The sequence below is a fragment of the Streptomyces parvus genome, assembly GCF_014648875.1.
GTDB lineage: Bacteria > Actinomycetota > Actinomycetes > Streptomycetales > Streptomycetaceae > Streptomyces > Streptomyces parvus.
The window spans coordinates 460,801-518,471 of record NZ_BMRY01000004.1; the positions used below are offsets into that span (position 1 = coordinate 460,801).

The 57,671-nt window shown below is 73.2% G+C and carries 47 protein-coding genes and 2 pseudogenes (2 of these 49 only partly in view); 35 read left to right on the forward strand and 14 right to left on the reverse strand.

Features of this window, described 5'->3' with window-relative positions; genetic code table 11:
* From IE140_RS15615 to IE140_RS15700, 18 genes are all read left to right on the forward strand, one after another.
* On the forward strand, nucleotides 1-757 hold the 3' portion of the coding sequence (locus IE140_RS15615; protein ID WP_032775180.1) for a 2-amino-3,7-dideoxy-D-threo-hept-6-ulosonate synthase. It extends 56 nt beyond the left edge of the window; the window shows 757 of its 813 coding nt (coding positions 57-813); its start codon lies off the left edge, out of view; its stop codon occupies nucleotides 755-757.
* Nucleotides 754-1,857, forward strand: coding sequence for a 3-dehydroquinate synthase II (locus tag IE140_RS15620; protein ID WP_093442161.1), 1,104 nt, complete (start codon nucleotides 754-756; stop codon nucleotides 1,855-1,857). Before IE140_RS15615 ends, IE140_RS15620 begins: the two co-directional genes overlap by 4 nt.
* 82 nt (nucleotides 1,858-1,939) lie before the next feature.
* Complete coding sequence (locus IE140_RS15625) at nucleotides 1,940-3,715, forward strand: class I adenylate-forming enzyme family protein (protein WP_150193135.1); 1,776 nt, start codon at nucleotides 1,940-1,942, stop codon at nucleotides 3,713-3,715.
* A 52-nt stretch (nucleotides 3,716-3,767) separates the two neighbouring features.
* Complete coding sequence (locus tag IE140_RS15630) at nucleotides 3,768-4,784, forward strand: methyltransferase (RefSeq protein ID WP_109180561.1); 1,017 nt, start codon at nucleotides 3,768-3,770, stop codon at nucleotides 4,782-4,784.
* Nucleotides 4,781-6,631, forward strand: a complete 1,851-nt coding sequence (locus IE140_RS15635) for an FAD-dependent monooxygenase (RefSeq protein WP_167533419.1) — start codon at nucleotides 4,781-4,783, stop codon at nucleotides 6,629-6,631. The genes IE140_RS15630 and IE140_RS15635 overlap by 4 nt, the downstream gene beginning before the upstream one ends.
* Nucleotides 6,628-8,307 carry an FAD-dependent monooxygenase gene (locus tag IE140_RS15640; protein ID WP_150193137.1) on the forward strand — a complete coding sequence of 560 codons (1,680 nt, stop codon included), beginning with the start codon at nucleotides 6,628-6,630 and terminating at the stop codon, nucleotides 8,305-8,307. Before IE140_RS15635 ends, IE140_RS15640 begins: the two co-directional genes overlap by 4 nt.
* Nucleotides 8,304-10,262, forward strand: coding sequence for an FAD/NAD(P)-binding protein (locus IE140_RS15645; RefSeq protein WP_150193138.1), 1,959 nt, complete (start codon nucleotides 8,304-8,306; stop codon nucleotides 10,260-10,262). Before IE140_RS15640 ends, IE140_RS15645 begins: the two co-directional genes overlap by 4 nt.
* Nucleotides 10,259-11,674, forward strand: coding sequence for a nitrosuccinate lyase (locus IE140_RS15650; RefSeq protein WP_150193139.1), 1,416 nt, complete (start codon nucleotides 10,259-10,261; stop codon nucleotides 11,672-11,674). Before IE140_RS15645 ends, IE140_RS15650 begins: the two co-directional genes overlap by 4 nt.
* Nucleotides 11,674-12,894 (forward strand): methionine adenosyltransferase, encoded by a 1,221-nt coding sequence (metK, locus tag IE140_RS15655; protein ID WP_150193140.1) that lies wholly within the window; start codon nucleotides 11,674-11,676, stop codon nucleotides 12,892-12,894. Before IE140_RS15650 ends, metK begins: the two co-directional genes overlap by 1 nt.
* A gap of 31 nt (nucleotides 12,895-12,925) precedes the next feature.
* Entirely contained in the window at nucleotides 12,926-13,930 is a 1,005-nt protein-coding gene (locus tag IE140_RS15660; RefSeq protein WP_150193141.1) for a carbohydrate kinase family protein, read from the forward strand.
* Nucleotides 13,931-14,002: 72 nt separating this feature from the next.
* Entirely contained in the window at nucleotides 14,003-14,437 is a 435-nt protein-coding gene (locus IE140_RS15665; RefSeq protein ID WP_100562450.1) for a nuclear transport factor 2 family protein, read from the forward strand.
* A gap of 81 nt (nucleotides 14,438-14,518) precedes the next feature.
* On the forward strand, nucleotides 14,519-15,358 hold the full coding sequence (locus IE140_RS15670) for an alpha/beta fold hydrolase (protein ID WP_032775196.1): 840 nt from the start codon (nucleotides 14,519-14,521) through the stop codon (nucleotides 15,356-15,358).
* Nucleotides 15,359-15,495: 137 nt separating this feature from the next.
* Complete coding sequence (locus IE140_RS15675) at nucleotides 15,496-16,320, forward strand: hypothetical protein (RefSeq protein ID WP_373296167.1); 825 nt, start codon at nucleotides 15,496-15,498, stop codon at nucleotides 16,318-16,320.
* 9 nt (nucleotides 16,321-16,329) lie between these two features.
* Nucleotides 16,330-18,552, forward strand: coding sequence for a bifunctional serine/threonine-protein kinase/ABC transporter substrate-binding protein (locus tag IE140_RS15680; RefSeq protein WP_150193142.1), 2,223 nt, complete (start codon nucleotides 16,330-16,332; stop codon nucleotides 18,550-18,552).
* Between the two features lies 1 nt (nucleotide 18,553).
* Nucleotides 18,554-20,998: a bifunctional serine/threonine-protein kinase/ABC transporter substrate-binding protein gene (locus tag IE140_RS15685; protein WP_150193143.1), complete on the forward strand. Its 2,445-nt coding sequence runs from the start codon at nucleotides 18,554-18,556 to the stop codon at nucleotides 20,996-20,998.
* A gap of 255 nt (nucleotides 20,999-21,253) precedes the next feature.
* Nucleotides 21,254-22,282, forward strand: coding sequence for an L-threonine 3-dehydrogenase (tdh, locus tag IE140_RS15690; RefSeq protein WP_093436027.1), 1,029 nt, complete (start codon nucleotides 21,254-21,256; stop codon nucleotides 22,280-22,282).
* 44 nt (nucleotides 22,283-22,326) lie between these two features.
* Nucleotides 22,327-23,529 carry a glycine C-acetyltransferase gene (locus IE140_RS15695; RefSeq protein WP_093436024.1) on the forward strand — a complete coding sequence of 401 codons (1,203 nt, stop codon included), beginning with the start codon at nucleotides 22,327-22,329 and terminating at the stop codon, nucleotides 23,527-23,529.
* 48 nt (nucleotides 23,530-23,577) lie between these two features.
* Entirely contained in the window at nucleotides 23,578-24,504 is a 927-nt protein-coding gene (locus IE140_RS15700) for a LysR family transcriptional regulator (protein WP_010072547.1), read from the forward strand.
* 204 nt (nucleotides 24,505-24,708) lie between these two features.
* Here IE140_RS15700 and IE140_RS36030 read toward each other — a convergent pair whose 3' ends face one another.
* The 3 genes from IE140_RS36030 to IE140_RS15710 all read right to left on the reverse strand — a co-directional run bounded on the left by IE140_RS36030 (nucleotide 24,709) and on the right by IE140_RS15710 (nucleotide 27,639).
* Nucleotides 24,709-25,098 (reverse strand): hypothetical protein, encoded by a 390-nt coding sequence (locus IE140_RS36030; protein WP_229826806.1) that lies wholly within the window; start codon nucleotides 25,096-25,098, stop codon nucleotides 24,709-24,711.
* A gap of 65 nt (nucleotides 25,099-25,163) precedes the next feature.
* On the reverse strand, nucleotides 25,164-25,964 hold the full coding sequence (locus IE140_RS36035) for a low temperature requirement protein A (protein ID WP_229826807.1): 801 nt from the start codon (nucleotides 25,962-25,964) through the stop codon (nucleotides 25,164-25,166).
* Between the two features lie 112 nt (nucleotides 25,965-26,076).
* Nucleotides 26,077-27,639, reverse strand: coding sequence for an MFS transporter (locus tag IE140_RS15710; RefSeq protein ID WP_093445126.1), 1,563 nt, complete (start codon nucleotides 27,637-27,639; stop codon nucleotides 26,077-26,079).
* 116 nt (nucleotides 27,640-27,755) lie between these two features.
* Between IE140_RS15710 and IE140_RS15715 the strand changes: the two genes are divergently transcribed.
* Nucleotides 27,756-28,667: a TetR/AcrR family transcriptional regulator gene (locus IE140_RS15715; RefSeq protein WP_150193144.1), complete on the forward strand. Its 912-nt coding sequence runs from the start codon at nucleotides 27,756-27,758 to the stop codon at nucleotides 28,665-28,667.
* 25 nt (nucleotides 28,668-28,692) lie between these two features.
* On the opposite strand, the gene IE140_RS15720 is transcribed toward IE140_RS15715, so the two are convergent.
* Nucleotides 28,693-29,085, reverse strand: coding sequence for a VOC family protein (locus IE140_RS15720; RefSeq protein WP_150193145.1), 393 nt, complete (start codon nucleotides 29,083-29,085; stop codon nucleotides 28,693-28,695).
* 103 nt (nucleotides 29,086-29,188) lie between these two features.
* On the opposite strand from IE140_RS15720, the gene IE140_RS15725 reads away from it, so the two are divergent.
* Both IE140_RS15725 and IE140_RS15730 read left to right on the forward strand, forming a co-directional pair.
* Nucleotides 29,189-29,863 carry a nucleoside/nucleotide kinase family protein gene (locus tag IE140_RS15725; RefSeq protein WP_189460455.1) on the forward strand — a complete coding sequence of 225 codons (675 nt, stop codon included), beginning with the start codon at nucleotides 29,189-29,191 and terminating at the stop codon, nucleotides 29,861-29,863.
* 207 nt (nucleotides 29,864-30,070) lie between these two features.
* Complete coding sequence (locus IE140_RS15730) at nucleotides 30,071-31,219, forward strand: aminopeptidase P family protein (RefSeq protein ID WP_150193147.1); 1,149 nt, start codon at nucleotides 30,071-30,073, stop codon at nucleotides 31,217-31,219.
* 18 nt (nucleotides 31,220-31,237) lie between these two features.
* On the opposite strand, the gene treZ is transcribed toward IE140_RS15730, so the two are convergent.
* Nucleotides 31,238-32,998: a malto-oligosyltrehalose trehalohydrolase gene (treZ, locus tag IE140_RS15735; RefSeq protein ID WP_150193153.1), complete on the reverse strand. Its 1,761-nt coding sequence runs from the start codon at nucleotides 32,996-32,998 to the stop codon at nucleotides 31,238-31,240.
* A gap of 171 nt (nucleotides 32,999-33,169) precedes the next feature.
* Here treZ and IE140_RS15740 point away from each other — a divergent pair, with 171 nt between their 5' ends.
* Nucleotides 33,170-34,576, forward strand: a complete 1,407-nt coding sequence (locus IE140_RS15740; RefSeq protein WP_150193148.1) for a GH1 family beta-glucosidase — start codon at nucleotides 33,170-33,172, stop codon at nucleotides 34,574-34,576.
* A gap of 14 nt (nucleotides 34,577-34,590) precedes the next feature.
* Nucleotides 34,591-35,724, forward strand: a complete 1,134-nt coding sequence (locus IE140_RS15745; protein WP_150193149.1) for an alpha-L-fucosidase — start codon at nucleotides 34,591-34,593, stop codon at nucleotides 35,722-35,724.
* Here IE140_RS15745 and IE140_RS15750 read toward each other — a convergent pair.
* From IE140_RS15750 to IE140_RS15760, 3 genes are all read right to left on the reverse strand, one after another.
* Nucleotides 35,696-36,607, reverse strand: coding sequence for a GNAT family N-acetyltransferase (locus tag IE140_RS15750; protein ID WP_093445119.1), 912 nt, complete (start codon nucleotides 36,605-36,607; stop codon nucleotides 35,696-35,698). The genes IE140_RS15745 and IE140_RS15750 overlap by 29 nt on opposite strands.
* Before the next feature lie 258 nt (nucleotides 36,608-36,865).
* Nucleotides 36,866-37,108, reverse strand: a complete 243-nt coding sequence (locus IE140_RS15755; protein ID WP_150193150.1) for a hypothetical protein — start codon at nucleotides 37,106-37,108, stop codon at nucleotides 36,866-36,868.
* Complete coding sequence (locus IE140_RS15760) at nucleotides 37,105-38,082, reverse strand: GNAT family N-acetyltransferase (protein ID WP_150193151.1); 978 nt, start codon at nucleotides 38,080-38,082, stop codon at nucleotides 37,105-37,107. The genes IE140_RS15755 and IE140_RS15760 overlap by 4 nt, the downstream gene beginning before the upstream one ends.
* Nucleotides 38,083-38,224: 142 nt before the next feature.
* Here IE140_RS15760 and IE140_RS15765 point away from each other — a divergent pair, with 142 nt between their 5' ends.
* Both IE140_RS15765 and IE140_RS15770 read left to right on the forward strand, forming a co-directional pair.
* Complete coding sequence (locus tag IE140_RS15765) at nucleotides 38,225-38,980, forward strand: FHA domain-containing protein (protein ID WP_189460457.1); 756 nt, start codon at nucleotides 38,225-38,227, stop codon at nucleotides 38,978-38,980.
* A gap of 190 nt (nucleotides 38,981-39,170) precedes the next feature.
* Nucleotides 39,171-40,205: a cytochrome P450 gene (locus tag IE140_RS15770; protein WP_150196642.1), complete on the forward strand. Its 1,035-nt coding sequence runs from the start codon at nucleotides 39,171-39,173 to the stop codon at nucleotides 40,203-40,205.
* A gap of 57 nt (nucleotides 40,206-40,262) precedes the next feature.
* Here the strand turns inward: IE140_RS15770 and treY are convergent, their stop codons facing one another.
* Nucleotides 40,263-42,635, reverse strand: a complete 2,373-nt coding sequence (gene treY / locus IE140_RS15775; RefSeq protein WP_150196643.1) for a malto-oligosyltrehalose synthase — start codon at nucleotides 42,633-42,635, stop codon at nucleotides 40,263-40,265.
* 117 nt (nucleotides 42,636-42,752) lie between these two features.
* On the reverse strand, nucleotides 42,753-44,882 hold the full coding sequence (gene glgX, locus IE140_RS15780) for a glycogen debranching protein GlgX (protein WP_150196644.1): 2,130 nt from the start codon (nucleotides 44,880-44,882) through the stop codon (nucleotides 42,753-42,755).
* A 416-nt stretch (nucleotides 44,883-45,298) separates the two neighbouring features.
* Here glgX and IE140_RS15785 point away from each other — a divergent pair, with 416 nt between their 5' ends.
* Both IE140_RS15785 and IE140_RS15790 read left to right on the forward strand, forming a co-directional pair.
* Entirely contained in the window at nucleotides 45,299-46,534 is a 1,236-nt protein-coding gene (locus IE140_RS15785) for a DUF5919 domain-containing protein (RefSeq protein WP_029182173.1), read from the forward strand.
* Between the two features lie 107 nt (nucleotides 46,535-46,641).
* Nucleotides 46,642-47,355, forward strand: a complete 714-nt coding sequence (locus IE140_RS15790; protein ID WP_150196645.1) for a 3'-5' exonuclease — start codon at nucleotides 46,642-46,644, stop codon at nucleotides 47,353-47,355.
* 62 nt (nucleotides 47,356-47,417) lie between these two features.
* Here the strand turns inward: IE140_RS15790 and IE140_RS15795 are convergent, their stop codons facing one another.
* The 3 genes from IE140_RS15795 to IE140_RS15805 form a co-directional block, all read right to left on the reverse strand.
* The gene (locus tag IE140_RS15795; RefSeq protein ID WP_109180584.1) at nucleotides 47,418-47,771 is read right to left on the reverse strand and encodes a DUF4333 domain-containing protein; all 354 of its coding nucleotides are present in this window, start codon (nucleotides 47,769-47,771) and stop codon (nucleotides 47,418-47,420) included.
* A gap of 84 nt (nucleotides 47,772-47,855) precedes the next feature.
* A complete protein-coding gene (locus IE140_RS15800) occupies nucleotides 47,856-48,368 on the reverse strand; it encodes a hypothetical protein (RefSeq protein ID WP_150196646.1) in 513 nt (170 codons plus the stop codon).
* 51 nt (nucleotides 48,369-48,419) lie between these two features.
* Nucleotides 48,420-49,286, reverse strand: a complete 867-nt coding sequence (locus IE140_RS15805; RefSeq protein ID WP_150196647.1) for a phosphotransferase enzyme family protein — start codon at nucleotides 49,284-49,286, stop codon at nucleotides 48,420-48,422.
* 145 nt (nucleotides 49,287-49,431) lie between these two features.
* On the opposite strand from IE140_RS15805, the gene IE140_RS15810 reads away from it, so the two are divergent.
* From IE140_RS15810 to IE140_RS36040, 7 genes and pseudogenes are all read left to right on the forward strand, one after another.
* Entirely contained in the window at nucleotides 49,432-50,445 is a 1,014-nt protein-coding gene (locus IE140_RS15810) for a carbohydrate ABC transporter permease (protein WP_150196648.1), read from the forward strand.
* A gap of 26 nt (nucleotides 50,446-50,471) precedes the next feature.
* Complete coding sequence (locus IE140_RS15815; RefSeq protein WP_050487023.1) at nucleotides 50,472-51,356, forward strand: carbohydrate ABC transporter permease; 885 nt, start codon at nucleotides 50,472-50,474, stop codon at nucleotides 51,354-51,356.
* Nucleotides 51,356-52,654 carry an ABC transporter substrate-binding protein gene (locus IE140_RS15820; RefSeq protein ID WP_150196649.1) on the forward strand — a complete coding sequence of 433 codons (1,299 nt, stop codon included), beginning with the start codon at nucleotides 51,356-51,358 and terminating at the stop codon, nucleotides 52,652-52,654. Before IE140_RS15815 ends, IE140_RS15820 begins: the two co-directional genes overlap by 1 nt.
* Nucleotides 52,654-53,920 (forward strand): annotated as a pseudogene (mgt, locus tag IE140_RS15825) (macrolide-inactivating glycosyltransferase). The gene IE140_RS15820 and the pseudogene mgt overlap by 1 nt, the downstream one beginning before the upstream one ends.
* Nucleotides 53,921-54,488: 568 nt before the next feature.
* Nucleotides 54,489-55,691, forward strand: coding sequence for a S8 family peptidase (locus IE140_RS15830; RefSeq protein ID WP_109180590.1), 1,203 nt, complete (start codon nucleotides 54,489-54,491; stop codon nucleotides 55,689-55,691).
* A gap of 171 nt (nucleotides 55,692-55,862) precedes the next feature.
* A complete protein-coding gene (locus IE140_RS15835; RefSeq protein WP_150196650.1) occupies nucleotides 55,863-56,411 on the forward strand; it encodes a DUF1697 domain-containing protein in 549 nt (182 codons plus the stop codon).
* A pseudogene (locus IE140_RS36040) lies at nucleotides 56,404-56,478 on the forward strand (DUF4440 domain-containing protein); the annotation flags it as partial. The gene IE140_RS15835 and the pseudogene IE140_RS36040, both read left to right, overlap by 8 nt.
* Before the next feature lie 43 nt (nucleotides 56,479-56,521).
* On the opposite strand, the gene IE140_RS15840 reads toward IE140_RS36040, so the two are convergent.
* The gene (locus IE140_RS15840) at nucleotides 56,522-57,025 is read right to left on the reverse strand and encodes a lamin tail domain-containing protein (protein WP_032775235.1); all 504 of its coding nucleotides are present in this window, start codon (nucleotides 57,023-57,025) and stop codon (nucleotides 56,522-56,524) included.
* A 285-nt stretch (nucleotides 57,026-57,310) separates the two neighbouring features.
* On the opposite strand from IE140_RS15840, the gene IE140_RS15845 reads away from it, so the two are divergent.
* Nucleotides 57,311-57,671 carry the start of an ABC transporter ATP-binding protein gene (locus IE140_RS15845; RefSeq protein ID WP_150196651.1) on the forward strand. 1,331 nt of this gene lie beyond the right edge of the window, so only the first 361 of its 1,692 coding nucleotides appear in the window; its start codon is at nucleotides 57,311-57,313; its stop codon lies beyond the right edge, outside the window.

A 57,671-nucleotide genomic window follows, 5' to 3' on the forward strand; every position in this document is an offset into this window, starting at 1 on the left:
GGACGGGCGCTACCTCTTCGTTCCGCTCGACCACTCGGTGTCCGACGGCCCGATCACCGCGGCGGACGCCTTCGACGGGCTGATCCGTGACGTCGTCGCGGGCGGCGCCGACGGCATCGTGGTGCACAAGGGCCGGGCCCGGGCGATCGCTCCCGAACGCCTCGCCGGCTGCTCGCTCCTGGTCCACCTCAGCGCCAGCACGGCTCACGGCCCCGATGTCAACGCCAAGGTCCTGGTCGGGGACGTCGAGGACGCCATCCGGCTCGGCGCCGACGCGGTGAGCGTGCACGTGAACATCGGCTCCGACACCGAGTCGGAGCAGCTGGCGGACCTCGGCGCCGTCGCGGCTGCGTGTGATCGCTGGGGCATGCCCCTGCTGGCCATGATCTACCCACGTGGCCCCCGGGTCACCGACCCCTACGACCCCGTCCTGATATCCCACGTGGTCAACATCGCGGCCGACCTCGGTGTGGACATCGTCAAGACCGTGCTCGCCTCACCGGTCGAGCGCATGGCCGAGGTCGTCGAGAGCTCCCCGTTGCCCGTGATCGTGGCGGGCGGCGGCCTCGGCACCTCCAGCCTGGCCGATTTCGCGACCGTCGCGCTCTCCGCCGGATGCCGGGGGCTGGCCGTCGGACGCCGCGTGTTCGGCTCCGCCGACCCCCGCGCGACCGTGCTGGAACTGGCCCAGATCCTGCACGGCCCCAGCAGTCCCCCCTTCCCCGAACCCTCTCTGCGAATGGCAGGTGCCCTGTGAAGCTCAGCTGGATCGACATCCGCTCCGTCGGATCGGCCAAGGCAGCGATCGTGGAGGAGGCGATCCACGCCCGTGTGGAGGGCATCCTCGCCTCGGACCCGGCGGACCTGGAAGGTCTGCCGCCCACCGTACGCAGGATCCTCTTCCTCCAGGGGCAGCCACTGCCCGAGAGCTTCGGGAACGCCGACATCGTCGTCGTCGAGCCCGACAAGCACGGCGAACCCTCCGAACTGGCCCACCTCCACCCCGGCATCGAGTTCGGCCGGTACGTCGAGATCATCGATGCGGACACCCTGGAGGACGCCTGCCGGTCCGCCCGCACGGACCGCTGGAGCCTGCTGTACTTCCGCGACCCCACCAAGATCCCGCTGGAGATCGTGATCGCCGCGGCCGCCCGGTCCGAGGGCAGCCTCGTCACCGTCGCCCAGGACGTCGAGGAGGCCGAGATCATCTTCGGCGTCCTCGAGCTGGGTTCGGACGGCGTCCTCATGGCCCCGGCGGCCGTCGGCGACGCGACCGCCCTGAAGCGGGCCGCCGACTCCGGCGTGGCCGACGTGCAGCTCACCGAGCTGGAGGTCACCTCCACCGCCCACGTCGGCATGGGCGACCGGGCCTGCGTGGACACCGCCACGTACTTCCGCGAGGACGAAGGGATCCTCGTCGGCTCGACGTCCAAAGGCATGATCCTCTGCGTCAGTGAGACGCACCCCCTGCCCTACATGCCCACCCGGCCCTTCCGGGTCAACGCCGGCGCCATCCACTCGTACACCCTGGGGCAGAACGAGCGCACCAACTACCTCAGCGAGCTGAAGGCCGGCAGCCGGATCACCGCGGTGGACATCCACGGGAAGACCCGGCTGGTGACGGTCGGCCGGGTGAAGATCGAGAGCCGCCCGCTGATCCTCATCGAGGCCACGGCCCCCGACGGACGCACCGCCAACCTGATCCTCCAGGACGACTGGCACGTCCGGGTCCTGGGACCGGGCGGCAAGGTCCTCAACAGCACGGAGCTGAAGCCCGGCGACAAGGTCCTGGGCTACCTGCCCTCCGAGGACCGCCACGTCGGCTACCCGATCGACGAGTTCTGCCTGGAGAAGTGAGCGACCCGGCGGCGGCCCCGACGGCCGCCGCCGGCCCCGCCTCCACCGAAGCCGGCCGCCGCACCACGAGAGAGGCACACGCATGAACATCCTCCGGACCCAGCGGTCCGCCGCGCAACGCCTGCGTCTGACGCTCGACCGGCAGTTGGGCGCCGGCAACTTCTTCTGGCACGCCTGGCGCATCGCCACCGACCGGGACCGGCCGCTCCTCTTCCACCCCGATGTCACCTCCGGCACCTGGGACGAGGGCGAGCTGCCCGGACACTCGCTCAACGACCTGCGGATCACCGCCATCCGGTACGCGCACTGGTACCGCAGCCACGGAGTGCTCCCGGGCACCCACGTCGGCGTCCACACCCGCAACGGCCTGTACGGACTGCTCCACCACATCGCGATCACCGGCCTCGGCGCGGTCGCCGTGCACTGCAACCCCAAGATGCCCGTCGACACCGCCGCCGAGTACTTCCGGCGCACCCGCACCACCGTGCTCGTCGGCGACGCGGATCTGCTCGCCGGATGCGCCGGGGCCTGGGAACGGTCGGGCACCACCCCGCACAAGAAGATCCTCACCGAGGACATCCGGCACCTCGACGAGACCGCGCCGCGTCCCTCGGGGCCGCTGCCCGGATTCCCGTACGCGCACCGGGGCGACGACCTCGTGATGATCTCGCACTCCTCGGGAACCACCGGCCGCCCCAAGGCCCCCGTCTTCACCCACGCCTCCTTCTTCGACGGCAAGCGCGAACGGCTGTGGACCTTCCCGTCCCTGACATCGGACCGGATGCTGACCGCCCTGCCGCACAGCCACTCCGCGGGCATCAGCTATCTGAGCCTCGCCCTGCTGCTGGGCATCCCCACCCTCGTCCTCGACGGCGCGGACGGGGCATCGGTCGTACGGGCCGTCAACCGCTTCCGCCCGACCTTCGTCCTGGGCTTCCCGCTGACCCTGGCGGAGGTCGACGTCGCGCAGATCACGCCGTACGGCGCCCAGTCCATCCACACCTGGAACGGGATGGGCGACGCCTCGCACGAGCGGCACATCCGGCCGCTCACCGCACTCGGCATGCGGCGCGAGGGACGCCGCCGGGTCGCGGGCTCGGCCTACGTCGACGGCCTGGGCTCCTCCGAGATGGGCATGGTCCTCTTCCGTACCGTCCACACGCCGGAGACCACCGAGTTCGGCCGGCTCATCGGCCTCCCCGTCAAGGCTGTTCGCGACGCGGCCGTCCTCGACGAGCAGGGCAGGCCGGTGCCCGACGGGCAGCCCGGACTCCTCGGGGTGCGCACCCCGAGCGTCACCCCCGGCTACTGGGACGACCCGTCCCTGAGCCGGGACTCCCTCAGCAACGGCTACTTCCTGACCGGGGACGTGGTCCGCCGGGAGGCCGACGGCCGCTGGTACCACCTGGACCGCACCCCCGACGTGATCCACACCGAGTCCGGCCCGGTCCACAGCCTCCCGCTGGAGGAGTCGGTGCTGCTGACCACACAGGCCCTGGACACCGCCGTCGTCGCCGTGGAGGACCCCGACCACCCCGGGGCGTCCCTCCCGGCCGCCGTCGTGCTGTTCGACGACGGCGTGCCGCGCTCCGCCCGTGACCTGCTGGACCTGTGCAACGTCGCGTTGCAGCGCAAGGCGCTCGCCCCGCTCGCCGCCCTCGTCGTGGCCGCGGACCGCACGGAACTGCCGGTGGGCCCGACGGGGAAGATCCTCAAGCGCGTCCTGCGCGAGGAGCACGGCCCCGTCCTGCGCCGCCCCGCCGGAGGGCCCGTGGCACACGACCGCGCCGCACCGGCCGCCGGGTCCGCCCCGGAACCCGCGGACGCCGGCCCGGGCACCGCCCGCGAGACGGCGTGACCCTCCACCGACGCCCCCGCCGGACCAACTGACCTCCGAAAGGATCCGACCCGTGTCCGACGTGCATCCCACACGTCGCGTGGTGGACCTCCTCACCGGCGCCTGGCAGGCCCAGGCGCTCCACGCGGCCGCCGTACTCGACCTCCCCGACCACATCCACCGCGGGCGCGGCACGACCGCGGAACTCGCCGACGCGACCGGCTGCGAGAAAGACGGCATCGAACGCCTGATGCGCCTGCTCACCGCCATGGGCGTGTTCACCGGCGGGAACGACGAAGGCTACCGGCTCACCGAGGTCGGCGACCTGCTCCGCACCGACCACGCCCGCTCCATGCGGGACATGGCCGTCATCTACGGCGAGGAGTTCCACCGGGCGTGGGGCGCGGTGGTCCCCGCCGTCCGCACCGGTGTCTCCGGGTTCCGGCACGCCTTCGGCGTCACCCTCGGCGAACACCTCGCGGCCGACCCCGGGGCCGCCGCCGGATTCCAGCGGGCGATGAACGCGGGCAACGTCTTCTTCCAGGACGTCCTCCGGGCCCACGACTTCGGGGCCGACCGCACCGTCGTCGACGTCGCGGGCGGGGGAGGCATGCTGCTCTCCACGATCCTCGCCGCCCACCCGGACCTGCACGGCGTACTGCTCGACCTGCCGCACGTCGTCCCGGTCGCCGACGCCCATCTGACGCGGGAACTCGGCCCCGGCCGGCACCGCACCGTCGCCGGGGACGTCTTCGACAGCGTTCCCGGTGGCGGCGACGTCTACCTGCTGTCCCGGATCCTCCAGGACTGGGACGACGAGCACTGCCTGCGCCTGCTGACCTCGATCCGGCGGGCGATGCCCGCCACGGCCCGGCTGCTGATCGTCGAGCGGGTCATCCCCACCGACGGCTCGGCCCTGCTGCCGCTCCTCTGGGACCTGCACCTGCTGATGGCGGCCGGCGGCCGGGAGCGCACGCTCGACGGCTACCGGTCCCTCCTCGACGGCGCGGGACTGCGCCTGGAATCCGTGACGGAGATGTCTCTGGAGACCAGCCTGCTCATCGCGGTCCCGGCGGAGGAGAACCGGTGAACGCGACCCCCACGCCCGGCCGCCACGTCCCCGTGCTGATCGTCGGCGGCGGAGGCTCCGGGCTGACCGCCTCCCTGGCCCTGTCCGATCTCGGCGTCGACACCCTGCTGATCGAGCGCCATCCCACCACGTCCGTCCAGCCCAAGGCGCACATCCTCAACGCCCGGACGATGGAGATATTCGACCACCTCGGCGTCGCGGAGGACATCCACCGCGAGGGATCCCCGGCCGAGAACCGCGCGGCGATGGTGTGGCTCTCCAGCCTCGGCGGGGACGCGCCCTACGACCGGCAGGTGCTCCACCGCACCAGCGCGTACGGCGGCGGCGAACTCGCCGAACGCTACGCCCTGGCCTCCGCCCAGCCGCACGCCAACCTCGGCCAGCGCTGGCTCGAACCCCTGCTGCGCCGGCACGCGGAGAAGCGCGCCCCCGGCGGCCTGCTCTTCCACCACGAGCTGACCGCCCTCGACGAGGACCCCGACGGGGTGACCGCCACCGTCCTCGACCGGGGGAGCGGACAGACCTTCACGGTGCGCGCCGCCTACGTGGTCGCGGCCGACGGCGGCAAGACGATCGGCCGGCTGCGCTCCATCCCCATGGAGGGCACCCCGACCTTCCTGGAGTGGATCAACCTCCATGTCAGGGCGGACTTCTCGGCGTTCATCCCGTGCGACGACACCGTCGTCAACCGGGTCTCCAGCCTTGCCGAGGACGGCACCCTGCAGCACTGCGGGGTGGTACCGATGGGCCCCGACCGGTGGGGCCGCCACTCCGAGGAGTGGACGCTGATGTTCTCCCGGCCGCCGGGCGCCGCTGACCTCGACGACGACACGATCGTCGCGATGGTGCGGCGTACGCTCAAGCTCCCCGACGACCACCCCATGGACGTCGAGAGCATCAGCCGCTGGCCCGTCGAGGGCACCGTCGCCCGGCGGTTCCGCTCGGGGCGCGTCTTCCTGGTCGGCGACGCCGCTCACCGCCACCCCCCGTCGGGAGCCCTGGGGCTCAACACCGGGGTGCAGGACTCCCACAACCTGGCCTGGAAGCTGGCCCTGGTCCTGGCTGGATCGGCGGACGACGCCCTGCTCGACACGTACGAGTCCGAGCGCCGTCCGGTGGCCCGACGGGTCGTCGAACGCGCCCTGTTCTCGCTCTTCAACCAGATCGCGTTCACCGCGGGCACCGGCGTGGTGCAGGGAGCCCACCCCGACTGGAACCGCGCCCAGATGACCGCGCTCTTCTCCGACACCCCCGACGGCGAAACCCGCCGGGCCGTGCTGCGCGAGTACTTCGACACCAACCGCATCACCACCGCCCACCTGGGCCTGGAGATGGGATACGACTACGCCGACGCCGGATCCGTCACCTCCGACGGAACCCCGCGCCCCCCGCAGGACCCCCTGGGGCTGGAGTACGAACAGACGGCCCGCCCCGGCTCCCGGCTGCCGCACGCCTGGCTCACCGAGGACGGCACCCGGACCGGCACCCACCGGCTGCACCGCGCCCCCGGCTCGTTCCTGCTGCTCGCGGGTGCCGAGGGCACGGCCTGGGTTGAGGCCGCCCGGCTGCTGGCCCGGCGGTACGGCGTGCGGATCGACGCCTACGCCGTGGGCGGCGAGGGCGCCGTGGCCGACCCCGAAGGCCGGTGGCGGAAGCTGCGGGGCCACGACGAGCACGGCGCGGTCCTGGTCCGCCCCGACGGGTTCGTGACGATGCGCGAGCGCTCTGACTGCGCCGACCCGGCGCGTGTGGTGGAGCAGGCGCTCCTGACGGCGCTCGGCCGGGACCGTGAGGCCGTCGCCGGCGACGGGCCCGGGCCGCGCACCGAGGAGGGCGACGCCGGATGAACGGCCCCACCCGAACGCCCGTCGCGATCGTCGGCGGCGGGCCCGTCGGCCTGATGCTGGCCCTCCTGCTGGACCGCCACGGCGTGCCCTCCACCGTCTTCGACACGGCCGAGGCTCCTCACCGGACGCCCCGGGGCAACACCCACAACGCCCGGACCATGGAGCACTACCGCCGCCTCGGCATCGCCACCCCGATACGCGCCCTCGGACTGCCCGGCGAACACCCGACCGACATCGCCTACTTCACTCGCTACAACGGCCATGAGCTGTCCCGGCTCCCGCTCCCCTCACGGAACACACGGATGCGCCGGACCGGCCGGGCCCCCGCCACCGACCAGACCCCGGAACCGGTGCACCGCGCCAACCAGATGTACGTCGAGCGCTTTCTCGCCGAGCACGTCCGCACCCGCCCCCGCATCACCCTGCGGCTGGGCCGGACGGTCACCGGCCTCCGGCAGGAGGCCGACCGGGTCACCCTGCGCACCGAGGACCCCGCCGGACGCGTCCACGACGTCGCCGCGAGCTACGCCGTCGGCTGTGACGGGGGCCGCAGCTTCGTCCGCCGCACCCTCGGCGTCCACTACGAAGGCCCCGGCTCCCTCGGCCAGGAGGTGCTCGGCCGTCGGGCGACCGCGGCCCACCTGCGGCTGCCCACCTTCCACCGGGACGTGATGACGGGAACCCGGGCCTGGAGCTACTGGGCGTTCAACAGCGCGCTGGCGATGAACCTGATCGCCCTGAACGGCGAGGACGAGTTCTTCCTGCTGACCAGCTCGGCCGACCCGGACCGCACCGGCCCCGGCCCGCTCGCCGACCTGGTGCGGCGGGCGGCGGGCACGCCCCTGCCGGTCGAGGTGCTCGGCCACCGCCCGTGGACGCCCGGCGCGGCCCTGGTCGCCCAGCGGTTCACCTTCGGCCGGGTCCTGCTCGCCGGGGACGCCGCCCACCTGTTCACACCCAACGGAGGATTCGGGATGAACACCGGAGTCGACGACGCGGCCAACCTCGCCTGGAAGCTCGCCGGCGTCCTCCACGGCTGGGGCGGCCCCGGCCTCCTCGCCTCGTACGAGAGCGAGCGCCGGCCGATCGCCCACCGCAACACCACCGCCGCCCGCGAACTGAACGCCGCGCTCGGGACCGTCGAACGCCCCGCCGCGCTGGAGGAGGACGGCCCGGCCGGGACGGCGGCGCGGGAACGGACCGGCGATCTGCTGCGGTGCTACGGGGAGCGGACCCACTCCCTGGGCGTGCAGCTCGGCGCCCGCTACGACGGCTCGCCCCTGGTGGCGGAGGACGGTGAGCCGCCCGCCGACTCGTGGGGCACCTACACACCCTCCGGGGTGCCCGGCGGCCGGGCACCGCACCTGTGGCTGGACTCCTGGCACGGGCAGGGCAGTTCGCTGTTCGACCGGTTCGGCACCGGCTGGACCCTGCTGCGCCTGGGCGGTCGCGCACCCGACAGCAAACCGCTGGAGGCCGCGGCACAGGCCCGGGGGATGCCGCTGACCGTGCTCGACGTCGACCTCGCCGACGGCCGGGACCTGTACGGACGCGATCTGGTCCTCGTCCGGCCCGACCAGCACATCGCATGGCGCGGCGACCGGCCGCCCACCGACCCGGAGGAACTGATGGCCAGGGTGACCGGATCAGTGGCCGGGACGAAGGGGGCGGCATGACCGGGGCGTCGGAGATCGCCGTCGTCGGGGCCGGCCCGCGCGGCCTGTCGGTGCTGGAGCGGATCTGCGCCAACGAACGCCGGTCCGCGGGCCCCCGCCCGGTGGTGATCCACCTCGTGGACCCCTACCCACCGGGCGCGGGCCGGGTCTGGCGCACCGACCAGTCACGACTCCTGCTGATGAACACCGTGGCCTCGCAGGTGACGGTGTACACCGACGCGTCGGTCGAGATGGACGGGCCCGTCGAGCCGGGCCCGAGCCTGTACGCATGGGCGCACACGGCCGGAGTGGCGGCGGGCGACCGGCGGACCCGGGCCGAGGCCCGGTCACTCACTCCGGACAGCTATCCGACCCGGGCCCTGTACGGCCGGTATCTGCGCGATGTCTTCGAGCGGGTGCGGGCGACCGCGCCCACGCACTGCACCGTCGTCGAACACCGCACCCGGGCCGTCGCGCTGACCGACGACGGCCCGCTGCCCGGCGGCCCCCAGACCCTCGTCCTCGCCGACGGGACCCGTCTGACCGGTCTGGACGCGGTCGTGCTCGCCCTGGGGCACCTGCCCGGACGGCCCTCGCAAGAGGACGCCGCCTGGTCCCGGACGGCCCTGGCGCACGGCCTGTCGCACTACCCGCCGGCCAACCCGGCCGACCTCGACCTGTCCGAGGTGAAACCGGGGCTGCCGGTGCTGATCAGAGGGCTCGGCCTGAACTTCTTCGACCACATGGCCCTCCTCACCCGAGGCCGGGGCGGAACCTTCGTCCGCCGTGGCGGACGGCTCGTCTACCTCCCGTCCGGCCAGGAGCCCAAGGTGTACGCCGGATCGCGCCGCGGACTGCCTTACCACGCCCGGGGCGAGAACCAGAAGGGCGCCTTCGGCCGGTACGAGCCCCGGCTGCTGGGCCCCGGCACCATCGAGGCCCTGCGCAGGCGGGTGGCCGAGGGGGAGCGGGTGCACTTCGCCGCCGACCTGTGGCCGCTGATCGCCAAGGAGGTCGAGTGCGTCTACTACGAGACCCTGCTGGTCTCCCGGGGACGGGCCGAGCAGGCGCCCGCGTTCGCCGTCGGCTATCTGACGGCCTCCGCCGCGACCGCCGCCCGGCTGCTCGACGCCCACGGGATCGAGGACGCCGCCCGCTGGGACTGGGACGCCCTGGCCAGGCCGTCCGGGAGCCGACGCTTCCCGGACCGTGCGGCCTGGCGCCAGTGGCTCCTGGGCCGGCTGGAGCAGGACATGCGCGAGGCACGGGCCGGCAACGTCCGCGGCCCGCTGAAGGCCGCCCTCGACGTGCTGCGCGATCTGCGCAACGAGATCCGTCTGGCCGTCGACCACGGCGGGCTGGAGGGCAATTCCTACCGCGACGAACTCCAGGGCTGGTACACCCCGTTGAACGCCTATCTGTCGATCGGACCGCCACTGTCGCGCATCGAGGAGCTGCACGCGCTGATCGAGGCGGGCGTCGTCGAGATCCTCGGGCCGGGCCTACGGATCGACATCGACCTGCACGGCGGCCGTGCGGCGTTCGTCGCCCGGTCCCCGGCCGTGGACGCCGAGCCCGTCAGCGCGTCCGTGCTGATCGAGGCCCGGCTCCCGGAGCCCCACCTGCGGCGGACCGGGGACGCGCTGCTGGCCCAGCTCATGACGACTCACCAGGTGACCCCGTACCGGCTGGAGGGCGCCTGCGGCACCAGCTACGAGTCCGGGGGGCTCGCGGTCACCGAGCGCCCCTACCGGACCGTGGACGCCTACGGCCGGGTCCATCCGCGCCGCTTCGCCTACGGCGTCCCCACCGAGACCGTGCACTGGGTGACGGCCGCCGGGATCCGCCCGGGCGTCAACTCGGTGACCCTCGGCGACTCGGACGCCATCGCCCGCGCCCTGCTGGCCCTCACCCCCGCCAGGCCGGTGTCCCCCGACACCGCCCCCGGCAACGACCTCGTGGAGATGGCGACATGACGGGGCCGGGACAGCGGTTCGACGGCGGGCCCGACGCCGGACTGCTCTCGCCCGTCCGGGTCGGCACCCCCGTCGAGGAGGCCGTCGGCGAGCACGCCTGGCTCCGGGCCATGCTGGAGGCGGAGGCCGCGCTCGCCCGCGCCCAGGCACGGCTCGGCACCGTTCCGGAGAAGGCCGCCGAGGTCATCACCCGCGTCGCCGCCACCGGGCGGTTCGACGTCAGGGCGCTGGCCGTGGCCGCGCGGGAGACCGCCAACCCGGTCGTCGGGCTCGTCCGCGCCCTGACCGGTGCGGTGGCGGCCGAGGACGCGGAAGCGGCGGAGTACCTGCATCGCGGATCCACCAGTCAGGACGTCCTGGACACCGGCGCGATGCTGGTGTGCCGGCGGGCGCTGGACCTCGTCCACGGGGACCTGGTACGCACCGCCGGAACCCTGGCGGCGCTCGCCGAAGAGCACCGGGACACCGCCATGGCGGGCCGCACCCTCGCCCTGCACGCCGTGCCCACCACCTTCGGGCTCAAGGCGGCGGGCTGGCGCTCTCTGGTGCTGGACGCCACGCTCCGGATCGAGTCGGCGAACAGGGCCCTGCCCGTCTCCCTCGGCGGCGCCGCCGGAACGCTGGCCGGTTACGTCCAGTACGCCGAAGGCGTCGACCCCGAGTCCTACCCGGAGCGCCTGGTGGCGGCCTACGCCGCCGAGACCGGGCTGGCCCGGCCCGTACTGCCGTGGCACGCCCTGCGCACGCCGGTCGCGGACGTGGCCGCGGCCCTCGCCTTCACCGCGGGCGCCCTCGGCAAGTTCGCCGTCGATGTCCAGGTGCTCGCCCGTACCGAGATCGCCGAGGCCGCCGAGCCGGACGCGGCCGGGCGCGGAGCCTCGTCCGCGATGCCGCACAAGCGCAACCCGGTACTCTCCACGCTGATCCGCAGCGCGTCCCTCCAGGTCCCGGCCATGGCAGGCGCGCTGACGCAGTGTCTGGTGGCGGAGGACGAGCGTTCGGCGGGCGTCTGGCACGCGGAGTGGCTGCTTCTGCGTGAATGCCTGCGGCTGTCCGGTGGAGCCGCCCACACCGCCGCCGAACTGGCCGCAGGCCTCACCGCACGGCCCGAACGCATGCGGCAGAACCTGAATCTGACGAGCAGTCAAATAGTCACGGAACGGCTGGCGGCCGCCCTGGCGCCGCATCTGGGCCGCACCCGGTCCAAGGAACTCCTGACCGCCGCTTCGATCACCGCCGACCGGGAGGGGCGCCCCCTGGCCGAAGTGCTGCGGGGCCTTCCGGAGGTGACCGCGCATCTGACCGGTGAGCCGCTGACCCGTCTTCTCGACCCCACCACCTACACCGGGGCCGCCCGGGGGCTGGTCGCCCGAGCGCTCGCGACCGCTGAAGCCGAGCCGGAGGAACTGTGATGTCCCGTCGTCTGTTCACCTCGGAGTCCGTGACCGAGGGCCACCCCGACAAGATCGCCGACCGGATCAGCGACACCGTCCTCGACGCCCTGTTGCGCGAGGACCCCACATCCCGCGTGGCACTGGAGACCCTGATCACCACCGGACAGGTCCACATCGCCGGCGAACTCACGACACGCGCCCACGTCCCCGTCGCCCGGCTGGTGCGCGAGGCCGTCCTGGCAATCGGCTACGACTCCTCCGCCAAGGGCTTCGACGGTGCGTCCTGCGGGGTGTCGCTCTCCATCGGCGCGCAGTCGCCCGACATCGCCCAAGGCGTCGACCACGCGCCCGGGACAGGTGCGAGCGACGCGGACCGGGACGAGGGCGACCCGCTGGACCGGCAGGGTGCCGGGGACCAGGGGCTGATGTTCGGCTACGCGACCGACGAGACGCCCAGCCTGATGCCGCTCCCCGCCGAGCTGGCCCACCGTCTGGCACGCCGGCTCTCCGCCGCCCGCCGCGACGGCTCGATCCCCTACCTGCGGCCGGACGGCAAGACGCAGGTCACCATCGAGTACGAGGGCGACCGGCCGGTCCGGCTCGGCACCGTCGTCGTCTCCTCGCAGCACGCGCCCGGCACCGACCTGGACAAGCTGCTCGCGCCCGACATCCGTGAGTTCGTCGTCGAGCACGTGCTGCGGGAGGTCGCCCAGGACGGCATCAAGCTCGACACCGAGGGCTACCGCCTCCTGGTCAACCCGACCGGCCGCTTCGAGATCGGCGGCCCGGCGGGCGACGCGGGCCTCACCGGTCGCAAGATCATCATCGATACGTACGGGGGCATGGCCCGCCACGGCGGTGGCGCCTTCTCCGGCAAGGACCCCTCCAAGGTGGACCGTTCGGCCGCCTACGCGATGCGCTGGGTCGCCAAGAACGTCGTCGCCGGGGGACTGGCCCGCCGCTGTGAGGTGCAGGTCGCCTACGCCATAGGCAGGGCCCGGCCGGTGGGACTGTTCGTGGAGACCTTCGGCACCTCTTCCGTGCCCGCCGACGCCATCGAGAGGGCGGTCACCGAGGTGTTCGACCTCCGCCCGGCCGCGATCATCCGGGATCTCGACCTGCTGCGGCCGATCTACGCCCAGACGTCGGCGTACGGCCACTTCGGCCGCGAACTGCCCGACTTCACCTGGGAGCGCACCGACCGCGTGGACGCCCTGCGCCGGTCCGTCGGCCTCTGACTCCCCGCCACCGCACCGAGGAGGCTCCCGTATGCGCATCACCGTCACCGGCTCGATCGCCACCGACCACCTGATGTCCTTCCCCGGTCGCTTCCGCGACCTGCTGCTCCCCGACCGGCTCGACCACGTCTCCCTGTCCTTCCTCACCGACAGACTCGAGATCCGGCAGGGCGGTGTCGCCGCCAACATCGCGACGGGCCTCGCGCGGCTCGGCCTGCGGCCGGTCCTCGTCGGCGCCGCGGGCCAGGACTTCGCGGAATACGCGGCCCGGCTGGAGGGCGCCGGGGTCGACACCGGATCGGTGCTGATCAGCGAGAACCTGCACACCGCCCGCTTCCTGTGCACCACCGACGCGGATCACAACCAGGTCGCCGCCCGCTACGCCGGGGCGATGACCGAGGCCCGGAAGATCTCGCTGGCGGCCGTCGCCCGACGCGTGGGCGTCCCCGACCTGCTGGTGGTCGCGCCGAACGACCCGGCGGCCATGCTCCGGCACACCGGGGAGTGCCGGGTGCTCGGGATCCCCTTCGTCGCCGACCCCTCGCAGCAGCTCGCCCGGCTCGACCGGGAGGAGACCCGCCGGCTGGTCGTCGGCGCCCGCCACCTCTTCACCAACGCCTCCGAGGCCGCCCTCCTCCTGGAGCGCACCGGATGGACCCGGGACGAGGTCCTCTCCCGGGTCGGCGCGTGGGTCACCACGCACGGCGCCGACGGCGCGGAGCTCGCCCGGCGGGACGAGCCGACCGAGCACGTGCCGGCGGTGCCCACACCGGACGCCGTCGACCCCACCGGGGTGGGCGACGCCCTGCGCTCCGGCTTCCTCGCCGCCGTCGCCCGCGGCCTCCCCCTCACCACCGCCCTCCGACTGGGCTGCGCCATGGCCACGCTCGTCCTGGAATCGGCGGGCACCCAGGAGTATCAGATCGTGCCCACGGACCTGCTGAGCCGCCTCCTCGACGCCTACGGGCCCAGCGAGGCAGCCGCGTTGGAACCGATGCTCGCGGAGCTGCCGCGGCTGCAGGAGTACACGGGGTGACCTGCACGGAACCCCCTTCGTTGACCCTGGGGCGGCCGTCCGGTCGTCACAGGGACAACGAAGGGCGCTCCCATGAACACCACCGAGGCCGGCCCGGCGGAGGTCGTCACCCGCTTCTACGCCGCCGAATCCGACTTCGTCGCGGCCGGCGGCCCGGGGCGGGCCGACTTCGCCGCCATCGCGGCGTGCCTGGATCCGGACGTCGTGCTCCACCAGGCCCCCGGCCTGCCCTACTCCGGAGACTGGCACGGCTCCGAGGGCATCGAGCGATTCATGGCGGTCATGGGCGAGTGCTGGAAGGTGGTCGAGGTCCTGGACCAGCGTCGCCTCGTCGACGGCCGGGACGTCGTCGTGACCAGCGACGTCCGGTTCGTCGCGCGCGAGACCGGCCGGACGCTGGAGACGACCATCGTCCAGCTGATCCGGGTCCGGAACGGCCGGATCGAGGAGTTCAGGCCCTTCTACTGGGATCCGGCGGCGGTGCGCGGAGCCCTGGAGACAGCCTGACCGACGGCAGCGCGCCCGGGGGCTCGACTCCCGCCGGCAGAACCCCCGACCGGCTTGGAGGTGTTGGGCTACGTTGACCGCATGGACGACGTGAGGCTTTCGGCGGGCGTGATCGAGTACCGGGACACCGGTGGCGACGGGCCCGTCGTGGTCCTCCTGCACGGCGTGGCCATGAACGGTTCGCTGTGGGACGAGGTCGTCGCCGGGCTCGGCGACGGGGTGCGGTGCATCGTGCCGACCCTGCCGCTCGGCGGGCACCGCAGACCCATGGAGGCCGGGGCAGACCTGTCCGTCCTCGGGGTCGCGCGGCTGGTCGCCGAATTCCTGGAAGCCCTCCGACTGGAGGACGTGACACTCGTGATGAACGACTGGGGCGGCGCCCAGGCCCTGGTCGCGGACGGGCGGGCCGACCGGATCGGCCGGCTCGTCATCACCTCCTGCGAGGCGTTCGACAACTATCCGCCCGGGCTGCCCGGGCGGAACCTCGCCGCCTTCGCCAGGCTGCCCGGAGGGATCAGGGCCGCCTTCTCCCTGCTCCGGCTGAAGCCGGCCCGGCGGCTGCCCATGACCTGGGGGTGGATGAGCAAACGGCCCGTCCCGCACGCGACGATGGACGACTGGTTCCGGCCGCTGCTGACCTCCGCCGCGATCCGGCGCGACCTGCGCGCCTACGTTCTCGGCGTACCGGAGAAGGCCGAACTCCTGCGCTGGGCCGAACAACTGCGCACCTTCGACCGGCCCGCGCTGGTGGTCTGGGCGACCGAGGACCGGGTCATGCCGCTCGATCACGGGCGACGGCTCGCCGGCATCCTTCCGCGGGGGCGGCTGGTGGAGGTGGCCGACAGCTACACGCTCATTCCCCAGGACCGGCCGGACGCCCTCGTCGAGCACCTGCGCGCCTTTCTGGCGGAGACCGGCTGACTCCGGCCGTGGCGGCCCGGTTGTCCTCGTGTCCCGATGAGGAAACAGTCCCCGGACGCCTCCACCACCGCGGCCCGCCGAACCTATGATCGATGCGGCGTCGATGAGAAGAGCGGGGGAGCGCTGTGACCTGTCACGTGCCGTTAAGAGGGGGCCGGTTCGCGCTGCCTCTCGCCCTGACCCTGGTGACCGTGCTGCTCGCCGGTTGCTCGGGGACGGCGGACGGACCGGACGAGGCCGGGAAACGCGGCGCTTCGGCGAGCACCAGCACGAGCACGGACCGCGGCGGCAGCACCGGTGCCGGGCCGTCGCCCGAGAAGACGTTCGAACCCGACCCCGCCCGGCTCCCCAGGACCCGGGCCGAGGCACGCGACTTCATCGACCGCGTCATCGCCGGGCCCGACAGCTTCGGCCCCGGGGTGGTGAAGCGGAGCCCGTACGAGAGCGACCCCGCGACCTGGCCCGTGCTCGGCGACAACTGTGTCTGGCAGCAGCGGAAGCCCGCGCCCAGCGTCCTCGCCACCCTCACCCGGTCGTTCGAGGTGCCCGCGGAGGCCGGCAAGGGGCCGGTGCGCCTCGCTGCCGTCGTCACCGTGCACCGCACCCGCCAGGACGCCACCTGGGAGATGGCCGAGTCGATCGAGGAGAGCATGCGCTGCCCCACCCAGCAGCTGCGCGAGGGCGAACAGATCGGCTCCATGGTCGCCGGCGCGCTCCTCAGCGGCGAGGCCACGCAGAACAGCTCCGAGGACTCCCTCACCGAGCTGGGGGAGTACCGCAGCTCCGAGCTCGGCGGACCGCACCGCTACTTCTGGCAGCAGGCGCAGACCCTGCAGTTCACCGTGGCCGTGACCGGCAAGGGGGCGAAGGGGCGCACCGAGCGGGAGATCGACGAACTCGTCGTCCAGGCGCAGGGCACCATGCTGGCCCGGCTGGAATCCACCGTCGAGAAGCAGAGCTGAGGCCGGACGATGGACGACCTGCGACCCACCGACCCCGCCCGGATCGGCGGCCACCGGCTCCTCGGCCGCCTCGGGGCGGGCGGCATGGGCGTCGTCTACCTCGGACGCACCGACGCCGGAGCGCTCGCCGCGATCAAGGTGATCCTCCCCGAGCACGCCGGGGACGAGGAGTTCCGGACCCGCTTCCGCCGCGAGGCCGAGGCGGCCCGCCGGGTCGACAGCCCTTGGGCCGTGTCCGTCACCGGTGCCGATACCGAGGCCGAACGGCCCTGGCTCGCCACCGATTTCGTTCCCGGGCCGACGCTGTCCGACGTCGTCGCCCGGCGCGGTCCGCTGCCTGTGCGCAGCGTCACCGTCCTCGGCCGGCTGCTCGCCCGCGCCCTGGCCTCCGTGCACGCCGCCGGGCTGGTCCACCGCGACGTCAAGCCGGCCAACGTCCTGCTGTCCGCGAGCGGCCCCCGGCTGATCGACTTCGGGATCGCCCGCGCCGCCGACGCGACCGCCCTGACCGCCACCGGGATCGTCGTCGGCACTCCGGGGTTTCTGCCGCCCGAGCAGGTGTCGGGGGGCGGGGCGGCGGGGCCCGCCGGATCCGCCGGGGACGTGTTCTCGCTCGGCTGTCTCCTGGCGTACGCGGCCACCGGCCGGCCCCCCTTCGGCAGCGGCGCGGTCGACGCCGTCCTCTACCGCACCGTGCACGACGCACCCGACCTGGACGGCATCGAGGACCCTGCGCTGCGCGCGCTCCTGGAACGCTGCCTCGCCAAGGATCCCGGCGAGCGTCCGGCCGCCGCCGACCTCGACACCCTGATCGCCGAGGACGTCCCCGCCGGGGCCACCGTCGACTGGCTGCCCGAGGACGTCGTCCGGATCATCGCGGACCGGTCCGCCGCCCTGCTGGCCCTGCCCGACATCGACGCCACCGTCGCCGTCCCCGAGGAGCCCGGGCCCCCGCAACCCGCCCCCGGCCGACGGCGGTTCCTGTTCCTCGCCGCCGGTGGCGCCCTCGCCCTCGGCGGCGGAGCCCTCGCCGCCGTACGGCTCACCGGTGACGGAATCGGTGGGGGCGGAGGCGACGGGGCACCCGGCGGACGGCGCCTCATCATCGGCGTGCACGCCGATCTCACCGGGCCGATGAGCGCCGCCGGACGTGCCCAGGAACGCGGCGTCCGGCTCGCCGTCGACCGCTTCAACTCCCTCGACGACCAGCCCTTCCGGCTCGCCGTGAAGGTCCTCGACGACCAGGGCGACCCCGCCCGCTCGGCCCGCGTGGCCGAGGAGTTCGCCCGCGACCCGGAGGTCGTCGCCGTCATCGGCCCCACGAGCGACGGGGCGGCGGGGGCGGCCCTGTCCGCGTACGACGAGGCCGTGCTGCCGGTCCTGACGGTGTCGGCCCTTCTGATGGCCTTCCCGGAGCGGGCCAACGGCTCCTTCTTCCAGGCCTCCCCCTCCTACGCCGAGCTTTCCTTCCCCGTCGTCCACCGCCTGCTGCTGCGCCCCGACGTCGAGCGGCTGGGCATCCTGATCGACCGGTCCGGCGGACAGTCCGCCTACCAGGCGGGCTACGCCGTCAACCTGCTGACGCCCCAGCTCACCACCGGAACCACCCACCCCCGGGTGGTCCCCGCCGGGACCAGCGTCTTCGACCCGGTCGTCACCGACCTCCTGTCGCACCGCAGCGACGCCCTCTTCTACGCCGGTGAGGCGGCCGGCGCCGCCAAGGTCGCCCGCATTTTGGCCGACCTCCCCTTCACCGGACCATGCATGGCCCAGCACACCGCCATGGGGCCGGAGTTCCTCGAACAGGCGGGCGCGGCGGCCGACGGCTGGGAGTTCGTCGCCCCGTTCATCGACGCCACCGCCCCGGCCGCCGCGACGTTCGCCGCCGCCCACCGCAAACGCTTCGGCGCCGCGCCCGCCGCCTGGTCCGCCGAGGCGTACGACGTGGCCAATCTCGTCGCCCGCGAACTGGCCCGCCTCGCCGAGGCGGCGGCCGAGGGGGCGACGCCCGCGGCGACGGGGGCGTCCGCGAGTGCCACGCCCTCCGGCAACGGTCTGCCCACCCGCTCAGCGCTCACCGCCGCGATCGCCGCCGCCCGGTACGACGGGGTCTCGCGCTCCTATGCGTTCGACAAGGAGCGCCAGCAACTCGTCGGCCAGGATGCCCACTTGTACCGGGTGAAGGACGGCGGCGTCCGCTACGTCGGCCCCGCCCCGAAGCCCGAGAGCTGACGTGCGGCCCCTCACCTCCGAGGACCCCCGCACCGTCGGCCCCTACCGCACCCTCGTCCGGCTCGGCGCGGGCGGCATGGGCGTGGTCTACCTGGCGCGCTCGGCGGGCGGGGCGCTCGCTGCCGTCAAGGTGATCCGGGCCGAGCATGCCGCCGACCCCGGCTTCCGGGCACGCTTCCGTCGCGAGGCCGAGACCGCCGTCCGGATCACCGGCCCCTGGGTCGTCCCGGTGCTCGGCGCGGACACCGAGGCCCGCGAACCGTGGCTGGCGACCGCGTTCGTCCCCGGGCCCTCGCTGGCCCAGGTGGTGGCGGCCGGCGGCCCGCTGCCCACGGTCACCGTCCGGGCGCTCGGGAGCCGGCTCGCCGAGGCCCTCGTCGCGGTCCACGAGGCCGGGCTGATCCACCGCGACGTCAAACCCGGCAATGTGCTCCTCGCCCTCGACGGCCCCCGCCTCATCGACTTCGGGATCGCCCGCCACGAGGGCGCCACCGCGCTGACCGCCACCGGGGCGGTGATCGGGACGCCCGGCTACCTGGCCCCCGAGCAGGCGTCGGCCGGGCCGCTCGGGCCGCCGTGCGACGTGTTCTCGCTCGGCTGCGTCCTCGTGTACGCGGCGACCGGGCGGGGGCCGTTCGGCGAGGGCGGCGGTGCGGGCGCGCTGTTCCGTACGGTCCACGAGGAGCCGGACCTGACGGGCATCCCGCCGGGCCTGGCCCCCCTGATCGCCGCCTGCCTCGCGAAGGACCCGGCCGCCCGGCCGACCGCGAGCCGGGTCCGCGACGCGCTGGCGGTGGGCGGCGAGGCTGCCCTGGACCCGGCCGGGCGGGCGGCCCCGGACCCGGCCGGGCGGGCGCCCCTGGAGCCGCAAAGGCGGGCGGCCCCGGGCTCGGCCGGGCGGGTGATGCCAGACCCTGCCAGGCACGGGATGCCGGACCCGGACCGGCCGGAGCCGTCGGCCCCGAGCGCGTCTCGGGACCCGCGCGAGTCCCTCCGCGCCGCCTCGGACCCGGGTGCGTCCCCCGACCCGGGCGAGTACCCCCGTACCGCTTCCGTCCTCACCTCCTGGCAGGCCCCCGCCGGGCTTCCCGCGCTGATCGCCGAGCGGTCCGCCGCCGCCCTCGCGCTGCCGGACCCCGAACCGCTGCCCACCACGCCCACCCCGGCCGGGGACGAAACCGCCGGACACGAAGACACAGGCAAAAACAGCGGGCCCGCCCGCCGCAGGGTCCTGACCACCGGGGCCGCCGGGGCCGTCCTCCTCGTCGGCGGGTCCGCCGCCGTCTGGAACGCCCTGCGCGGGCGCGACACCGGGGCGGGCGGTCCCCCGTCCGGATCCGGGGAGTCACCCACGTACACGATCGGGCTCCACGCCGACCTCGGCGGACCCGGCCGGGCCACCGGGCTGGCCCATCAGCGCGGCGCCCAGCTCGCCGTCGCCGACCACAACTCCCGCAAGGACAAGGCGTTCCGGCTCGCCCTGCGCACCGAGGACGACCGGGGCGACCCGGCGGCGGCGCTCCGGGTGGCCGAGCGGTTGGCGGCGGCCCCCGCGGTCATCGCGGTCCTCGGGCCGACCGGTGCCGTACTGCGCGAGGAACTCGTCCAGCGGTACGGCGCGGCACGGCTGGCCAACGTCGTCGTCGCGGCGGGCTCCAGCACCGTCGAGTCCGGGACAGGGCTCCACCACTGCGTCACCCGCCCCCTGGACGACATGCTCACCCCCGGCCTGATCGGCCACCTGGCCCGCACCACCCCCGCCGGCCGCATCCTCCTCGTCGAGGACGCCGCCGACCCCGGGCTCGCCGGCGAGGTCGGGCGCGCGTTCCGCGAGGCCGCCCCCACGGGTGCGACGCTCCTCGAACACCCCCTCGTCCGGGGCGACACGGGCTTCGGCGCGGTCGCCCGCAAGGCCGTGACCGGCCGGGCCGACGCCGTGGTGCTCGGGGGCGGCGACGCGTCCCGGGCCGCCCGCCTGGCCACCGCGCTGACGGGCGAGGGTTTCACCGGCGCCCGGGTCGCCGTCGGACCCGCCCTCGGGCCCGCCTTCCTCGACGGTGCGGGCGCCGCAGCCGACGGCTGGGTCTTCGCCGAGGCGTACGCCGACCCGGCCGCACTGCCCGCCGCCCGGGCCTTCACCGCCGCCCACCGGGAGCGTTTCGGCGCACCCCCGGCGACCTGGGCCGCCGAGGCGTACGACGCGGTCGGCCTCATCGCCCGCGCCGCCGGGGCCACCAGCGCCTCGGGCGAGGTGCGCAGCGGTATCGGCGGGCGGATCGTGCGGACCGAGCACCGGGGGATCGTACGGACCCTCGCCTTCACCGCCTCGACCCGCCGGATGCGCATGCCGGACGGGATCTTCCTCTACCGGATCGAGAAGGGGAGCCCCCGCTTCCTGGGCCCGTACGAGGAGGCCGGGGAGGCGTCCGACGGCAGCGGTCGGTGAAGCCCCGGCCAGGTGTGAAGATCTTCTGCGGCGGCGCTTAAGAAATCCTCGATGGACCGGGGACCCCGCGATACGGCAGCCTTCTGGGTGACGGCCGGGGACGGCGCGTGGAGCTTTCCGAGATGCTCCGTCCCGTCCCGCCGAACCCCCACCATGGTGGGTGACACCCAAGACCACCCCGGGCCGCAGGGTTCCTCCGACATGCCCCGCGGCCCGGGGTATTCACTCGCGTACCGACGTCAGGGAGCCACAGCCGTGAAGGCACTCGTCAAGCAGAAGGCCGAGCCCGGACTGTGGCTGATGGACGTGCCGGAGCCGGAGTACGGCCCCACCGACGTCCTGATCAAGGTCCTGCGCACCGGTATCTGCGGCACCGACCTGCACATCCGCGCCTACGACGGCTGGGCCCAGCAGGCGGTCACCACCCCGCTGATCCTCGGCCACGAGTTCGTCGGCGAGGTCGCCGCGATCGGCTCCGACGTCGCCGACATCGCCACCGGCGACCTGGTCAGCGGCGAGGGCCACCTCGTCTGCGGCAAGTGCCGCAACTGTCTCGCCGGCCGCCGCCACCTCTGCCGCTCCACCGTCGGCCTGGGGGTCGGGCGGGACGGGGCGTTCGCGGAGTACGTGGTCCTGCCCGCCTCCAACGTGTGGGTGCACCGGGTCCCCGTCGACCTCGACATCGCGGCGATCTTCGACCCGTTCGGCAACGCCGTGCACACCGCTCTCTCCTTCCCGCTGGTCGGTGAGGACGTCCTGATCACCGGCGCGGGTCCGATCGGCATCATGGCCGCCGCCGTCGCCAAGCACGCGGGCGCCCGCAACGTCGTCATCACCGACGTCAGCGAGGCCCGCCTCGCCCTGGCCCGCAAGGTCGGCGTCAGCCTCGCCCTGAACGTCGCGGAGAGCACCATCGCGGACGGGCAGCGCGAGCTCGGCCTGCGCGAGGGCTTCGACATCGGCCTGGAGATGTCCGGCCGCCCCGAGGCGATGCGCGACATGGTCGCGAACATGACGCACGGCGGCCGGATCGCGATGCTCGGCCTGCCCGCCGAGGAGTTCGCCGTCGACTGGGCCCGCATCGTCACCTCGATGATCACCATCAAGGGGATCTACGGCCGCGAGATGTTCGAGACCTGGTACGCCATGTCCGTCCTGCTGGAGGGCGGCCTCGACCTCGGCCCCGTGATCACCGGCCGGTACGGCTTCCGCGACTTCGAGGCGGCCTTCGACGACGCCGCGAGCGGCCTCGGCGGCAAGGTCATCCTCGACTGGACCGCCTGACCGCCTCCCACCTGGTCCGTTACCTGATCTCTTAAGGAATCCGCATGTTCGACTCCGTACGCGACGATCTGCGCACCACCCTCGACGAGATCCGCGCCGCCGGGCTGCACAAGCCCGAGCGCGTGATCGGCACCCCGCAGTCCGCGACCGTCGAGGTCACCTCCGGCGGCCGTCCCGGCGAGGTCCTCAACTTCTGCGCCAACAACTACCTCGGCCTCGCCGACCACCCCGAGGTGATCGCCGCCGCCCACGAGGCGCTGGACCGCTGGGGCTACGGCATGGCCTCGGTCCGCTTCATCTGCGGCACCCAGGAGGTCCACAAGGAGCTGGAGCAGCGGCTCTCGGCCTTCCTCGGCCAGGAGGACACGATCCTCTACTCCTCCTGCTTCGACGCCAACGGCGGCGTCTTCGAGACCCTGCTCGGCCCCGAGGACGCCGTCATCTCCGACGCCCTCAACCACGCCTCCATCATCGACGGCATCCGGCTCTCCAAGGCCAAGCGCCACCGCTACGCCAACCGCGACATGGCCGAACTGGAGACGCAGCTCAAGGAGGCGTCCGGGGCCCGCCGCCGCCTCATCGTCACCGACGGCATCTTCTCCATGGACGGGTACGTCGCCCCGCTCCAGGAGATCTGCGACCTGGCCGACCGCTACGACGCCATGGTCATGGTCGACGACTCGCACGCCGTCGGCTTCGTCGGCCCCGGCGGCCGCGGCACGCCCGAGCTGCACGGCGTCATGGACCGGGTCGACATCATCACCGGCACCCTCGGCAAGGCGCTCGGCGGGGCGTCCGGCGGTTACGTCGCGGCCCGCGCGGAGATCGTCGCCCTGCTGCGCCAGCGCTCGCGCCCGTACCTCTTCTCCAACACCCTCGCCCCGGTCATCGCCGCCGCCTCCCTCAAGGTCATCGACCTGCTGGAGTCCGCCGGGGACCTGCGCGAGCAGCTCGCCGCCAACACCGAGCTGTTCCGCACCCGGATGACCGCCGAGGGCTTCGACATCCTGCCCGGCGACCACGCCATCGCCCCCGTCATGATCGGCGACGCGGGCAAGGCCGGGCGGATGGCGGAACTGCTCCTGGAGCGCGGTGTGTACGTGATCGGCTTCTCGTACCCCGTCGTCCCGCAGGGCGCGGCCCGCATCCGCGTCCAGCTCTCGGCCGCCCACTCCACCGCCGATGTGAACCGCGCCGTGGACGCGTTCGTCGACGCCCGGACCGCGCTGGAGGCGGAAGCCGCCTGACCCGCCGACCGGGTCGGTGGTTCCGCCACCACCTGGGACAATGGGCAGATGATCGATGCGCGGCGGCTGCGAATCCTCCGTGCGGTGGCCGACCACCGCACGGTGACCGCGGCCGCCGCCGCGTTGTACCTGACGCCCTCCGCCGTCTCCCAGCAGCTCGCCGCCCTGGAGCAGGAGACCGGCCACCGCCTCGTCGAACGCGGGGCGCGCGGCGCCCGGCTCACCGCCGCCGGGGAGATCCTGCTCTCCCACACCAACCTGGTCCTCGCCCAGCTGGAGCGGGCCGAGGCGGAGCTGGCCGACTACAGCGCGGGCATCGCCGGGACGGTCACGGTCGCCGCGTTCGCCACCGGCATCGGCCTCGTCCTCGCCCCCGCCCTCACCGAGCTGGCCCGCACCGCGCCCGGCATCCGGGTCAAGGTCCAGGACGCGGAGGGCGACGCCAGCGTCCCGATGGTGCTGGACCGGCAGGTGGACGTGGCGGTGGCCGTCGAATACCGGGGCGCGCCCGCCGAGGACGACCGCCGGCTCACCCGCGTCCCGCTGTACTCGGAGCCCTTCGACGCGGTGCTCCCGGTGGGCCACCGCCTCGCCGGCCAGGCCCAGGTGGCGGTCGCCGACCTGGCGCAGGACCCGTGGATCGGACCGTACCCGGGCAACCCCTGCCACGACGTGGTGGTCCTGGCCTGCGAGTACGCCGGTTTCGCCCCGCGCCTCGACCACTCCTCCGACGACTTCCACGCCGTGGTCGCCCTGGCCGGGGCGGATGCCGGGGTGGCGCTGGTGCCCCGCTCGGCGCTGCGCGGGATGGAGCTGACCGGGGTCGTCGTCCGCCCGGTCGAGGGCAGCGCCCCCACCCGCCGGGTCTTCGCCGCCGTACGGCAGGGGGCCGAGGGCCATCCGCTGATCCGGCCGGTGCTGGACGCGATGGAGGCGGTGGCCGTACGCGAGGCGGGGCTGGCGGCCCGGTCGTGACCCCGGGGCCGTAGGGCGGTTGGCCTCCGAGTTCCTGGGCCTGAGTTCCCGGGCCTGAGTTCCCGGGCCTGAGTTCCCGGGCCCGAGTTCCCGGGCCCGAGTTCCCGGGCCCGAGCTCCTGAGCCCGAGGCCCCGGGCCCCGCGCCGGAGGGGCCGGCCCCGGCCCAGGGCGGCCGGCCCCCGCGCCGCCGGAACCCGCGCCCCTCAGGCGCCCCGCGGCACCGCGCGCCGGAACCTGCCCCACCGCCGCCCCGACGGACCCGTTCCCGGCACCCCCGGGTCGTAGGCGATCTGCCAGCAGACCAGCGCCACCAGGATCCAGACCGTCGCCCAGGCCGGAAGCGCCGCCCCCAGCAGGGCCAGCGCCACGGACACCGCCACGCACGGCAGCGCCCAGCCCAGGAGCCAGACCCGGTCGGACCGGTCCGCGAGCGGCAGCGCGGCCACCAGACCGGCCGCGAAGTATCCGGCCATCGCCCCGCACAGCAACGCGTGCCGGCCCTTCGGCAGGACGTCGTCGACATGCGCGACTGCCGAGCCCAGCGCGGTCGCCAGCGCGACCAGGAAGCCGGTCATCACCGCGTGCAGCAGCATCGCCAGCCTCGGCGCGAGCGCGCCCCTGCGCAGATGAGGGATGCCGTTGGTGCCATAGAGCAGGCTCAGCGTGCAGATCGCGGCCCGCAGCCCGAACGCCCCGAGGCCGGTGGCGGCGAGCGGCCCGTCCCCCCGTCCCGCTCGGACGCCGCGTCGATGATCTGGATGACGCCCTCGCCCAGCACGATGATCACGTACAGCCCGAGGCGTTCGCCCATGTGCGCGGCGTCGATCCGTGACTCGCCGAGCCGGGGCGGTTCGGCGACCGGACAGTGCGCGGGGCCCGGCGGCGGGCGGCCGTCGCGGCGGCGCGCGGCCCGCTCGCCCGCCCGCCGCAGGGTGCGCTCCCGGGTGGAGACCAGCAGGGTGACGATGTCCAGCGCGATGCCGAGCGCCCAGAGCCAGTAGCGCAGCGGGGTGTCCACGAAGAGCGAGACGAGCCAGGGCACCGCGCCCGCGCCGAACTGGGCCAGCGGCCAGTCCACCACGATGCTGCCCCGCCGCCAGACCTGTCCCGCCTGCCACCGCAGCGCCACATAGGCGATGACGAAGGCGGTCGCGTGGCTCGACTGGACCGTGTGCACGGAGGCGGCCATCACGGCCATGCCGAACATCGCGATCAGCAGCGTACGGACCCGGGTCTCGGAGGCCGCGATGTCCCCGTAGACGGCGAACCCGGCCCAGGTGGTCCAGAAGGCCAGGTAGACCACCGCGTACAGCGCGAGGTCCGCCGACTGGGGGCCGTCGTGCAGCAGCCGGGCCAGCTGGCCCGCCCCGGCGACGACGACGAGGTCGAAGAACAGCTCGTTCCAGCCCGCGTGCCGCTCGGCCGGTGCGGCGCTCCCCGTGGACTCCTTGGCCTCCATGGACCCATGGTCATCGGACGGAGTCCGGCCGCGCTCCGGCTGTGGGCCGAATGCCGAGGCCCGGGTGCCATGACCGGACGCCCCCGGTTGCTTGGACCGGGGGCGTGGGCCCTCACGACGGGAGTACGGCGGTCCGGGGCTCGGCCGGTTCAGCCGGGGGCTTCGCCCGGCCCGCACCCCGCAGCCGGGCTACGGAGAAGACACCGGCCGCGGCCATGACGACGGCCGCGCCGATCGCCGCGAAGCTCATCCCGTGCGTGAAGGCGTCGCGCGCGGCCGTCAGTACGGTGCCGGCGGTCTCGTCGGGCAGCCGGGCCGCGACGGCCGTCGCGCCGCCCAGCGTCTCCCGTACGGCCTCGGCGTGCGGCATCCCGGCGGGCAGGGCGTCGGCCATCTCCCGGCTGTAGACCGCCGCGCCGATGGATCCGAGGACGGCCATCCCCAGCGCCCCGCCGAGCTCCTGGCCCGACTCCAGCACCGCCGCGGCCGATCCCGCACGCTCCGGTGGGGCCGCGCCGAGGGCGAGTTCGTTGGCGAGGGTCATCGCGGCGACCAGGCCGCCCGCGTAGAGCGCGGCGCCGACGAGTGCGAACCAGAGCGCCGAGTCGGTACGCACCTGGGTCATCCACAGAAATCCGCACGCGGAGACGGAGAAGCCGCCTCCCATGACGTACGCGCGGTCGACCCGCTGGGCGAGCGCGGCCGCCACCGGAGCCGCGACGGCCGCGCCGACGGCCGGGACCAGACTCCACAGGGCGGCCCTGAACGGGCTCAGGCCGAGGACGGACTGCAGGTACTGCGTGAGGAAGACGGCCATTCCCACGGTGGCGAACATCGCCAGGAGATTGGCGAACACCGGGCCGCCGAAGGCACGCCGGCCGACCAGGCCGAGGTCGATCATCGGATGCGCGAGGTGCTTCTGGCGGCGTACGAAGACGAAGCCGAGCACGAGCCCCACGCCGATCGTGAGGACCGGCAGCGGCTCGTACCCGTGCCGGGCCCACTCCTTGATGCCGTGGACCACCAGCAGCACGGCGGCCAGTGACAGCAGCGAGCTCAGCAGGTCGAAGCGCCCGCGCTGCGCGGACCTGAACTCCGGCACCAGGAACGGCACCAGGACGAGCAGCAGCACCATCGCCGGCAGGTTGATCAGGAAGACCGATCCCCACCAGAAGTGTTCGAGCAGCAGGCCGCTGACCACGGGCCCCAGGGAGATGCCCGCCGTCATGACAGCGGTCCACAGGGTCACTGCCCTGCCGCGCTGCTTCGCGTCGTGGAAGAGGTTGCGGATCAGGGCGAGCGTCGAGGGCATCAGGGCGGCCCCCCCGATGCCCAGCAACGCGCGTGCCACGATGAGCATCTCGGCCGTCTGCGCGTACGCGGCGGCGACCGAGGCCGCCCCGAACACCACCGCTCCCGCGAGCACCGAAGCGCGCCGCCCGATCCGGTCGCCGAGCGCACCCATCGTGATGAGCAGTCCGGCGAGGACGAAGCCGTACATGTCGAGGATCCACAGCTGCTGCGTCGCGCCGGGCTCCAGGTCCTGGCTGACGTAGGGAATCGCGAAGTACAGGATCGAGATGTCCATCGAGACCAGAAGCAGGGGCAGCATCAGGACGCCGAGGGCGGTCCATTCCTTGCGCCCCGCGCGGGGGCCGGGTGTCGTGTTCTCCATGCACGGCAGGGAACCGGGAGCGGGGTGTACACGGCAAACGGGTACCTAGTGCACTCCACCGTTCCAGGCCTTCCACCGGTCTGAACGGCATTCACGTGCACTAGTACAGTGCGGTCATGGCCCTGGAACCGCCCTACCTCCGCATCGCCGCCGACATCCGTCGGCGCATCGCCTCGGGTGAGCTCGCGCCCGGCGCCCGCGTCCCCTCCACCCGGCGTATCACCCAGGACTGGGGCGTCGCCATGGCGACCGCGACGAAGGCGCTCGCCGCCCTGCGGCAGGACGGTCTGGTGCGGGTGGTGCCCGGCGTCGGCACCGTGGTCGCCGCGCCGGAACGAGAAGAGAAGGCGGCTCCCCGGCGCGGGCTCACCCGAGACCGCGTCATCCGCGCGGCGATCGTTCTCGTCGACTCCGAAGGCCTCGCCGCGCTCTCCATGCGCCGGGTCGCCACCGACTTCGGCGTCTCCACCATGGCGCTCTACCGCCACGTCCCGAACAAGGGCGAGCTGGTACGGCTGATGTCGGAGGCGGTGTTCGACGGGGAGCCGCCGGGGCCCCGGCCCTCCGGCTGGCGCGCGCAACTGGAAAGGGAGGCCCGGTGGTTGTGGACCCGCTACCAGCGCCACACCTGGCTGGCGCGGGCCATGGCCGCTCTCACGCGGCCGATGGCATCGCCCCACGCGATGCGGTACACCGAGCGGGTCCTCAGCGCCCTGAACGGCGTGGGACTGACCCCGGCCCAGACCATCCACGTCCACCTCGCCCTCCTCGGGTACGCCCAGGGCGTCGCGGCGGCCGTCGAACTGGAGGCGCAGGCGCGGCAGGACACCGGCATGACCCCCGAGGAGTGGCTGGCCTCCAACGAACCGCGGCTGGAACAGATCCAGACCGGCGGGGCCTATCCGACCCTGTCCGCCCTCTTCGGCGACGAGGATTTCGACCTCGAACTCGACACGCTCTTCGAGTTCGGGCTCGCCCGGCTGCTGGACGGTGTCGCCTCGCTCATCGAGCGATCCGGCAGCCGATGACGGTCACGCCGTCGCCGCCACGGAGTCAGCCGGCCGGCTGGAGCAGATCCCACCGGTTGCCGTACAGGTCCTCGAAGACCGCGACCGAGCCGTACGTCTCGTGGCGCGGCTCCTCCAGGAAGCGCACTCCGGCCGCGCGCATCCGCTCGTGGTCGGCCGCGAAGTCCTCGGTGTACAGGAAGAAGCCGACCCGGCCGCCCGTCTGCGCCCCGACGGCCCCGGCCTGCGCCGCGTCCTTCGCCCGCGCCAGCAGCAGCCCCGTGCCGTCCGCCGCCCCGCGCGGGCGCACCACCACCCAGCGGGTGCCGTCGCCCCGGTCGGTGTCCTCCACCAGCTCGAAGCCGAGCGCGTCGCGGTAGAACGCGAGCGCCTCGTCGTAGTCGCGGACGATCAGGGTGACCAGGGCGATGTGGGACATGGGGGGCCTTTCGGAGGCTCTACGGCGGCGGGGAGTCCGGGAGCGATGACGTTATACGTAACACTAGCGCGTCGGCCCCCGGCCGTCGGGCACAATGCGCCGCATGGACTTCGTGGACGCTACGACCGCCGGCGGCCGGGCCGCGCTGAACGACCGGGCCCGCGCCCTCGTGGACACCGGGCAACGGCGCGTCCTCGGGATCGCCGGCCCGCCCGGAGCCGGGAAGTCCACTCTGGCGGACCGGCTGGTCGCGGCCCTGGACGGACGCGCCGCCCTCGTCCCGATGGACGGCTTCCATCTGGCCGCCGCCGAGCTGGACCGCCTCGGCCGCGCCGACCGCAAGGGCGCGCCCGACACCTTCGACGCGACCGGGTACGCGGCGCTGCTGCGGCGGTTGCGTGCACCGGACCCGGTGCACGCGGTCTACGCCCCGGCCTTCGACCGGTCCCTGGAGGAGCCGGTCGCGGGGTCGCTGCCCGTTCCGCCGGACGTCCCCCTCGTCGTCACCGAGGGCAACTACCTGCTGCTCGACGACGGGCCCTGGGCCCCGGTGCGCGGGCTGCTGGACGAGGTGTGGTTCCTGGATCTCGACCCGGAGGTCCGAGTACGCCGGCTTGTCGACCGGCATGTGCACCACGGCCGGCCCCGGCGTGACGCGGAGGAGTGGGTGGCCCGGTCCGACGAGGTGAACGCCCGGCTGGTGGAGCGGGGCCGCGACCGGGCCGATCTGGTCGTGCGGCTGCCCGACGGGCGACGACGGGCGGGGACCGATGTCTGACGAGGACCGGCGCGATCGACGACCGACGGCGACCGGCAGCTGACGCCCCGGCGGACATGCCGGGGCGCGAACCGGTCGCGGACACGCCGGGCCGGAAACCGATCGCGGACACGCCGTCGGATCTGACACGCGGTCGGAAGCCGGTCGCGTACGCCCCGCCGGGCGGGCAGGATGCTGTGTGCCGTGTCGCACCGCCAGGAGGTCCTGATGTCGAGCCCGAGCCCCTTCGCCCAGCCGTCCGCTCCGCCCGTGCCCTTCACCGTCGACGACTACCGGGCCCGGATGGCACGGGCCGCCGAGTCCGCCGCCGAGGCCGGGCTCGCCGGGGTGATCGTCGCGCCGGGCCCCGACCTCGTCCACCTCACCGGCTACCGCCCCGTGAGCACCGAGCGCCTCACCCTCCTCGTGCTGCGGGCCGGCCACGACCCGGTGCTGGTGGTCCCGACCCTGGAGGCCCCCGACGCGGCCGCCGCCACCGGGGCGCCCGCGCTGACCCTGCGGGACTGGACCGACGGCAAGGACCCGTACGAGGTGACCGCCCCGCTGCTGGCGGCCGAGGGCCGCTTCGGTGTCAGCGACAACGCCTGGGCGATGCATCTGCTGGGCCTCCAGACGCAGTTGCCCGGCACCTCCTACACCGCGCTCACCGAAGCACTCCCGATGCTCCGCGCGGTGAAGGACGCCGCCGAGCTGGAACGGCTCGCCGCCGCCGGGGCCGCCGCCGACGCCACGTACGAGGAGATCCTCAAGGTGCGCTTCTCCGGCCGCCGGGAGGTCGACGTGGCCATGGATCTCGCCGCGCTGCTGCGGGAGTTCGGACACTCCCAGGTGGACTTCACCGTCGTCGGCTCCGGCCCCAACGGGGCCAACCCGCACCACGAGGCGGGTGAACGCACCATCGAGCGCGGTGACATGGTGGTCCTCGACTTCGGCGGCCTGAAGCACGGTTACGGCTCCGACACCTCCCGTACGGTCCATGTCGGCGAGCCCACCGCCGAGGAGCAGCGGGTCCACGACATCGTCCGCGAGGCCCAGCAGGCGGGCTGCGCCGCCGTCCGGCCGGGTGTCGCCTGCCAGGAGATCGACCGGGCCGCCCGCGCGGTGATCACCGAGTTCGGCTACGGCGACCGGTTCATCCACCGCACCGGCCACGGCATCGGCGTCACCACCCACGAACCGCCCTACATGATCGAGGGCGAGGAGCAGCCCCTCGTCCCCGGGATGTGCTTCTCCGTGGAGCCGGGCATCTACCTCCCCGGCCGCTTCGGCGTTCGGATCGAGGACATCGTGGCGGTCACCGGGGACGGCGGGCGGCGGCTCAACACCACCGCCCGCGAACTGGCCGTCGTGGAGTAGCGGCGCGGGCACGGGAGTTCAGTCGTCCGCCAGCACCACGCACGACTCCGGCGGCAGATGCAGCACCCCGTCCGGCCCCGGCGCCCCGACCGGCTCCCAGGCCGCCAGCACCCTGCCGCCGGAACGACGGTGGCGTCCGAGGCCGAGCGGGATCGCCGCGGGCTTGTCGGCCAGGTTGACCACGACCCGCAGATCCCCCCTGCGGTACGCGAACCACCGCGCGTCCTCGTCGAACGCGGTCTTCACCGACGCCAGATCGGGATCGTGCAGATCGGGCAACGTGCGGCGCAGCGCGATCAGTTCGCGGTACCAGGCGAGCAGCCGCGCGTGCGGTTCACGCCCCGGCTCGGACCAGTCGAGGCAGGACCGGTCCCGGGTCGCCGGGTCCTGCGGGTCGGGGATCTCCTCCTGGGCCCAGCCGTGCGCCCCGAACTCCCGCCGCCTGCCGTTGCGTACAGCCTCGGCCAGCTCCGGATCCGTGTGATCGGTGAAGAACTGCCACGGAGTGCGCGCCCCCCACTCCTCGCCCATGAACAGCATCGGGGTGAAGGGGCCGGTCAGGACCAGGGCCGCGGCGCATGCCTGGAGGCCGGGGGAGAGGGCGGAGGCCGGCCGGTCGCCCAGCGCCCGGTTGCCGATCTGGTCGTGCGTCTGGGCGTACCCGACGAAGCGGTGCGCCGGGGTGCGGGAGACGTCGACCGGGCGGCCGTGGGTCCGGCCCCGGAAACTGGACCACGTCCCGTTGTGGAAGAACGCCGACGTCACCGTCTTGGCGAGGGCGGCCAGCGGGGCCCGTGCGAAGTCGGCGTAGTAGCCCTGGGACTCGCCGGTGAGCGCGGTGTGCAGGGCGTGGTGGAAGTCGTCGTTCCACTGGGCGTGCAGCCCGAGGCCGCCCGCCGGGCGCGGGGTCGTGGTGCGCGGGTCGCAGAGGTCGGACTCGGCGATCAGTCCGAGCGGCCGCCCCAGCTCCACGGCCAGCGCGTCGACCGCCGCCGACAGCTCCTCCAGGAACGTCAGCGCCCGGGTGTCGGCCAGCGCGTGCACCGCGTCGAGCCGCAGCCCGTCCAGCCGGTAGTCGCGCAGCCAGGCCAGGGCGCTGCCCAGCAGGAACGCCCGCACCTCGTCCGAGCCCGGCGCGTCCAGATTGACCGCCGCGCCCCACGGCGTGTGGTGGGTGTCGGTGAAGTACGGGCCGAAGGCGGGGAGGTGGTTGCCGGAGGGGCCCAGATGATTGTGGACGACGTCGAGGACCACCCCCAGCCCCAGCCCGTGCGCCGTGTCGACGAAGCGTTTCAGCCCCTCGGGTCCGCCGTACGGCTCGTGCACCGCCCACAGCGAGACGCCCTCGTACCCCCAGCCGTTGACCCCCGGGAACGGGCAGAGCGGCATCAGCGACACATGGGTGACCCCCAGCTCCGCCAGATGGCCCAGCCGCGCCGCCGCCGCGTCGAACGTGCCCTCCGGGGTGTACGTCCCCACGTGCAGCTCGTACAGCACGGCCCGGTTCAGCCGCCGCCCCGCCCACCCGTGGCGCCAGGCGTACGCCTCCTGGTCGACGACCGCGCTCGGCCCGTCTGGCCCGTCCGGCTGCCGCCGCGAACGAGGGTCCGGCAGCAGGGGCCCGTCGTCCAGCCGGAAGCCGTACCGGTCCCCGTCCGAGGCCTCCGCCCGGGCCGTCCACCACCCCTCGCGCCCCGCGTCACGCTCCATCGGGGACCGGACGTCGGCCGCCTCCAGCACGACCGAGTCCGCGTCGGGGGCCCACACCTCGAACTGCATCCACCACTCCTCGTCCCTGGGCGGGGCGCGCGGCAGCCCGGGGACGGGCTCCACGATCCTCGCGACAGGCTCTGTTGCCGCCCGCCACCGGCGATTAAGGTCTGGTCCTGATCATTGCCCGGCGAGGCGCCCGCTCATACGGATTCCCACGTACGGCTGCTGGAGGCCGCGATGACCCTGCCGATCTTCCCGCCCGGTTTCCTCTGGGGCGCCTCCGCCTCCGCGTTCCAGACCGAGGGGGCGGTCGACGCGGACGGCAAGGGGCCCTCCGGCTGGGACGCCTTCGCCGCGCTGCCCGGCCGGATCAAGGACGGCACCGACACCACCCGGGGCACCGGCTTCCACGCCCGCTACCGCGAGGACGTCGCCCTGCTGGCCGGGCTCGGCGCCGACGCCTTCCGGTTCTCCGTCAGCTGGCCCCGCGTGGTGCCCGGCGGCAGCGGAGCCGTCAACGCCGACGGGCTCGACTTCTACGACCGGCTCGTCGACGAACTGTGCGCCCACGGCATCACCCCCGCCCCGACCCTCTACCACTGGGACACCCCGCTCCCGCTGGAGGAGGCGGGCGGCTGGCTCGACCGGGACACCGCCCACCGCTTTGCCGAGTACGCGGGCATCGTCGCCGAACGCCTCGCCGACCGGGTCCCCATGTGGATCACGATCAACGAACCCGCGGAGGTCACCCTCCTCGGCTACGCGCTCGGCGAGCACGCCCCCGGCCGCACCCTCCTCTTCGACGCCCTGCCCGCCGCCCACCACCAGCTCCTCGCCCACGGCCTCGCCGTCCGCGCCCTGCGCGCGGCGGGCGCCGACAACATCGGGGCCGCCTTCTCGCACGCCCCGGTCTGGACGGCCGGGGACAGCGACGAGGACCGCTTCGGCGCGGAGCTGTACGACACGCTCACCAACTGGCTCTTCGCCGACCCCGTGCTCACCGGCCGCTACCCGGACGAGAACCTCGCCGCCCTGATGCCGGGCCCGGTCGCCGACGACCTCAAGGTCATCTCCACCCCGCTCGACTGGTACGGGATCAACTACTACAACCCGACGCTCGTCGGCGCCCCCCGCCCGGAGGCCCTGGAGACCTTCTCCGGCTTCACCATGCCCGCCGAACTCCCCTTCGGAATACGGGAGATCGAGGGATACGAGAAGACCGGCTTCGGCTGGCCCGTCGTCCCCGAGGGCCTCACCGAGATCGTCACCACCCTGCACACCCGCTACGGCGACCGCCTCCCGCCGCTCTACGTCACGGAGAACGGCTGCGCCCTGGCGGAACCCCACGCCGACGACCGCCGCATCGCCTACCTGGAGAGCCACCTCACCGCCCTGCGCGCGGCGATGGACACCGGGGTGGACGTACGCGGCTACTTCACCTGGTCGCTGACCGACAACGTGGAGTGGACGGAAGGGGCCTCGCAGCGGTTCGGCCTGGTCCACATCGACTACGAGACCCTGGCCCGTACGCCGAAGGCCTCGTACGCCTGGTACCGCGACCTGATCCATGCCCAGAAGACACAGAAGATGACGCAGAAGCGGAATCCGGCGGTCGAAAAGGCTTACGTGACGCCCCCCGAGTGATCAATACTCCCGCCATGGTCGTTGCTTCATGGTGGTCCCGGGCCCGGCTGGGGATCTTCGTTCACTGGACACCCGCATCCGTCCCCGGCTGGGCCCCGCCCCATGTCCCCGCCGCCGGACTCCCGGCGGCGGGCCGGCGCGCGCCGCTGGGCTGGACCCCGTACGCGGAGTGGTACGAGAACGCGCTCCGCTTCCCCGGCTCCCCGGTCGCCGCCCACCACCGCGCCACCTACGGGGACCGCCCCTACACGGACTTCGGCCGCGACTTCGAGGACGGGCTCGCCGGCTGGGACCCGGCCGCCTGGGCCCGCTCCTTCCGCGAGGCGGGGGCCGGATACGCCGTCCTGGTCACCAAGCACCACGACGGGTTCTGCCTCTGGCCCTCGGAGACGGAGAACCCGCACCGCACCGGCTGGCACACCACCCGGGACGTGGTCGGCGAGTTCGCCGAAGCCGTACGGGCCGAGGGCCTGCGCTTCGGCGTCTACTACTCCGGCGGACTCGACTGGACCTTCGACGACCGGCCCATCGGCACGGCGGCCGACATGTTCTCCGCCGTCCCGCGCGGACGCTACCCCGCCTACGCCGACGCGCAGATGCGGGAGCTGATCCGCCGCTACCGGCCCGACATCCTCTGGAACGACATCGCCTGGCCCGCCCCCGCCGACGAGATCCGCTCACTGGTCGACTTCTACCGCTTCACCGTCCCGCACGGCGTCGTCAACGACCGTCTGCTGCCGTACGCACCGCACTGGCGAGGCCTGCGCCTGCCGGGTGCGAAGGCGCTGTACAACTGGTGGGACCGCCAGACGGTGGCGCAGGGCGAGGGCTTCGTCCCGCGCACACCGCCCGTCTTCGACTTCCGCACCCCGGAGTACGCCCGCTACGAGGGCTCCGACCCGTACGAGATCACCCGGGGCGTCGACCACAGCTTCGGCTACAACCGCAACTCCGGTCCGGACGCCTTCATCGGCCGCGAGGCGCTGACCTCACTGGTCCGCGACACGGCGGCCGACGGCGGGAACGTACTGCTCAACGTCGGGCCGCGCGGCGAGGACGCGACGATCCCCGCCGAGCAGCGACTGCGCCTGGAGTGGCTGGCCGAGGAGGCCGGGGCCCTCACGCCAGATGGACCCACTCCTGGATGACCGGGTATCCGGCACGGGCGAACGCGGCGGCCATCGGCGCGTTCCCCTGGTCCGTGGCCCCCGCGACGAACTCGGCGCCCTGCTCGACCAGGAAGCGCGTGCACTCCACCAGCAGGTCGTAGCCGTAGCCGTGCCCGCGCGCCTCGGGCACGACCCCGATGAAACCGACACAGGGCCCCGACGGGTTGTGCGCGGGCACCTGGATGCCCGCCACCTCCCCGTCCGGGGTGTACGCGAGCCGCCACCACTCCCTCGGCGACGGGCACCAGTGGAAGAACTCCAACTCCTCGCGCGCCGCCGCCTCCAGACCGCCGGGGCCTTCGATGGCCTTACGGGCGTGGGCGTCCAGCGTCGACGAATGCACCCGGCGCAGCACATCGAGGATGACCTCGTCGTCCGGCTCCGGACGGTAGGTCAGCCGGCCCGTCCGCTCGGGCAGCGGGCAGCCGGGGGTCCAGCGGTAGCGGTAGCGCTCGACCAGCGGCTTCATCCCGGCCGCCGTCGCGGCGGCGACCCGCTCCTCGACGGCGGCCCGCGCCGCCGGGTCGTCCCGCCAGCCGGCGGGCGCGATCAGCTCGTACTCCTTGTCGAACGGGGCGCGGCGCAGGAGTTCGGCGCCCGCCTCCGCCTCCCCGTCCGCGAAGTCGAACCAGTTGAGCACGACGGGCTCGGTGTCCCCGGGCCCGCCCCACCAGGCGGCCCTGGCGATGACGGTGTCCCCGCGCAGGGCGACCCAGGACCAGTCGGGGCGGTACTCGCCGCCGTCGGCGGTCGAGGTGTAGCGATGGCCGAAGGCGGCCCGGCCCACGAAGGGGCTGTCCTGGAACGTGGTGAAGAGTGCGGCGTCGCTCGGCGTGAGCGCGCGGATGACCAGATCGGTCATGAAGGTGTCCTCCGGGACGGAATGCCGCGCTCCCGGTCAGACGAGGTCCGACACCGCCCGGCGGACGGGACGGGAGCGCGAGAAAGATGTACTGCGGACGGTGGTGCGGCTGTTCGCGGGCATGCCTCTCGCCTCCTTCCACGACGGGCGTCGGATGTCGGTGCCGACCATAGCCGCCGCCGACACCCGCCGTCCACCGGATATCCGGCGGGCACGGCGCGAGTCCGGGACCCTGCCTCCGGGCGGGCCCGCGGCCCCTCACTCCCGGTCGCGGCTCCGGCGCTGCAACGCCTCGCGACGCTTGCGGAGCGCGGCCTGCCGGCGGTGGGCGGCCTTGCGCTCGCGGGCCCGCCGCCGGTCCTCGGGCGTACGGTGCTTGCGCGGGCTGACGAAGACGACCATCGCCAGCCCACCGAAGACCAGAAGCACCAGGAGCGCGACGACCACACCCAGGACCGTGATGACCGGTTCGTCCGCCGCCGACGCCGACCACGCGTTCACCCGTGCGCCTCGTCCTTCTCCGCGCCCCACACCATGTTGAACGCCCGCTCGAAGTTGACGTACCCGAGCCGCCCGAAGGACTTCGCCATCGGTACGTTGCCGAGGTCGGTCGCCGCCCGGATCCGCTCCACGCCCTCGGCCGCCAGCACCCGGGTGCCCTCGGCGAGGAGATCGTCGATGTACCCGTGGCCGCGCCGGGCGGGCAGCACCCCGATGTACGCGATGATCGGGTTGTAGTTGTTGCGGGCCGGTATCACGAAGCCGACCGGCTCGCCGGTGGGCAGTTCGGCGATCCGCCACCAGGCCATCGGGGTCGAGTAGCCCGCCAGCTCCTCGTCGTAGTGCTTCTCGGCCGCCGCGCGGGCGTCGAGCCCGGACGCCAGGTCCTCCTGCCCATGGGCGTCGAGGGTGCCCTCCATCACCGGCGTCATCAGCGCCAGCAGATCCTCCCGGCCGGTGACCGGACGGAACACCAGCCGCCCGGAGTCCTCCGGCACCGGCGTACCGGCCCGCCACTCCAGCCGCAGCCGCTCCACCAGCATCCGCGCCCCGGTCGCCTCCACCGCCGCGATCCGGGCCCCGACGACCTCCCGGGCCACCGGGTCCTCGCGCCAGTCCGGCGGTACGAACCGCCCGTACTCCGGCCGCTGCGCACCGGCCGGAACGACGGCCTCCGTCGCCGTCTCCAGCAGCCGGACACCGATCTCGACCCGCTCCGGGGCGGGCAGCGCGTCGTCCAGGTCGAAGAAGTCCAGCGCCAGCGGCTCGCCGCCCGGCGTGTTCGTCCACCAGGCGGCCCTGGCGACGACCCGCTCGCCGTCCAGGGCGACCCACATCCACTCGGGGAGGCGTCGTCCGGTGGCGAGGTCGTCGGCCAGCTCATGGTCGAGAACGTACGAAAGGCGGAGGAACAGGTCGAGTTCGCCGGGTCCGGACAGCGGACGGATCGTCAGGCCGGATGGTGCAAGGGGCACACGGTCTCCTCGTGATGGGTGAGCGGCAGACCCTAGCAAGGGGGCCCGGCGGCCGTCGCGCGAGAAAGCGGCGCAGGTCAGAGCGGGAGGTAACAGGGCCTCGTCTGGACACTCCGGCCCCTTCGGCCCGACAATCGTCGACGTGACATCCTCCTTCGAGTTCCCCATGAGTCCCGCGCGGCTGTCGGACGCCCAGCGCGACCGTGTCGTCGGCGTACTCAGAGAAGGTGCCGCACAGGGCAAGCTGTCGCACGACACCTTCATGCGCCGCATGGAACTCGCCCTCGTCGCCCGCCGCCCGGAGGAGTTGGCGGCCCTCACCGCCGATCTGGAGAGCGGCGGCCGCTGGTCGACGGGGCTGGTCCGCGCGGTGGGCGGGATCTCCGCGTTCCCCGGGCGGCTGCGCCGCGCCTGGCAGACCGAGCGGCTCCCCAAACTGCTGCTCCCCGCGCCCGGCCCGCATCCGCTGCTCATCGGCCGCGACCCGGCGAACGGGCTGCGCCTCAACCACGAGACCGTCTCCCGGCTGCACGCGGAACTCTCCGCGCAGAACGGCCGCTGGGTGCTGCGCGACCTCGGCTCCACCAACGGCACCTGCGTCAACGGCCAGCGGCTCGTCGGCTCCATCCCGGTGCGCGACGGCGACCAGGTGAGCTTCGGCCGGATGAGCTTCCGCCTCACCGCCCCTGACCGCCTTCCGGCGCAGCCGTCCCGACCGCAGGACCGCCTGCCGCAACTGCCTCCGCACGCCCCCCGGCCGTCCGCCGCCCCGCCCCAGCTTCCGCCGCACGCTCCGGAGCACCCGGCGAACGGGCCCGGCATCCCCGAGCCGGGCTCCGACCATGCGCAGCCCGGCTCCGACCGCCCGCCAAAGGGGCCCGGCCTCCCGTCTGCCTGATGCGGGCCGCGTGCCGCAGGGGCCCGGACTCCCGTCTGCCTGATGGCGGCCGCCCACCACTGGAATCCACCCCCGAGCCCCGGTGAACCCTCACCCGAACGGCCGTACGCCGACTGCGGCGCACCCCCGTCGATGGTCCGCTGAGAGGACGCGCGCCGACCGTCGGCGCACCGAGTCCAGGGGGTGCGGGATGCCGGTGGACCGCCCCGACGCCCTGCCCGCAGCCCGTCGTCCGCACCGGCTCTCGGGCGGCCTGCCGGGCCTGCTGGCCCCTGGGGCCACGACGGATCCGTACCGACTGCGCCTCTACCGCCTGCTGCGGACCGACTACCCCCTCGGCTACGACCCGGCCCTCGGCGCCTGGCTGCTGAGCCGGTACGCGGACGTGGCCCTGGCCCTCACGGACCCCCGGTTCACCGGCTACCCGCACGACGGGGCACCGCGCGGGCGGGCCCTCGTGCCGCTCGGCCTCTGCCGGGGCAGCCTGGTCTGCGGCCCGCTCACCGTGCCGTGGAGCACCGCCGCCCCCGCCGTCGAGCGGACGGCGTACGTCCTGGCCCGCCGGATCGCCGGGCGCGACCGGGCCGACCTGGTCGCCGACTTCTGCCGCTGGCTGCCCGCCGGGGCCGCGGCCGCTGCGGCGGGGCTCGCCCACCCGGACCTGAGCACCCTGCCCCGGGGTGTCCGCCATCGGCGTGCCCTCGGCGGAGCCGGGGACTGCACCGGGACCACCGCGCTCCGCGAGCACGCCCTCGCCTCGTTCCTCGCGAACATGCTCGACGCCCCCGACCTGCTGGCCGCCGCGACCGCCGGTGAAGTGGGCGGCGATGGCTCCGGGTCGCTGCTCGGGAGGGCCTGGGCCGAGACGCTGCGCCGCGATCCGCCCGTCCAGATCGTGCTGCGCCGCACCCGCACCGAAGTCGCCGTCAGCGGCGGCACGCTCCCCGCCGACGCACCCGTCGCCTGCCTCATCGGCGCGGCGGGCCGCGACCCGGCCCGGTTCGCCGCACCCGACCGGTTCGACCCGCTGCGCTCCGACGCCGACCCGCTGCTCATCGGTCCGGCCGGCTGCCCGGCCGCCCTCCTCGGCCGACTGGAGGCCGAACACGGCCTGCGCGCCCTGCTGACGGCCATGCCCGGCATCCGCTGGGCCGACGGCTTCCGCCCGGTGGCGGGCGGACTTCTCACCCGCGGCCCGCGCGCCCTGCTCGTACGCCCGTCCTGAGGGCGGGAGCGTTGACCCCTCCCCGGCGACGCGCCGCCGCCCTCCGGGGCCGCCCCCTCAGCGGCCCACCCGCCGCAACAGAGCCACCGGCTGCTCGGCGAACAGTTCGCCCGCCGCCACCGCGCCCCCCGTGAACTCCCGGCCGGGCGACACCGACAGCATGTCCCGCCACGGGCCCCCGTCCGGCAGCTCCAGCACCGTGTCCCGCCAGCCGCCGCCCTCGGCCAGCCGCAGCGACAGCCGGGTCACCGCCGTGACCACCTCGCCCGAGCGGCAGAACGCCAGCAGATGCGGGGCGGCCGGACCGGTCGCCGCCAGGGGCGCGTACGTCCCCGACTCGCCGAACACGTCAGGCAGTTCGCGGCGCAGACCGAGTGCGGTCGCCGTCAGCGCCTGCTTCTCGTCGGGAACGTCCGGCCGCCGGAACGGCCGCCGGTTGTCCGGGTCGACCAGCGCCAGGTACTCGCTCTCCGTGCCCTGGTAGAGATCCGGCACCCCCGGCATCGTCAGGTGCACCAACGCCGCCCCCAGCACCTGCGCCCGGACATGCGGGGCGAGCGCGTCCGCGAACTCGGCGATCAGCCTCCGGGGCACGCCCTCCCCGCGCCCCGGCCCGGCGGCGACGAAGTCCGACACCGCGCGCTCGTAGGCCGGGTCCGACTCCGTCCAGCTGGTGAAGAGACCCGCCTCGCGCACCGCCTTCAGCAGCGCCGGCTCCAGCCGCTCGCCCAGCTCGTCGGGCGGCAGCTCCGCGCAGCCGTACGTCGACTGCCAGGCAGTCCAGGCCAGTTGGGGGTCCGGGGCGGTGACCGGTGTCGCCGCCGTCAGCTCCGTCACCAGCGTCGCCCACCGCTCCGGGCACTGCGACAGCACCGCGATCCGGGCCCGGACGTCCGCGCTGCGTTTCGTGTCGTGCGTGGTCAGGACCGTGCCTGTGGCGGGCCAGTCGCGGGCGATCCGGGCGGCGAAGGCGTGGAACTCCTGCGGTGACACGGCGGGTTGCCCGGGGTCGCCGCCCACCTCGGTGGCCGAGATCAGCGGAACGTACCGGTAGAACGCCGTGTCCTCCGCGGACTTGGCGTGCAGCGCGGACGCGGTCTGCGCGAACCGGGCGCAGAACGCCGTCTGTTCCTCCCCGCCGCCGAGCCGCCCGAGCGCCAGATCGCGTACGACGTCGACGGCCGGCGCCTCCTCCGGCACGGAGAACACCGCCTTCGCGTCGCGTACCGCCTCGTCCGTCAGCGTCTCCTCGGCGATCCGCGTCGGCGGCTCGCCCGCCGTGACGTACGGCCGGTAGACCGGGACGCGGACCAGCAGCTCCCGGATCGCCGTCCGCAGTGTCCACGGGGCGTGGTCCCGCAGGGCGGGGTCCCGCTCGCAGATCGCGGACGCCAGCCGGGTCAGCCACGCGGTCTCGGCGGCCAGCTCGTGCGTCACCACCCGGTACGCCGCCCGGCGCACCGTCGCGCTCCAGTCGCCGCCCCGGTCGCCGGGCGGGCCCGCGAACTCCCGGTAGCGGGACAGCAGTTCCGTCGCACCGGACGGGTCGGTGAACAGCCCGTCGATCCGGCGCAGGGCGTCGTACCCGGTGGTGCCCGCGACCGCCCACTCCGCCGGGAGGTGCTCGTCGCCGGTGAGGATCTTCTCCACCACCGTCCAGCGTCCGCCGGTCGCCTCGTTCAACTGCTCCAGATAGGCGGCGGGGGCGGCGAGACCGTCGGGGTGGTCGATGCGCAGCCCGTCCAGCACGCCGTCGCGGAGCAGTTCGAGGACCTTGGCGTGGGTGTCATCGAAGACCTCCGGGTGCTCCACGCGGACCCCGATCAGCTCCGGGACGGTGAAGAAACGCCGGTAGTTCAGCTCGGTGCGGGCCAGCCGCCACCAGCCGAGCCGGTAGTGCTGCTCCTCCAGCAGCCGAGGCAGCGGCAGACCCGCCGTACCGGCCCGGAGCGGGAACTTCAGATCGTGGTAGCGCAGCACCTCCCCGTCCACGGTCAGATGCTCCAGCTCCTGGCCGAGCGGCCCGGCGAGCACCGGCAGCAGCACCTGGCCGCCGCCCGCCGCCCAGTCGATGTCGAACCAGCGGGCGTACGGGGAGGCCGCGCCCTCGCGCAGCACCTCCCACAGCCGCCGGTTGTGCCGGGGCGAGGCGGCCATGTGGTTGGGCACGATGTCCAGGATCAGCCCGAGCCCGTGCTCCCGGGCGGCGGAAGCCAGCGACCGCAGCCCCTCCTCACCGCCCAGCTCCGCCCGGACCCGGCTGTGGTCGACCACGTCGTAACCGTGGGTGGAGCCGGGGACCGCCTCCAGGACGGGGGAGAGGTGGAGATGCGAGACGCCGAGCGCGGCGAGATACGGCACGGCCTTCTCGGCGGCGGCGAACGGGAAGTCGGGCTGGAGCTGAAGCCGGTACGTGGCGGAGGGCGTCATGGACTTCTACGTACCCCGCCCGGGGCGAACCGTGTCACCCCGGGCGGAACCTCACCCCTGCTGTCCCGGCCCGGGCCGGGGGTGTCCGGCCCTGGTCCGCCGGCCACCCCCTGGGCCTCAGGCGGGCCGCTTCAGCACCGTCAGGCTGCGCCCGATCAGCGTGACCCGCTCGCCCTCGGCCACCTTCGCCCCCGTGCCCGGCTCCACCCCGTCCGGGCGCGCGGTGTCCACGACGACCTGCCACTGTTCCCCGTGGTCGACCGGGACGGCGAATTCCAGGGTCTCGGCGCTCGCGTTGAACATCAGGAGGAACGAGTCGTCGGAGATCCGCTCGCCGCGCGGCCCCGGCTCCGAGATCGCGTGCCCGTTGAGGAACACGGTCATCGCCTTGGCGTGCGCCGCCTGCCAGTCCTGCTGCGTCATCTCCTCGCCCTCGGGGGTGAACCAGGCGATGTCGGACAGTTCGTCGTGGGTGCCCTCCACCGGCCGCCCGTGGAAGAAGCGGCGGCGCCGGAAGACCGGGTGGTCGCGGCGCAGCCACACCATCGCCCGGGTGAACTCCAGCAGGGTGGAGGCGGGGGCGTCGGCCGGCTCGTCCGGGTCGGGCCAGTGCACCCAGGCCAGCTTGTTGTCCTGGCAGTAGGCGTTGTTGTTGCCCTTCTGCGTACGGGCGAACTCGTCGCCGTGGCTCAGCATCGGCACGCCCTGCGACAGCATCAGCGTCGCGATGAAGTTCCGCATCTGGCGGGCCCGCAGCTCCAGGACCTCCGGGTCGTCGCTCTCGCCCTCCGCCCCGCAGTTCCAGGACCGGTTGTGGCTCTCGCCGTCCCGGTTGTCCTCCCCGTTGGCGTCGTTGCGCTTCTCGTTGTACGAGACGAGGTCGTGGAGGGTGAAGCCGTCGTGGCAGGTGGTGAAGTTGATCGAGGCGAGCGGGCGGCGGCCGTCGTCCTGGTAGAGGTCGGAGGAGCCGGTGAGGCGGCCCGCGAACTCCGCCAGCGTGCGCGGCTCGCCCCGCCACAGATCGCGGACCGTGTCGCGGTACTTGCCGTTCCACTCGGTCCACAGCGGCGGGAAGTTGCCCACCTGATAGCCGCCCTCGCCGACGTCCCACGGTTCGGCGATCAGCTTCACCTGGCTGACCACCGGGTCCTGCTGTACCAGGTCGAAGAACGAGGACAGCCGGTCCACCTCGTGGAACTGGCGGGCGAGCGTGGCCGCCAGATCGAAGCGGAAGCCGTCCACATGCATCTCGGTCACCCAGTACCGCAGCGAGTCCATGATCATCTGGAGGACGTGCGGGGACCGCATGAGCAGGGAGTTTCCCGTGCCCGTGGTGTCCATGTAATAGCGCTGGTCGTCGGTCAGCCGGTAGTAGGAGGCGTTGTCGAGACCGCGGAAGGAGAGCGTGGGTCCGAGGTGGTTGCCCTCGGCGGTGTGGTTGTAGACCACGTCGAGGATGACCTCGATGCCCGCCTGGTGGAGCGCCTTCACCGCCTGTTTGAACTCCAGGACCTGTTCGCCGCGGTCGCCCCAGGAGGCGTAGGTGTTGTGCGGGGCGAAGAAGCCGATGGTGTTGTAGCCCCAGTAGTTGGCCAGCCCCATGTCCGCCAGCCGGTGGTCCTGGACGAACTGGTGAACGGGCATCAGTTCGATCGCGGTGACGCCCAGTTCGGTGAGGTGGGCGATCACCTCCGGGTGCGCGAGCCCCGCGTACGTACCGCGCAGCTCGGGCGGAAGACCCGGGTGCAGCATGGTCAGGCCCTTCACATGGGCCTCGTAGATCACGGTCCGGTGGTAGTCGGTCCGGGGGCGGCGGTCGTCGCCCCAGTCGAAGTACGGGTTGACCACCACCGAGCTCATGGTGTGCGGGGCGGAGTCGAGGTCGTTGCGGGCGTCCGGCCTCCCGAAGGGGTAGCCGTACACCGCCTCGCCCCAGTCGATCTTCCCGGCGACCGCACGGGCGTACGGGTCGAGCAGCAGCTTCGCGGAGTTGCACCGCGTCCCGCGCTGGGGTTCGTAGGGCCCGTGCACCCGGAAGCCGTACCGCTGACCCGGCATCACCCCGGGCAGATAGGCGTGGCGCACGAAGGCGTCGGTCTCGCGGAGCTCCACCGCCGTTTCTGAACCGTCGTCGTGCAACAGGCACAACTCGATCCGGTGGGCGGCCTCGGAGAAGACCGCGAAATTGGTGCCGGCGCCGTCGTACGTGGCGCCGAGGGGGTAAGCGTGTCCCGGCCAGACCTGCATGATGAAGACTCTTCCACTTCTGATCCGGGTGCGGTGGCTTTCCTCGGCCCGATGCTCCTCGAAGACTTCCCGAATACGTCCCGAATCTTCCCCGAAAACGGGGCGCTCACCTAGGACGTCGCGCGGTGCGGCCGCATCCCGTCGCCGGGCCCCGGCCGCACCGGTCAACTTCGGACACGCCCGTGCCGCCCCGGACGTGCATGCGGACCCCGCAGTCGGGAGTGCGTCCGGTTTCCGCGCCGGGGGCGGGGGTCCAATCACTATGAATCCGCTCACTCCACCCGATCTCGCCGCAAGGAACAAGCCTTACGATCAGGGGAGTTGAGAAAGTCGCCTGCGCATCGGGCTGCGTCGGATCACGCTCCCGGAGTACCCTTCCTTGATCGTTGGGTGGGGGAGTGGAAGGCGGTAAGCGGGTGAGCTCGGGAGGGTTCGAGCTACCCCCAGGTGACGCAGGTCACGAGGGGGAATCGACCGATGCCCCGCCCGGGGCGGTGTCCCTCGCGCAGCCCATGGAGATAGGCGCCGAGCTGGACTGGGGATCCGAGGCCTGGGGCGAGGTGCGCACCCGCGCCCAGCGGGCCGGGCGGGCGTATATCTGGCTGAATCTGGTCGAACAGCGCCTGCGGGCCGTCGTCGCCGCGGTGCTCCGGCCGATCTACGAGCCGGTGCACGGCGAGGAGTGGGTGGTGGCCGCGGCCGGACCCGCCGGGCAGGAGTGGGTGCAGCGCGCCGTCGCCGTGCGCGAGGTCTCGCGCCGCAAGGGCTATCTGCTCGACCCGGCCGACGACAACGTCCTCAGCTTCCTGACGCTGCCGCAGCTGCGCGAGCTGATGGTCCAGCACTGGCCGTGCTTCGAGCCGTACTTCGACGACCGGCGCGATGTCGAGCTGGCCCTGGACGAGCTGGAGGTCGCGCGCAACGTGGTCTCCCGCAACCGGGCGCTGAACGAGGCGGTCCTCGCCCAGGCGGAACGGGCCTCCGCCCGCCTGCTCGACATCCTCGGCAGCGGGGCCGGGGTGCCGTCGGCCGACCGACTGCCGGTGGACGCCGTGGAGGAGCTGGTCGGCGACCGGTACGCGGACGTGGTCTCCGTCCACCCCGACCGGGTCCGGCTCCAGCGCCAGCTGCCCGCCGAAGACCTCTTCGGCGGGGCGCGCCGGCTCGACGCCATCGGGATCGGCCTCAACCTGCTCGTGCAGAACTTCTCCGGCCGCCGGCTCGTGCGGCTCGCGGAGTCGGGCTGCCGGGTCCGGCTGCTCTTCATCAACCCGGCCAGCAGCGCGGTGCGCCGCCGTGAGCGGGAACTCGGCCTCAAGAAGGGCGAGCTGAGCCGCTCGGTGGAGATGAACATCCTCCACATGCGCCGCGTCCGCTCCAAGCTCCGCGACCCCGGCGCGTTCCAGATCCAGGTCTTCGACGAGACCCCGCGCTTCACCGCCTACCTGGTGGACGGCGACGGTCCGGACGCGGTGGGCGTCGTCCAGCCCTATCTGCGGCGGGCCCGGGGCATGGAGGCGCCGGTGCTGGTGCTGCGCGGCGGGGGCCGGCGCACGGTGGTGCGGGAGGGCCAGGACAACGAGCACGGGCTCTTCGAGACGTACCGCGAGGAGTTCGAATCGGTCTGGACGGACTCCCGGCCGGTCTCCTGACCCTGCTGCCCTTCCTGACCCTCCACCGGGTCTGTCAGTGGCCCGTGCGAAGGTGGTCATCACTCGGGGGGAGCACCACGGGGGAGCACCACGAAGGAGGTATCGGGATGAGCTGGCACCGGGGCACACTGGTCGGCTTCGACCTGGAGACGACGGGGACCGACGTCGAGAGCGACCGGATCGTCACCGCCGCACTCGTCCGGCTGGATCCGGACGGCACGGTCGCCGGGCAGCGGACCTGGCTGCTCGATCCGGGCGTGGTGATACCGGAGCAGGCGTCCGCGATCCACGGCATCGGCACGGACCACGCCCGCAAGCACGGCACCCGGGCCGCCTCGGCCGTCGAGGAGATCGCCCACGCGGTCGCCGAGGTGCTGCGTTCGGACGTCCCGCTGGTGGTGATGAACGCCCGCTACGACCTCTCGCTGCTGGACCGCGAGTGCCGCAGGTACGGACTGCCGTCGGTCGAGGAGCGGGTCGGCGGCGCGCCGTCACCCGTCATCGACCCGCTGGTCATCGACAAGCACGTCGACAAGTACCGCAAGGGCAAGCGTGCCCTCCAGGCGCTGTGCGACCACTACGGGGTCACGCTCGACGGAGCCCACGACGCGACCGCCGACGCGGTGGCCGCGGTGCGCGTGGTACGCCGGATGGGAGAGCGCCACCGGCCCGTCGCCACGCTGCCCCCCGACGAACTGCACGCCCTTCAGATACGGGCGGCGGCCGAACAGTCGGCCTCGCTCCAGGCCTATCTGCGGCGCACGAGCGACCCGGCGGCGGTGGTCGAGTCGGCGTGGCCACTGATCCCGCGCAGCGGCTGAGCGGGACGGCCGCCGAGCGGACCCCGCCGCTCGGTCCCCGGACGCGCTGACCGTTCGCGGCGTCAGTTCGGGGCAGGGGAAGCCGTTTCGTCGGCCTTGATGTCGAAGTTGATCTTGTCCCCCTCGACCGAGGTCACCTTCACCGACACACCCAGGGTGCTGCCGTCCTTCGCCGTGAGCGTGCAGCGGGTGGTGGCGCCGACCTTCCCGGCGAGGTCCTCGGGGCAGGTGATGTCAGGCTTTGGCTGGTTGGTGGTGGCCGCGAGCTTTTCGGAGACGGTCGTGGCGAGCTTGTCCGCAGGCAGCTTCGGCTCCGAGTTCCCTACGGTGACCGACCCCGAACAGCCGACGAGCAGCGCGCCTGCGGCCACGGCCGAGAGGCTCCACGTCACTGCGGTCGAACGGGCTATGGGCACGGGTGTTCCCTTCGGACGGCGTGCGACGGTCGGGCGGAAGCATACGCGGCACCCGTGCCGCCGGCAGGCCGCTGACGGGCCCGCTCAGAGCTTGCCGAAGACCACGCCGCGCCAGGTCCAGCCCGCGTCCAGGGTGGTGTTCCGGAGCGGGTCCGTCAGGTGTGCGCTGTCGAAGCTGAAGGACTCGGTCGCCTCCAGGCGGCCGCTCTCGCCCCGTTGGAGCGTGTACCGGCGCGAGATGGTCCTGCCCCCGCCACGCCCGTACGTCCCCGAAGCCTTCAGGCGCGGAGGATTTCCGACGCGGGTGACTTCCCAGCTCTCCTCGATGGCGCGTACCTCGGGGACGTCCTCGGCGAGGCGCATCCGGATCCGGATGGCGTGGGTCAGCTGGGACTGGACGAAGACGTGCTGCCAGGTGGGCTCGGCGATCCGCCACTCGGCCACCAGATCGGCGCCGTGCGCCGAGCCGTCGCTGATGACGTAGGGGACGTCCGGGCCGTTCAGGGCGAGCAGGGCCTTCCGCAAGTCCCCCGCCGGGCGTGGCGCAACCCCCGCCTCGGGGTGTTTCGTTCCGGTCAGCTTGTCGAAGAATCCCATGAGGTCAACCTAGGGGATCGCAGAGCCCGTAACCGCCCGCCCCCGGGCCGGTCAGAACGGGTACCAGCGGACCTCGGGGTCACCCTCGCGCAGGGACGCCACCCGGCGGCGGAACTCCGCGAGCGCCTTCGGGTTGGCCGGGGCGTGCTGGGAGACCCAGGCGCAGCTCGCCGTCTCGCGGGCGCCGCGCAGGACCGCGCATCCCTCCCACTCCCGGACGTCCCAGCCGTACGCGGCGGTGAAGGCGTCGTAGGCCGCCGGGTCCAGACCGTAGCGGTCGCGGGAGAGCGCGAGGACGACCAGGTCGTGTTCCCGCAGGTCCGCGGAGAACGTCTCCAGGTCGACCAGGACCGGGCCGTCCGGGCCGACATGGACGTTGCGCGGGAGCGCGTCGCCGTGGATCGGGCCCGGCGGGAGGTGGGGGACCAGGGCGGCGGCCGCGGCCGCGAAGCCGTCGCGGCGCTCGCGGAGGTAGTCCGCGTCCGCCGGGTCGATCGCGTCGCCCGCCAGGGTCAGCCAGCGCTCGACCCCGCCGAGCAGCTCGCGGCGCGGCAGCGTGAAGTCCGTCGGGGCGGGCAGCGCGTGCACCAGGGTCAGCAGCGGGGCGAGGTCGCGCGGTTCGGCGGGGCGTACGGCGTCCGGGAGCCGGTGCCACAGCGTCACCGGGTGGCCCTCGACCAGCCGGGCCCCGTGCTCGGCCGCGCGGACGGCCGGGACACCGGCCGCGGCGAGCCAGTCGGCGAGCGCCACCTCCCGCTCGGCCCGGGCGCGCAGCTCGGGGTGGCCGGTGGCGTCCCGGCCGACCTTGATCACCAGGTCGCCGGCGGCGAACACCGCGTTCTCGCCCAGCGCGAGCAGCTCCGCCGCACCGGAGAACCCGGCGGCCGTCAGTACCTCGCGCGCACGCATCTCGTCCATGGGTGCGATTTTCGCATCCGCGCAGGCCACCTTGACGAACCGACGACCCGTCAGCACGATGACGGAGGCCTCCCGGGCAGCCGGAACGGGATGAAGTCCGCCTCAGGCGCACGATCAGGTAGATACGGGACAGAGGGGGCTTCTCGTGACATCGGTGACCGCGACGAAGCGGTCCGGACCGGACGACCCGCACGGCGGGCGCAGCGGACGGGACGGACACGGCGGACAGGGAGGGCGGCCGCGGAAGGGCTGGCGGCCGGGACCCCCGGGGCCGCCCCGGGGCAAGGCGTTCGGGGACCGGGCCGCCTGGTTCCTGGTGCTGCCCGCGCTCATCCCGATCCTGATCCTCAGCGTCGGACCGCTCCTCTACGGCATCGCGCTCGCCTTCACCGACGCCCAGTCCGGCCGGACCCGCTCCACCCAGTGGATCGGCACCCTCAACTTCCAGGACCTGCTGCACGACACCCTGTTCTGGGACTCGTTCCGGATCGGCCTGGTCTGGGCCGTCGGCGTCACCGTCCCGCAGTTCCTCCTGGCCCTCGGCCTCGCCCTGCTGCTCAACCAGAACCTGCGGCTGCGCTGGCTGGCCCGGGCGCTGGCGATCGTCCCGTGGGCGATGCCCGAGGTCGTCGTCGGCATCATGTGGCGGCTCGTCTACAACCCGGACGCCGGCATCCTCAACGAGACCATCCGCGACCTCGGACTCGGCGACGGGCGGGACTGGCTGACCGGCCTCGCCACCGCGCTGCCCGCCGTCATCCTCGTCGGCATCTGGGCGGGCATGCCCCAGACCACCGTGGCCCTGCTCGCCGGACTCCAGAACACCCCGCGCGAACTCCACGAGGCGGCCGCCCTGGACGGCGCGGGTGCCTGGCGCCGGTTCCGTACGGTCACCTGGCCCGCGATCAAGCCCATCGCGCTCGCGATCTCCGCGCTCAACCTGATCTGGAACTTCAACTCGTTCGCCCTGGTCTACGTCCTGACCAGCGGCGGACCCGGGGGCCGGACCCGGCTGCCGATGCTCTTCGCCTACGAGGAGGCCTTCCGCTACGGGCAGTTCGGCTACGCCGCGGCGATGGGCTGTGTGATGGTCGCGGTGATCTCCGTACTCCTCGCCCTCTACCTCGTCGGCCGGCTCAGAGGAGGCGAGGACCGATGAGGCGAGCACCGGAGAGGCGGGGGCCGATGAGGCGTGGGCTGCTGACACGCGGAGCGCCCGACCGTGAGTCCACCGGGCTGCGGACCGGCAGGGCCGCGCGCGCCGGGCAGTACCTGGCCCTCCTGGCGTATCTGGTCTTCCTGGCGTTCCCGTTCGTATGGCTGATCTCGACCGCCTTCAAACCCGCCCGCGAACTGGGCTCGCTGCACCCCACCTGGATCCCCGAGAACCCGACCTTGGACAACTTCCGGCAGGCCTTCGACGAGCAGCCGCTGCTCCAGGCCGCGGGCAACTCGCTGGTCGCCGCCGTCTCCGCCGCGCTGATCGCCGTCGTGATCGCCACCCCGATGGCCTATGTGATGGCCCGCCACCGGGGCCGCCTCGCCACCGCGGCGACCGGCTGGGTCGTGGTCAGCCAGGCGTTCCCGTTCGTCCTGGTGATCATCCCGCTCTTCCTGATCCTGAAGAACCTGCATCTGATCAACACCCTGTGGGGGCTGATCCTCGTCTACGTCGTCTGGTCGCTGCCCTTCGCGCTGTGGATGCTCGCCGGGTACGTACGCGCCGTGCCCACGGAACTGGAGGAGGCCGCCGCCGTGGACGGCGCGGGCCGCGTCCGTACCCTCGTCTCGGTCGTCGCCCCGCTGCTCGCCCCCGGCATCGTCGCCACCGCGCTGTTCGCGTTCATCACCGCATGGAACGAGTTCTTCTTCGCACTCGTCCTGCTCAAGACCCCGGAGAAGCAGACCTTGCCGGTCGTCCTCACCCACTTCCTCGGCGCGGAGGGCGTGGCCGACCTCGGGCCGCTCGCCGCCGCCGCGTTCCTCGCCACCCTCCCCTCCCTCGTGCTCTTCGCCTTCATCCAGCGGCGGATCACCGGCGGGATGACGGCCGGGGCGGTGAAGCACTGATGCGCGCCACTCTCCGGCGGGCGGCCACCGCCGCCGCCGTCCTGGCCCTGCTGCTCACCGGCTGCTCCGGCGGCGGCGACGACGGACGGGACGCGGACGGCACGATCCGGCTGCGGTTCCAGTCGCTGGCCTGGCAGAAGGAGTCCGTCGACGCCAACAAACAGCTGGTGAGGGAGTGGAACGCCGCCCACCCCGACGTCCAGGTGGAGTACGTCCAGGGCAGCTGGGACAGCGTCCACGACCAGCTCCTCACCTCCTTCGAGGGCGGCGAGGCCCCCGACATCATCCACGACGCCTCCGACGACCTGGCCGACTTCGCGTACGGGGGGTACCTCGCCGATCTGCGCCCCCTCCTGCCCGAACGGCTCAAGGCCGACATCCCCGAACAGTCCTGGCGCACCACCACGTTCGGCGAGGGCGTCCACGGGGTGCCCTTCCTCCAGGAGCCCCGCGTTCTGATCGCCAACACGAAGCTGCTGAAGGCCTCGGGCGCGCGCATCCCGACGCCGGAGCGCCCCTGGAGCTGGGAGGAGTTCCGGCAGGTGACGAAGGAGCTGACCGGCAAGGGGCGGTACGGGATCGCCTGGCCGCTCAAGGAGCCCGTCTCCGTCACCCTCAACCTGGGCCTGTCCGGCGGCGGGCAGCTCTTCCACCGCGACGGTGACGGCAAGGCGGTCCTGCGCTTCGAACCGGGCGACGGCGTGGTCACCGGCACCATCCACGACCAGGTCAACACCGACCGCAGCGCGGCCCGCAGCGCCCTGGGCATGGGCGGCTCGGACGCGCTGCCCGGGTTCTTCGGCGGCAGGTACGCGATGCTCCCGCTCGGGTTCTCCTACCGCCAGCAGATCATCCAGCAGGCCCCCGAGGGGTTCGACTGGACGGTCCTGCCGATGCCCGCGGGTGCGGGCGGCCCGGTCCAGGGGGTGAGCCCGCAGACGCTGTCGGTCGCCGAGGAGAGCCCGCACAAGAAGGAGGCCGTCGCGTTCATCGACTTCCTGCTGCGCCCCGCGAACATGGTGCGCCTCGCCCGGGGCGACTGGATGCTGCCCACCGGGACCGAGGCGCTGGCCGATCCGTCGCTGCGGGTGGCCGAGCACGGGTGGGCCGTCGGCGCCGCGCTCGCCGAGGGGCTGCGGCCTGCGCCCGCCCAGTCGGTGCGCGGCTATCCCGAGTGGAAGGACAAGGTGGCGACCCCCGCGTACCAGGAGTTCTACAGCGGTGCGATCGACACCGACGAGCTGAGCAAGAGGCTGGTGGAGGACGGGAATCGGGTGCTGGCCCGCTACCAACGCTGATCCCGGACGGATCCGCACGGAGAAAGAAGTTGCACGAGACGTCTCGTCTCGTTTAGAGTCGCCGGCATGACGGAATCCCCGCGTGCCCACATCGCCATGTTCTCCATCGCCGCCCACGGACATGTGAACCCGAGCCTCGACGTCATCCGCGAGCTCGTCGACCGTGGACACCGTGTCAGCTACGCCATCCCCGCGTCCTTCGCGGAGAAGGTCGCCGCCACCGGCGCCGAGCCGGTGATCTGGACCTCGACCCTGCCGACCGACGACGACCCCGACGCCTGGGGGACGGAGCTGATCGACAACATCGAACCCTTCCTCGCCGACGCCATCCAGGCCCTCCCGCAGCTCGCGGAGGCCTTCGCGGGCGACGAGCCCGACCTCGTCCTGCACGACATCACCTCCTATCCCGCCCGCGTCCTCGCCCACCGCTGGGGCGTCCCCGCCGTCTCCCTCTGGCCCAACCTGGTCCCCTGGGACGGGTACGAGAAGGAGGTCGGCGAGCCGATGACCGCCGAGCTGAAGCAGACCGAGCGCGGCAAGGCGTACTACGCGCGCTTCGAGAGCTGGCTCACCGAGAACGGCCTCGGCCACGTCCCCAGCGACGACTTCGTGGCCCGCCCGCGCCGCGGCCTCGTCCTCATCCCCGAGGCGCTCCAGCCGAACGCGGACCGGGTGAACCGCGAGATGTACACCTTCGTCGGCGCCTGCCAGGGAGACCGGGCCGACCAGGGGGAGTGGCAGCGGCCCGCCGGCGCCGAGAAGGTGCTGCTGGTCTCGCTCGGCTCCTCGTTCACCAAGCAGCCCGCCTTCTACCGCGAGTGCGTCGCGGCCTTCGGTGACCTGCCCGGCTGGCATGTGGTGCTCCAGATCGGTGCGCACGTCGACCCCGCCGAACTCGGCGACGTACCCGGCAATGTGGACGTACGTACCTGGGTTCCGCAGCTGGCCGTCCTCAAGCAGGCCGACGCCTTCATCACCCACGCCGGCGCGGGCGGCAGTCAGGAGGGGCTCGCCACGGGCACCCCGATGGTCGCCGTACCGCAGGCCGTCGACCAGTTCGGCAACGCGGACATGCTCCAGTCCCTGGGTGTGGCCCGGCATCTGCCGATGGAGGAAGCGGACGCGGCGAGCCTGCGCGAGGCCGTGCTCGCCCTCGTGGACGATCCCGAAGTCGCCGCCCGGTGCGCACGCCTGAGCGAGCAGATGGCGCGGGAGGGCGGCACGCCGAGGGCCGCCGACCTCATCGAGGCGGAGCTGTCGCGCTGAGCGGATCCGCCTGACTGGTATCCGGACGTTCTCCGTCCCGCCCCGACCGCCGCGACCTGCGGTTACCCGGGGCGGGACGCTTCTGTTACGGCTCCGTGAACCCGATGTCGCGGCGGAGGCGGTCGGCGCATCTGCACGCACGCCCTCGCGATTTCACACCCGGGACCGGGCGTTCACCCCTCATGCGCACACCTTCACGGGTCTTCACGTGTCTTCACGCATGGTCACTCCTGCCCCAGAGGGCTCGGGGAGGGTGCCGACGCCGGGCGGGCGATCAGCGCTCCGCGCCTCAAGTTCCGCTCTGAACAGGGGATATGCGGGGTGGAACGGTCCTCCCGGGGTGGCCGCGGAGCCGCCGATCCGGGCGAGGTAACCGCACGGTCGGGCTCCGCGGCCGTTGTGACCAGCCAGGGCCGATTTCTTATTACGAAACCTTGTTGAGCAAGTCACACCTCCATGAAGGTCTTGATCTGTGCTCGTCAATCGGTCAGGGTTTCGAGCCAGCCCCCGGAGATCTTCCGGCCGAGGGCCAATCCCCCCACAAAGAATGACGAGGAGAACCCTCTTCATGGCCAAGCACCAGCGCACCCGTCGCATCAAGCTCACCGCCGCGATCACCGCCGTGGCGGCCGCCGCCGGAGTCACCCTTCTCGGAACCTCGTTCGCGGGAGCCGCACCGGCCCCCATGGGGACGGTGTACGGCACCGACGCCGCGACCGCGGTCTCCGGCAGCTACATCGTCATGCTGGACGAGAAGAAGGCCGACAAGTCGGAGCTCGCCAAGGAGTACGGCGGCAAGCTCAAGCGCGACTACAACTCCAGCATCAACGGCTTCTCCGCCAGCGGCCTTTCGGAGACCGAGGCCAAGCGCCTCGCCGCCGACCCGGCCGTCGCGAAGGTGGTGCAGAACAAGAAGTTCAGCATCAACGCCACCCAGGAGAACCCGCCGTCGTGGGGCCTGGACCGGATCGACCAGACCGAGACCGCGGGCGACAGCGCCTACACCTACCCGGACTCCGGCGGTGAGGGCGTCACCGCGTACGTCATCGACACCGGTGTGCGTGTCACCCACGAGGACTTCGAGGGCCGCGCCACCTCCGGCTTCGACGCCGTCGACAACGACGACGACGCCGACGACGGCAACGGGCACGGCACCCACGTGGCGGGCACCATAGCCGGGGCCGCGCACGGCGTCGCCAAGAAGGCGAACATCGTGGGCGTCCGCGTCCTCGACGACAACGGTTCGGGCACCACCGAGCAGGTCATCGCCGGCATCGACTGGGTCACCGCCAACGCCAAGGGCCCGTCCGTCGCCAACATGAGCCTCGGCGGCGGGGCCGACCCGGCCCTCGACGCGGCGGTCCAGAAGGCCATCGCCGCGGGCATCACCTTCGGCGTGGCCGCCGGGAACGAGTCCAGCGACGCCGGCCAGGGCTCGCCCTCCCGCGTCCCCGAGGCGATCACCGTCGCCTCGTCCACGGAGGCCGACGAGCAGTCGGACTTCTCCAACCACGGCTCCATCGTGGACATCTACGCCCCGGGCTCGGACATCACGTCGACCTGGAACGACAGCGACAGCGGCACCAACACCATCTCGGGTACGTCCATGGCCACCCCGCACGTCGTCGGCGCGGCCGCCGTCTACCTGGCGGGCCACCAGGACGCCACCCCGGAGGCCGTCGCCACGGCGCTGACCGAGGGAGCCACCCCGGACGCCATCAGCAACGCCACCGAGGGCACGCCGAACCTGCTCCTCAAGGTCGTCGAGTAATACCCGGTCACGCGTAATACCCGGTCGGGACCCCGGTCCCGACCGGACGCCGGGCGGCGGTGGACACACCCCCCACCGCCCGGCCACCGTCCGCACAGCAGCCGCCGCGCTCGCCCCCACGGGGCGCGGCGGCTGCGGCGTGTCCGGGATATCGACCTAGGGTGGGTGGCCATGACGACGACGTACGCAGCGCTCCTGCGCGGGATCAACGTGGGCGGCAGCAAGAAGGTCCCGATGCCCGAACTGCGCGATGTGCTCGCCGGGCTGGGGCACACCGGCATCGCCACCCACCTGCAGAGCGGCAACGCCGTCTTCCGCAGCGACAGCGAGGACGCCGACGCCCTTGCCGCGGCGCTCGAACAGGCCCTGCACGAGCGGTTCGGGTTCGCCGTCGACTGTCTCGTCCGGGACGCCGCGTATCTCGCGGCCGTCGCCGACGCCTGCCCCTTCCCCGCCGCCGAACTGGAGGGCAAGCAGCTCCACGTCACCTACTTCGACCGGCCCGTGGACGCGAGCCGCTTCGCGGACCTGGACGCGGAAGCGTTCCTGCCGGAGGAGTTCCGGCTCGGCGACCGCTGTATGTACCTGTACGCCCCGGACGGCCTCGGCCGCTCCAAGCTGGCCGTCGCGCTGGGCCGCCCCCGCCATGTCAAGGGCCTCGTCGCCACCTCCCGAAACTGGAACACCGTGGCCCAGTTGGTGGAGCTGACTCGTGACTGAGCCGTCGCCCGCCGTGGCAGCGGCCATCGAGGGCGAGCCGCGCCTGCTGGACCCGGCGGGACGGGCCGGGCGGCACCCCTTCCCGAGGGCTGCCGCCGGCCGTCAGCGGCTCATCCGTGGTAGGTGATGTAGCCGTTGCCGTCGCGGTCGTTGGACTTCTTGGTGTACGAGTGGACGTCGGCACGGGCGCCGGAGGGCTTGTACAGGTAGATGGTGTCCTTGTCGTTGTTCCAGATGAAGTTGCAGTTCTGGCGGTAGACGACGTTCTTGGCGTCGGAGTCGGTGCCGCGGTTGCCGCGCAGCTTTATGTAGTCGCCGGGCTGCAGCTTGTGGGTCGCCGGGAAGGTGAACCTGTTTCCGGCGGCGTCCTTGACGACGTAGCCCCGGAGGTTCACGGTCGTGCTGCGCGAGTAGTTCTTGATCGTCAGGTACTCGTTCTTGGTGTTGCCACCGGAGCACTTGTTGGAGTCCCGCCCGGGGGCGTCGTACTGGACACCCTTGATCTTCAGGGCCGAAGAATACTCGGCGGCCTGGGCCGGAGCGGCGGCCACGAGGCCGAGTGCGAGGACCGAAGCGGCGGTGGCGGCGGCGGTCAGGGCATGACGGACATGCATAAGGAGTCCCCCCTCAATGGTGCGAGTGCAGCGTCCAGGAGCTTACCGAGACTTGTGACCTTTCAGTGAAGGAATGAGAGGGAAGGTGTGTGCACAGGTGTCTCCGGGGTTTGAGCCCCGCCGGGCGGGCGTGCCGTCCGGTCCCCGGACGCGTCTTCCGGATCTGAGAGAGGGGCCGGGGGTCCCCACCACCGGGCGAGCAGGTTAGCCTTGCCTTCGTTTGGCTGGAGGAAGGTGGCCTGAAATCCCCCTCCACCGTTCGTAGACATGCTGAGGAGCAGGTGAGTGGGGGCTGACAGCGCCGGGCGCGGCGTCATACGCCGAGCTGTCGCGGGACAGCGTCGGGACGTCACGGTCGGATCGGTCCTGGGCGCCTGCCACCAGATCGGCGAGGCGCTCGTCCCCGTACTCATCGGGCTGATCGTCGACCGCGCCGTGGTGCGCCCCGACGGGGGAGCCCTGGCGGTCTGGCTGCTGGTCCTCGCCGTCGTCTACACCCTGCTCTCCTTCGGCTTCCGCTTCGGCGCCCGCGCCGGTGAGCGCGCCGCCGAACAGGCCGCCCACGAGCTGCGCCTCGACGTCGTACGCCGGGTCCTCGCCCCGCACGGCGGCGCGGAGGCCGGCCGCCCGCCCGGGGCGCTGGTGA

Bases quoted from the DNA above. Each gene is read 5' to 3' on its own strand.
- treY (WP_150196643.1), bottom strand. From the start codon at position 42,635: ATGACGCCCTCCGCCACGTACCGGCTTCAGCTCCAGCCCGACTTCCCG.
- IE140_RS15695 (WP_093436024.1), top strand. From the start codon at position 22,327: ATGTTCGACTCCGTACGCGACGATCTGCGCACCACCCTCGACGAGATC.
- IE140_RS15640 (WP_150193137.1), top strand. From the start codon at position 6,628: ATGAACGGCCCCACCCGAACGCCCGTCGCGATCGTCGGCGGCGGGCCC.
- IE140_RS15710 (WP_093445126.1), bottom strand. From the start codon at position 27,639: ATGGAGAACACGACACCCGGCCCCCGCGCGGGGCGCAAGGAATGGACC.
- IE140_RS15665 (WP_100562450.1), top strand. From the start codon at position 14,003: ATGAACACCACCGAGGCCGGCCCGGCGGAGGTCGTCACCCGCTTCTAC.
- IE140_RS15790 (WP_150196645.1), top strand. From the start codon at position 46,642: ATGAGCTGGCACCGGGGCACACTGGTCGGCTTCGACCTGGAGACGACG.
- IE140_RS15740 (WP_150193148.1), top strand. From the start codon at position 33,170: ATGACCCTGCCGATCTTCCCGCCCGGTTTCCTCTGGGGCGCCTCCGCC.
- IE140_RS15725 (WP_189460455.1), top strand. From the start codon at position 29,189: ATGGACTTCGTGGACGCTACGACCGCCGGCGGCCGGGCCGCGCTGAAC.
- IE140_RS15820 (WP_150196649.1), top strand. From the start codon at position 51,356: ATGCGCGCCACTCTCCGGCGGGCGGCCACCGCCGCCGCCGTCCTGGCC.
- IE140_RS36035 (WP_229826807.1), bottom strand. From the start codon at position 25,964: ATGGAGGCCAAGGAGTCCACGGGGAGCGCCGCACCGGCCGAGCGGCAC.
- treZ (WP_150193153.1), bottom strand. From the start codon at position 32,998: ATGCAGTTCGAGGTGTGGGCCCCCGACGCGGACTCGGTCGTGCTGGAG.
- IE140_RS15645 (WP_150193138.1), top strand. From the start codon at position 8,304: ATGACCGGGGCGTCGGAGATCGCCGTCGTCGGGGCCGGCCCGCGCGGC.
- IE140_RS15830 (WP_109180590.1), top strand. From the start codon at position 54,489: ATGGCCAAGCACCAGCGCACCCGTCGCATCAAGCTCACCGCCGCGATC.
- IE140_RS15625 (WP_150193135.1), top strand. From the start codon at position 1,940: ATGAACATCCTCCGGACCCAGCGGTCCGCCGCGCAACGCCTGCGTCTG.
- IE140_RS15815 (WP_050487023.1), top strand. From the start codon at position 50,472: ATGAGGCGTGGGCTGCTGACACGCGGAGCGCCCGACCGTGAGTCCACC.
- IE140_RS15840 (WP_032775235.1), bottom strand. From the start codon at position 57,025: ATGCATGTCCGTCATGCCCTGACCGCCGCCGCCACCGCCGCTTCGGTC.
- IE140_RS15715 (WP_150193144.1), top strand. From the start codon at position 27,756: ATGGCCCTGGAACCGCCCTACCTCCGCATCGCCGCCGACATCCGTCGG.
- IE140_RS15805 (WP_150196647.1), bottom strand. From the start codon at position 49,286: ATGGACGAGATGCGTGCGCGCGAGGTACTGACGGCCGCCGGGTTCTCC.
- IE140_RS15650 (WP_150193139.1), top strand. From the start codon at position 10,259: ATGACGGGGCCGGGACAGCGGTTCGACGGCGGGCCCGACGCCGGACTG.
- IE140_RS15700 (WP_010072547.1), top strand. From the start codon at position 23,578: ATGATCGATGCGCGGCGGCTGCGAATCCTCCGTGCGGTGGCCGACCAC.
- IE140_RS15670 (WP_032775196.1), top strand. From the start codon at position 14,519: ATGGACGACGTGAGGCTTTCGGCGGGCGTGATCGAGTACCGGGACACC.
- IE140_RS15750 (WP_093445119.1), bottom strand. From the start codon at position 36,607: ATGACCGATCTGGTCATCCGCGCGCTCACGCCGAGCGACGCCGCACTC.
- IE140_RS15835 (WP_150196650.1), top strand. From the start codon at position 55,863: ATGACGACGACGTACGCAGCGCTCCTGCGCGGGATCAACGTGGGCGGC.
- IE140_RS15730 (WP_150193147.1), top strand. From the start codon at position 30,071: ATGTCGAGCCCGAGCCCCTTCGCCCAGCCGTCCGCTCCGCCCGTGCCC.
- IE140_RS36030 (WP_229826806.1), bottom strand. From the start codon at position 25,098: ATGCTGCTGCACGCGGTGATGACCGGCTTCCTGGTCGCGCTGGCGACC.
- IE140_RS15800 (WP_150196646.1), bottom strand. From the start codon at position 48,368: ATGGGATTCTTCGACAAGCTGACCGGAACGAAACACCCCGAGGCGGGG.
- glgX (WP_150196644.1), bottom strand. From the start codon at position 44,882: ATGCAGGTCTGGCCGGGACACGCTTACCCCCTCGGCGCCACGTACGAC.
- metK (WP_150193140.1), top strand. From the start codon at position 11,674: ATGTCCCGTCGTCTGTTCACCTCGGAGTCCGTGACCGAGGGCCACCCC.
- IE140_RS15660 (WP_150193141.1), top strand. From the start codon at position 12,926: ATGCGCATCACCGTCACCGGCTCGATCGCCACCGACCACCTGATGTCC.
- IE140_RS15720 (WP_150193145.1), bottom strand. From the start codon at position 29,085: ATGTCCCACATCGCCCTGGTCACCCTGATCGTCCGCGACTACGACGAG.
- IE140_RS15770 (WP_150196642.1), top strand. From the start codon at position 39,171: ATGCCGGTGGACCGCCCCGACGCCCTGCCCGCAGCCCGTCGTCCGCAC.
- IE140_RS15680 (WP_150193142.1), top strand. From the start codon at position 16,330: ATGGACGACCTGCGACCCACCGACCCCGCCCGGATCGGCGGCCACCGG.
- IE140_RS15745 (WP_150193149.1), top strand. From the start codon at position 34,591: ATGGTCGTTGCTTCATGGTGGTCCCGGGCCCGGCTGGGGATCTTCGTT.